Origin of the sequence: Herminiimonas sp. NPDC097707 (genome assembly GCF_044761395.1) — a bacterium.
In the GTDB taxonomy this organism is placed as follows: Bacteria; Pseudomonadota; Gammaproteobacteria; order Burkholderiales; family Burkholderiaceae_D; genus Oxalicibacterium.
The window spans coordinates 173015-229580 of sequence record NZ_JBIWCI010000001.1 but is presented as its reverse complement, the minus strand read 5'-3'; the positions used below and the strand labels follow the sequence as shown (position 1 = coordinate 229580).

Here is a 56566-nt window from a genome sequence, read left to right as displayed (position 1 = left end):
AACCAAACTTGGTCACGGCGCAACAATTTTTGACTAAGTAAAGTCGTGTCGTGGGTTGTGAAAATGAGTTGCGCTTTATTACCCTCATGGTGCAAGCGCTTTACCAAGTGATGCACCAACAAAGGATGCAAGCTGGTATCCAGCTCATCCACAATTAAAACCCGCTCATTTTCGATCACATCCAACCAAGGACCTGCTAGAGCAAAAAGAGCCCGTGTCCCATCAGACTCTTCAGCCTCATTGAACTCCACCGTCTCAGCGGTATTGACATCTTTACGAAGGAAACGTGGCTCTTTTAATTTTTTGCCCGACATATCCTTCAAGATTTCTTCTCGGACTGATGCAGGTACGCTATTAGGAATCATGTCTGGTGAGAAAATGGTTTCCTTTACCTGAATATCTGAGATCGACAAATCTGCTGAGTTCATGAACTCCACGATTCGGGCTCGGTCAGCATCATTTTCACATCTGTGCATGGTGTAACCAGCACTGAATCCATACATCGAATCAAACACCCGCAAGCGTAGCTTGAACCAATCAAAGGCTGGCTTCAATTGCTCATTATTTAGCTGAATCGCTGTGGAAAAAAACAATGCATTCGGACGCGTTTGCGTAGCCCAATTTTGACGTTGCCGTCCACCAAGGAAAGACGTGCTGAACTTGTAGACATCTTTGCCGGCTTCCACATCAAAAACTCGGTGAAACCATTTTTGTGCGCGATTGAGTGGATAAGCAAAAAGCCACTCCTCAGTAAAGCGCTCACGATTGCAACGAAAGCCGTACTCATAGCGAATACCTTGCTCTACAAAAGTGATTTCAAACTCGCTATCGGCCAGCCTAGACTCAGCTGTCAACTTAAAAGGTACCACTTCAATCGCATCCCCAGCTTGGCTTTCCTTTTGCGAATTCAGCACCTGCATTCTCATAAACTGGAGAGCCTCAATCAAGGTGCTCTTACCCGACGCATTAGGTCCATACAGCACTGTGGAACGCAACAAGCGGGGAACACTATCTTGTTCATGAATAAAGGTGTTAAGTGACTCCAACTCTTTAAAATAAGTGGATGCAGCCAAATTGAGCGTCTGGCGCTCCAAGATGGACCGGTAATTTGTGACAGAAAAGTCGATAAGCATGATGAATTTTACCCTGTCATGTCAATTATTTGCAAAATGATTGCAAAAAGTAGCATTAGTTTTAATTTTCATAGACTAATAATGTACAAAATCTGAAAGAAAAATTGCTCTTTAAGCACTTTTTAAACACCTTAGCCAGCACGGCACCACTTATTACGAGCATAGTCTGACAAATCCTATAGATTTCAACGGAATCCATTGAGTAGATAGTCACTAACTGAAGCGTTTCTGGCCGTGAGTTCATGTTCAAAAATTTAACAAAATGACCACTTCAGAAAATCTCACTTTACTTGGCAACACTGTTGATTTGCATCCAAAACCGCCCCCACGTTTAGAACACAATCCTACTTACCAAAGTGAGTGGGAGATTGGAGTGATCGACGTGGCATTACTTGGAATTATTCGACGCTGGCACCTTCGTGACCAGGTCTCATTGAGGGAAATATCCAAACGATTGGATATCTCTCGAAATACCGTCCGGCGCTATCTACGCGCTGAAACTGTTGAGCCAGCCTATGCGGATCGACGTTCCCCGACATCTCTCAACAAATACGCGCTTAAGCTTTCAGCCTGGTTAAAGACCGAGGCGACGAAGTCACGCAAGCAACGACGGACTTTGAAACAGATGCACATCGATCCTATGTGCGTTGGGATTTGAAGGGTCGTACGACCGAGTCGCAGCCTTCGCAAGACAATGAAAGGTGGATCAGTTGGAGAGGGTCAACTCTGCGAGAAAATCAACAGCTTCACGACCTTGTTGTTGATCGTGGTCACAAGGGCGAAGTATTCCAGATCACTAATCTTGGGTACCAAGTCGCCGATATGATCGCGCTATGATTTAAATAAGATTTCATTCAAGCAAGCTGGCTTCTATAACCATTGAGTCTAGGCGTTAGTGCGAATACTCAGTAGCCAACCGACACGCCGTCCTGAGCGTAAAAGCCCACGCCCAATCATCCTAAATCAAAGCCGGGAGTCACTTGGATACCAATATCATTGATAAAATATTCCCATCTGGAAGGCGAACCGACTGAGTTTCGACAGTCACCCGGTAAACGCCTGAGCCGCCAAGCCAATAATTCGCAGGCTCTTTCTTAATTCGCGTCATTCCATTTTTACCTGTGAAAGCCATTGTGAAGGCCTCCGTGTCATGGTGAAGATTCTGATTGACATAAAAGTCATAAGGAAACGACGCGCTGCGTTGATGCCAGGCCATCCCTATTTTGCTATGGCATGCGAGAACGGCTGCTTTATCGGATCGTTTGATTAACTTAATGGCCGCAGCAGTAAGACTAGAGCTAAATTCTTTGGCTAACGCGGAAGCTGTATCTAGGGACACCGCTTTGGTTTTGATCCATGGATCAACCAAGTAAGTTGGCAAGATTAGTTGACTCGCATAGCCGTTCGCTTGCGATTCAGTTGTTTTCGCTCCAGCATTTTGGGGGCCGATATCCTCCTTGGCGCACTGAAAGGACCCGGCGTTCTTGTCACAAATCCAATGAGCTAACTCGTGCGCGAGAGAGAACCGCTGGCGTCCTTCTAAGCTCGACTCACTAACGCTGATCACTGCGCTATCCCCGCATGCGACGAGCCGGGCCTCGCATCCACATAAGGGGCGATAAACCACTGTCGCGTTTCGATCATTTGCAATTCCGATCAAATCTATGTGGCTAGGAGAAGTAACCCCATAGCTCCAAAGCAGTCGCTCGGCCGGTGACATTTCCTCAGGATCAATGCTCATCGTCACTTGGCTTTATCGCCCCCAAGGCAATTAAATCATCATAGAGACTTAGCCAATCAGAATCAGTTTGCTTCTTTCCGTCTCTGAATGCCAATCCGATCCTTGGATCTTGCGCAAAAAGGGATTGGATTGCTGCTTTTATAAACTCAATGTTGATATCTTTTCTAAGGGAGTTCACTGGCTTTGCGGTCGGCAGCGTTCTGACTTTCGCTTGCTGCATTCGTTGACGTAGGGCTCCAGCAGCAGCCTCTCTCATAGCCGCCTTCATTTCATTGGCAAGCTTATCGAGGTCTTCTCCTGCATCCTTTGCCTCTAGGCGCAGTTCCTCATCAGATATAACAAGAAGGTCTTCCAACGCTGCATCTCTAAGAGCTTGTATTTCCTTATTTTTAGCGCTCATGATTTGCTCCTTTCCATGGACAGCTTTTCCAAACCGCGACGGAACCGTCGCTTAGCCGTGTCATATTGCGTATCGGTCATCTCACCCATCTCTTTGATTTCAGAGGAGGAGCATCCGTCTTTGATGCCCATGATGATCCAGGAGATATTTGTATCGTTCACAAAGTAAGCCTCGATAATGTCAGTATCTGCTTTGATGATGGCCTGCCGCTCATTCATCTCGTCAATTTCTAACGCGACGCTTTCTGGCGAGCAATGAAAATGTCCCTCAGCGCCAAGAACATCCTCAGCAGCGATATGTTCGGTAGCCATTTTTTCAATGTAATCGGTTTTGGTCTGAACAAGGGAATCCCGTGAATCACTCGCAAGGCCTCTTATAGTCATCACCATGAAAGCCATGAACGACACATTGCTTTTCCACGCTCTTCCCTTTTCACCGTTTGCCGCATTCATTGTCCGCACCACAGCTTCGTTAATTAACTCTTGCGGATTCTGGTATTCAGTTCCGAATAAAGAATACGTAGCCGCCATCCTCAGCCGATAGCTGTCTTCCTTGGTCATTTGTTCAATCGCACTGCGGATTTGGTCCGGTGTCGCACAGTCACCGGCATTTGGGTCTGCTGTATCCAATGTCTACTCCCTAGCTTCTTTTTATATGTGCGGAGCGAAATCTCAAGTCGGACACGAATTTATGTCCGCAATTGAAAACTACTCCGCATATGTTATTGAGCGGCAATCATGCCGTGACAAGGATTATCCAAATGACTATCAAACGCAACCAACATGTTGTACCTCAAGACGATCAATGGGCCGTCAAAGGGGCGAATTCCCAACGCGCTACCGAACTATTTGATCGTAAATCAGACGCCGTCGAACGCGCTCGTGAGATCGCCCAGAATCAAAAAACGGAGTTGGTAGTGCACGACCAGAAGGGGCGAATCCAATACAAGGATAGTCACGGCAATGATCCATTTCCACCAAAAGGCTGAAATTAGAGGGTCGCCGCGTGCGACCCATTAATTTCAGTTAAGGAGCTAGAGATGATTGACATTCGATTTGAGATTAATGGCCGCAGAGTGGATCCTCGTAATATCGGAGATGCGCTGGAAGGCATGATGTTGAAAGCTGTGGGTGACAGCATCCGGAAGAAACTTGCGAATTGTCGTTGTGCTGAACATGGACAGTTCCCCAAACTGGTCGCTAAAGGTCGGACCATTGAGAAACTCAATTTTGAAATTTTTGCTTGTTGTGAGCCCCTCTTGAATGAGGCAAGCCGTAAGCTTGGATCCTAGCATTCCAGAGAGGTGAAGATGTCTGAATTTAGACTTACTAACGAAATTATCGCGCGATCAAGTTCGTCGAATTGGGCCGCCGCGAAGCTCGAATGGACGTTGCATGAAATTTACGAGGCTGATGAACCCGAAACGTGTCTCTGCGGCCACTTTCCGATCAAAGAGCTGTGCGTACTACGCAATAGAATTAATGATGCCCGGGCGACCGTAGGAAATTGCTGCGTGAAGAAATTTATGGGGCTACCGTCTAATCTTATTTTTCAGGCCGTTAAACGAGTACGTGCTGATTCTTCCAAATCTCTCAATGCGGAATCGCTTTCGCATGCGCTAGAAAAAAATTGGGTCAATCAATGGGAATACGATTTTTACGCCCGCATTATGGCAAAGCGAAACCTTACCCCGAAACAAGTCGAGAAGAAGCAACAGATTAACGAGAAATTCATGCGTAACATACGGCGTCTGAACTCAACATGAAAACGATCGCACAATAGCTGCTGTTCAAAAGAGCTGCGAAAGTAATCAGGTGAATCCCAGATCTCGTTGTAAACGTAAGTCTGCAAAGCTTTTACTCATTACATAGATCAGCACAAATTGCTAACGCTTCATGCTTGGCAATGAAAGTATCAATTGGACGAGTAGTAATTCCGATCTTATTGGGATGCAGAATCCAATCTCGAATGTGTAGCAACGCATGAAGAAGGAAACAATATCATCTTCTATCCAACATCTTAACCACGAATACCATAGACAACATCCAAAATGAGACCTCAAAAAAAACGAGCTTCGGAGACGTTTTTCCAATTTTCGGATTTTTTCTTAAGCACTTCTTCGAGTTCCTGGCAATTTCATTGACATTGATGGGTATTTTTGGCTATGCGGCAGGAAAATCTTTTAATGATGGATGGGCGCGAGCTGCTGGTATACCGACAGCACTTTTCCCTTCCGATACTTATGAACTGGTTTTACAGGGATTAAGCCTTAAAACACCTTGGCTATATGTCGCAGTCGGAATCGTCATGCTCATCGTTATTTTTAGCAGCATTTTTTTCCTCGATACTTTCCAGGAAAGACGAAATAATTTAATTCGACATCGTCGCAAAGCTTATGAAAGTTACTGGTCACGATATAACAGAAATAGTAGAGCCAAGAAAGCTCGCGTCGAATACCCTAAAGGTATCGCTTTCGAAAAATGGAGGGCATTAGGTTCTAGAGGCCACTGGATAAAAGTTAAGAATATGCAGATATTAAGAGCTCAAAGAGTTTTCCCATATACAAAAATTGCAGCTTCTCTCTTTCTACAATTAGCGGCCATAGCGATACTGGTTATATTTTATTTTTTTATTAAAAATATCATTATGAGACCTGCAAGTACGGAAGGCGCCCAAGAATACATTGGCATGTATGCCGCCGTAACTGGCAAGCGACCTTCTCAATTTAGCATCTCAGATATCGAACCATATTTTTTAAAGGAGCTAGCCTGCAAAGGTCGGAACGAGCTTCGGAAATATCGAACGGTAAAAATAGCCACAGAAAAAAACGAGGCATCGTTACCATCATCAGATACAGGAAATTATGTATTAAAAGGGACTGACAAAATTTTTCTCTTACTGAATACTAGTGGCTCAACTGTCCGCTCATTTGGAGGAAATTCTTTTGATCTCAAAGAATCAGACTTGCGACCAATATCGGATATCGTAAAATCTTGCCATTATTCTTGAGAGATGAAGATGTTCAATACTTTAGATGTCCACCTTTCCATTCCTTTGAAAGTAAACACAGCACAGCATCTTGAATTACTGCATTCCAAATTGAAAACTAAATTTGAGATGCAAGAACTTGGCCGCACTGGGGCCAAATTAGTTCGAGTCAAAATCATCAGCTTAGATACAGAGTTTCAAACTATTAACGAGTTGGAAAATTCAATACGTCAACTAGCCGAAGAGGCGGAATTTCCATGGATGCTCTTTGGTGGGATACGTGTTGGCGAGAGTACCACCGTAATCTATTGACTCTTCTGACTTGGTAGAAACGCTTCTTACCGGTCTGACTCATTCTGCTCAGAAACAGCCATTTCAGAAAAATCTCACTTTGTTTGGCGAGACCATAAGAAATCTCATGTTCAGCGTCAAATCGGCTCATCATCTATGTCAATCAGATTTGTAACTATCTGATTTTCTTTTCGAAGAGTCTCAACTTCTCTGTCACTCAACGCTCTCCGTAAAGTGACACGGAAGTTGAGATTCTTGCCGCAGAAGGTGAGATTTTTGCCTCAATAGTTGAGACTCGGCGTACTTAAAGACCGAAATGGCAAGTCACGTTAACTACAATGAGCTTTGAAACAACTCTACTTGGATGCCTTGGATATGAAGAGTTGTATGCCAGATTCAGCCTGCATCCATGTCAAAGCTCGCCACTTAATTCCGACAGCACTGTCAGTTATAAATCGGCAGTGCCAGGAATATTTTGATGACAATCGCATTCGCGATGTCGATAAAAAAAGCGCTGACCATAGGCACCACCAGGAAAGCCACGTGCGATGGTCCGAAGCGCTCTGTCACCGCCTGCATATTGGCAATCGCGGTCGGCGTCGCGCCCAGGCCAAAACCGCAATGCCCGGCCGCCAGCACTGCAGCATCGTAATTTGAGCCCATCACGCGAAATGTCACGAACACCGCATAAGCCGCCATCGCCACTGCCTGTACGATCAGGATCAGCAACACCGGCAAAGCCAGCGATACCACATCCCATAAACGCAAACTCATTAAGGCCATCGCCAGAAACAGGGACAAGCTGACATTACCCAGTACCTGAATGGCACGCTCGAAAATCTTGTATCCGACCAGTAAGGACAGGCCGTTGCTCAGCAAGACACCGACGAATAGTACGCAAACGAAAGTCGGCAGTTCAAAAGCAGTGCCGTTCAATTGATTCGCAATCGTAGTGCCGGCAGAAAGACTCACAGCAATCAGAGCGAGCGCCTCAATGAATGCCTGCGGCGTAATCAGCTGTACCGCTTTCGGTTGTTCAAAGCTCTGCTGCACCTCGTCATCACTCGGCTGCGTGCTTGCAGTGGCTTGCAACTTGAAGCGTTTTACCAGGAACCCCGCCACCGGGCCGCCAACCAACCCTCCCAAGACCAGGCCGAAAGTAGCGCAGGCGATTGCGATTTCAGTCGCTGCGGCCAGGCCATGTCGTTCCGCAAATACCCGGCCCCAAGCCGCCCCGGTGCCATGGCCGCCAGACAGGGAAATCGACGCGCCCAGCAAACCGATCAGCGGATCAAGTCCCATGATTTTCGCCATGCTGATGCCGATGATATTTTGCGCGACTAGCAGCCCGAACACCACTCCGAGAAACAAGAATAAGGTACGACCTCCGGCTTTCAAACTGGCGAGATTGGCATTCAGACCAATGGTGGCAAAGAAAGCCAGCATGAGCGGTCCTTGCAAGCTGCTATCGAACCGTACTTGCGTGTTTGAGAAGCCATGCAGCGCAAACAGAAGCAATGCGACCAGAAGGCCACCGACTACCGGCTCGGGAATACTATAGGTTTTCAGACAGGAGAAAGACGAGACCAGCTTACGTCCCAACAACAACACCAGCGATGCCGCCACCAGTGTTTCCAGAATATCGAAACTAATCATCAATCACCTTTCATTACCTTTTTTCTTCCCTGTATCAGAAAATACCAGACATCAATACCTTGCGGGCAATCAAAATGCGGCGCACTCAAGAGCTGGATCGCCAAACCGTTTAAAGGCAATGCTGTATTGACGACTTGCAAAAAATTGCTGACTTGGTAGCATCCTGCATCAAGAAACTGCAATCAATCTTTCAGCCTGCGTTGACACTAACGATCGCCGCAACGCTTCAGAAAACGATGCCAGCGCCGGCGTCCATGTATTCGTTTCTGCCGCCACAAAATAAGTATCTACCGCACCCAATCTTGCCGGCAATGCCAGGCTGTAAATCGGGAAGCGATGCTGATGCGCATCAAAGACCACTTTCGGTATCAGCGCATAACCCATCCCGGCGCCAACACAGCCAAGAATCGCATCCAGCGAACCAAAGTCAACCATGCGCGACGAGTACACGCCACGATCTGACAACAATACATCCACCCGCTGACGATAACTGCATCCCTGTCCAAAGACGAGGAAGGTTGAGGATGCCAATTCTTCGGCCGAAGGCATGGCAGTCAGCGGCGTTGCCGACACCAGCACCAGTTCTTCTCTGTACGCTTTAAATTGATACAGACGCGGGTTCTCCAGCTTGCCGGCGATGAACACGCAGTCAAAGCGCCCTTCGTTCAAACCCGCAACCAGATCGGCCGTTGGGCCGGTGGTGAGCTTCAGATTGACTTCAGGAAAAGCTGCGTGGAAATGCGTGAGCAGTGGCGGAAGTCTGAGCGCTGTTGTGGTTTCCATCGCACCCACACGCAGACTGCCACTAATATGTCCACCTTTGAACAAGGCTATCGCTTCATCATGCGCCTGAATAATTCGTTCGGCATACGTCATCAGCGTGAAGCCGGCAGAAGTCAGACGCACGCGTCCACCGCGAGCGATCAGTTGCACGCCGACTTCATCTTCCATTTTTTTGATATGCGCAGTCACATTGGACTGAACCGTGTGATGCCGCTCGGCCGCCGCGACAAAACTGCCGGTTTCTGCAACGGCAATGAACAGGCGCAATGACTTCAAATCCATAAGATCACCTTCAGATCGACATCTCTAAATGTGATGCAGCTTATCATTACTAATCGTTTGTAGTGCTGACCATGTATCACTATCATCCTATCGACAGGCAACTGCTGCGCCTGTTCTTTCATCAATGGAACACACATGGTTACACGTACCGATCTTCCCGCTATCGCCGTTGGCATGAGTGCCACTTTGGCTGCTGTTGGTTTGGCGCGGCTCGCGTATACGCCGCTATTGCCAGCCGTCATCCATCACGGCTGGTTCCTGAGTTCACAAGCTGTTTATCTCGGTGCTGCCAATCTGCTTGGCTATCTGCTTGGTTCGCTGATGGCGTATCGACTGTCCGAACGATTTGAAGCACGCGGGCTGCTGGGCATTGCCTTTCTTGGCGTCATGCTGAGTTTTATCCTGTGCTCGCTGCCAGGCGCATTCGTCTGGTTTTTCTTCTGGCGCTTTGTATCCGGCGTTGCCGGCGGCATCTTGATGGTGGTCGGCCCATCTATCGCATTGATGGCCGCTGCCACCGGACGAAAAACGACGGTTGCCTCCCTCGTCTTCACCGGCATAGGCATGGGCGCCATACTATCCGCGACCGTAGTACCACTACTGCTCCGCATCAGCCTGACTGGCGCCTGGTTGGTACTAGGCATGATCACCCTGCTTGCCGGCCTTGCCTGCGATTGGGGCTTGCGTCGCATCCGTATACAACAAGCAGAGATACCGACGCAGCAAACGACAGACTCATCGCCCATTCAGAAAGTCAGCATCGCGGCCTTCATCGTCGTGATCGCTTATGGTTTTGATGCGGCCGGCTTCGTGCCTCACACCGCTTTCTGGGTTGATTTTTTGGAGAGAGAAAAATCGCTGGGAACAAGTGCCGCTTCATTCCAATGGCTGCTGTTTGGGATAGGCGCAATTGTCGGCCCGATGGTTGCCGGTTTTCTTGGCAATCGTTTGGGTTGGCATCGCAGTCTGGCATTGGGATTTTTTATCAAGGCGGCCGCGATTGCGATTCCCTTGCTGTCGATCTCGTTCTTCTGGCGCTCGGCATCTTCGCTGATCGTCGGTGTCATGGTGACCGGCCTGGTAGCCCTGACATCCGGCAGATTGATGGAACTGGTCGGGCCAGCGGCATACAAGCGCGTATGGGGAATGGGCGCAGCATCCTTCTCCAGCGCGCAGGCTTTATCCGGTTACGGTATGTCTGCGCTCTACGGCGTACTCGGCAGCTACATACCGCTCTTCGCCATCGGCAGCATCTTGCTGGCAAGCGGCGGCTTGCTCATTATGCTCACGCCAAAAGCACACACATCAACTGCTGCAGTAGCTACGTTGGTTTTATGCAAAAAAGAGGATTGATATACAGCCTTCTTCAATCGCACTGCACCGTACGCCCGCCTCGCACGTATAGCCGCTCTGAAAAAAACTGGAATAAAATTTGTTATTGCTCTGGAGCGGTCATTAGCACTGATTATTGTTCGCTCCGCGTCTCTGCCAGTGCTATCGTCAAATGCTGCACTTTCTTTTTCAAGTGATCTCGCTCTTCGGTCATTTCAGCCAGCAAACCCTTCAAACGATAAATTTCGATTTGATCTGCCGAGGCGCCGTCCGGTGGCGCTGCCAGTTCGACCTTGGGTTTCTGCGGCAATCTGGATTCACGCACCTGTCTTGCCGCCTGACGCAATTCCTTCTTGCCGCCGGCAACGGCAGCGATCTGCTTTTCGCTCGGCAAGGAAGCAAGCGCCGCTGCGGCATTGATGGAAATGGCACCGGATTTGATCGCGCCTACCAGTTCAGGCGCCGCTGTTTTTTGTATTTTTTCAATTTGCCCCAGTGTTGCACTACTCATGCGTGCGGCACGCGCAACGGCCTCGCGGGTCAATGGCGATTCTTTCTCTGCCTGCACATGCGCATCGCCGCCAGCAGGTGCTTCAGGAGATTGCTGCTGCGCCAAGCGTGCAGCGACGATTTCTTTTTTGCGCAATGCCAGCACGCCGCGCTGAAAATCCGAAACGCTGCGTCGTCCCAGATGATTGTCGATCATCCACAGGTGTACATCATCGATCGACTGGAATGCATGATTCTGCACAGTATTGAAAGGAATCGCGTGTTTCTGGCAGATGCCGTAGCGATTGTGGCCATCGACCAGCAGGTCGCCCCACAATACCAATGCATCGCGACAGCCTTCCGACAGCAGACTGCGTTCCAGTGCAGCGTACTCATCTTCAGTTAATGGATCGATATAGGCGCGCAGGTCTTCGTTGATAGTGATGGTCATGTTCAGGCGATATAAATGAAAGCGCCGGTAGTGTACCGCCGCTCTTGAGCAAGAGGAATTTTTGTTCTCGATCACACGGCGCAATGCATGTGCCCGGGTCGCGATCATATGTCCGCTTTTCTTCAGGCTCAAGCTCTGCAGGCCAGCGCAGCGACATGCGATGAGCGGCGGATGGGCGTGAAGCCTGTGATCAGGCAGATAATTTCGCTATGCGAATCAGCGTTTTCGCTTTATCAGCGATAATACCCGGCATTCCACACACCAACTACCCAACAATGAAGTACCCAGCCGTACTTTCCTTCAGTGAGCTTCGACCGCAACTCGCGCAGTTCGATGCCATCATTGACGTGCGCAGCCCCGCAGAATTTCACGAAGATCATATCCCCGGCGCGATTAATTGCCCTGTTCTCGACAATGAACAGCGTGTACAGGTTGGCACCATGTACAAGACGGTCGGTGCGTTCGAGGCGAAGAAGCTGGGTGCAGTGCTGGTGGCGAAAAATATCGCTCAGCATATCGAAAGCCAATTTCTCGGCCATCCGCAAAACTGGAAACCCCTGATTTATTGCTGGCGTGGCGGCAATCGTAGTGGCGCCATGGCGCATATTTTTGCGCGCATCGGGTGGCCGGTCATGCAACTGAACGGCGGCTACAAAGCCTATCGCAGCCATGTCAATGCCGAACTGGCCGTTTTGCCGCAGGCCTTGAACTTCAACGTGCTATGCGGGCCGACCGGCAGCGGAAAAAGTCGCCTGCTGCGAGTGTTGGCAAGCCAGGGAGCGCAGGTACTGGATCTGGAGAAGCTGGCAGCGCATCGCGGTTCGGTACTGGGCGATTTGCCTGCCGCGCCGCAACCGTCGCAGAAGCGGTTTGAAAGTCTGCTGTGGGAATTGTTAAGCGGCTTCGATCCGGCGCGACCGATTTTCGTCGAGGCGGAAAGCAAGAAAGTGGGAAAGTTGCGGGTGCCGGATCAGTTGATGGATAAAATGCGTGCCTCGCCCTGCACCACAGTGCATCTTTCCACTCCGCATCGCGTTGCCTTGCTGATGGAAGAATATCCTCACTTTATTGCAGATCCGGCGCAACTCAATACGCAACTCGATTTCCTTATCCCATTGCATGGTCGCGAAAAAATCGCACAATGGCATCAACTCGCGCTCTCGAATCAGACACCTGAGCTGGTGGACGAGTTGCTGCGCACGCATTACGATCCGGGCTATCTGCAATCGATCAAGCGCAATTTCATTCAATTGCAACAGGCACAAGCCCTCACTCTGGCGGATATCTCCGAAGCGAGCTTCCAGCAGGCAGCCCGGCAGTTGATTCAGTCCGCAGACAATTTCCCAGCCGCCTAGTCGGCGCGTATTTCAAAGGCAGCTCGCACATGACGACAGAAACACCACCCATCATCAGACTGACCGAGTTCTCGCACGGTGGCGGCTGCGGCTGCAAAATTGCGCCTGGCGTGCTCGCGCAGATACTGAAAGGCACCGGCGGTTTTCCGATGCCCAAGGAACTGCTGGTCGGTATCGAAACCTCCGATGATGCTGCCGTCTACCAGCTCAATGACGAACAGGCGCTGATTGCCACCACGGATTTTTTCATGCCCATCGTCGACGATCCTTACGACTTCGGCCGGATTGCCGCCACCAATGCCATTTCAGACGTGTATGCGATGGGCGGCACCCCGATCATGGCGCTCGCGCTGGTCGGCATGCCGGTCGGAAAATTGCCGCTGGAAACGATAGGGCTGATACTGAAAGGCGGTGAAGCTATCTGTGCAGAGGCAGGGATTCCGATTGCCGGCGGCCACACGATCGATTCCGTCGAACCGATTTACGGACTGGTTGTGATGGGGCTTGTGCACCCCTCGCATATCAAGCGCAATGCCAGTGCGCGCGCCGGCGACCAACTGATTCTGGGCAAACCGATAGGCGTCGGCGTACTGTCAGCGGCATTAAAGAAAAACGTACTGGATGCAGCCGGCTACGCATCCATGATCGCCAATACAACCAAACTCAATACGCCCGGCAAGGCGCTGGCGCAGCTCGCTGGCGTGCATGCGCTGACCGATGTCACCGGTTTTGGCGTACTCGGGCATTTGCTGGAACTGGCGCGCGGCGCCGGGCTTACAGCACAGCTGGACATGTCCCTGATTCCGCTATTGCCGCAAGTGCAGAAGCTGGCCGAACAAGGATGCATCACTGGCGCGTCCGGAAGGAACTGGCAGGGTTACGGCCACGAAGTAGTATTGGCGCCGTCCATCAGTCCGGTACAGCAGGCGCTGCTGACCGATCCACAAACTGCCGGCGGACTGTTGGTGTCATGCGCACCGGACACCGTCGAACAGGTATTGGAATTATTCAAAAAAGACGGCTTTGCCGAGGCCGCCGTGATCGGCGAAATGCGTGCGGGGAAATCCGGCGTTGAGGTGAGATAGCAAAGACTGGGGCGCCACCTGTCCTGCTTCATTTTTATCATTATTCAAGCAGTTTCCCTCATTACAAAAGGTTCATCCATGATTCGCTTCTCCGTTTCGCAATTCCGCGCCTTGATGGCAGCCGCCCTGGCAACACTGGCGATGAGCAGCCCTGTTCATGCGCAGCAAGTATTGCGCGTATCCGCCATTCCCGATGAAGCGCCGACCGAATTGCAGCGCAAGTTCAAACCGCTTGGTAACTATCTTGAGCAAAAGCTCGGCATGAAGGTTGAATTTACGCCAGTGACGGACTATGCCGCTTCAGTCGAAGGCCTGATCAACAACAAGCTCGACATGGTCTGGTTCGGCGGCTTTACTTTTGTGCAGGCAAACGTACGCAGTGGCGGCAAGATCATTCCTTTGGTACAGCGCGAAGAAGATGAAAAATTCAAATCGGTATTTATCACCACCGATAAATCCATCACAAAGCTGGGCGACCTGAAAGGGAAGAATTTCAGCTTCGGTTCGGAATCGTCCACCTCCGGCCACTTGATGCCACGCTCCTATTTGCTGGCTGCAAAAATCAATCCTGATACCGACATGAAGCGCGTTGCGTTCTCTGGCGCACACGATGCAACCGTCGCCGCAGTTTCCGGCGGCAAGGTCGATGCAGGCGTTCTGAATATCTCGGTATGGGAAAAGCTGGTTGCTACCGGCAAGGTCAACCCGCAACAGGTACGCGTGTTCTATACGACGCCAGGTTATTACGATTACAACTGGAGCGTGCGCTCGGACATGAATCCTGTGGTGCGTAAAAAATTGAGCGATGCGTTCCTGGCACTGGATGCCAACAATCCGCAGGACAAGGAAATTTTGGAACTGCAACGTGCCACACGTTTCATTCCGACCAAAGCCGAAAATTACGCTGCCATCGAAACTGCTGCGCGTAACGCCGGTCTGCTGAAATAACAAACTTGATACGCGCCGCCGCAATGAACGTGGCGGCGCTTGCGAGTACTGCCGACTCATCCGGATGACATTTCTTCTCAACTCAATCAGCGCACACTACAGTGGCGCGGCCAAGTCATCCTTTGCCTTGCGCGATCTGACGCTGACGATCGCACAAGGCGAACAAATCGCCTTGATCGGCCCATCGGGAGCGGGTAAAACCAGCCTGCTGCATACGCTCGCCTGTGCGTTGAAACCGGCGCAAGGCGAGATGCAGATGTTCGGCAACAATCCCTGGCAGCTCGACAGTGCAGCACGGCACCGGATGCGCGCGCGCCTGTTCCTCGCACCGCAAACACCGCCGCTGCCGCCACGCCAGCGCGTCGTGAATGCGGTACTGGCCGGTGCGCTGCCGCAATGGAGCGTATGGCAGGCGATACGTTCGCTGATCAAGCCGGTGGAGGTTGACGCTGCCTATCGCGCATTGCTGCCTTTCAATCTGCAGGACAAGCTGTATGCGCGGGTGGATCGCTTGTCCGGTGGCGAGCGCCAGCGCTGCGGTATGGCGCGCGCGCTCATCTCCAGTGCGGAAGCCTTCCTGGTCGATGAACCGCTTTCCGCACTCGACCCGACCCTGGCATTGCAAACCCTGAAAGTCTTGCAGCAGGAAGCGCAACAACGTCATGCGACACTGGTATGCAGCCTGCATCAGGTGGAACTGGCACGCGCGAATTTCCCGCGCATTATCGGCTTGCGTGACGGCCGTATCGTGTTCGATGCGTCAAGCGCCGATATAAGCGACGCCATGATCGCCGCGCTGTATCAGAACACCAATGACGATAGTGCCGCGGGCATCGCAGCGGAGCACGCTGCCATCGATCCCATGTCACGTTGCTGATGCGGCATTTCACTTCATGTTTTTAGTCTAGACGCCATGTCGACCACCACACTCGCCAGCAAAGCCGGGCGCGATCCTGCATGGCGTGGTCGCGTCCTGGGATGCGCAGTACTCATCCTGATTCTATGGCCTATGCTGGTACAGGCCGAGTTCAAACCCTGGATCCTGTTCGACGCACAAAGCCTGCAGGCCACATGGAATTTCGTGTCCGGTTTTTTCCCGCCTGCGCATTCGGCGGAATTCCTGCAAATGGTTCTGCGCGCAAGCTGGGAAACCGTGGCAATGGCGACTGCCGGCATGACGCTGGCGCTGCTCGGCGCGATTCCGATGACGCTGCTGGCGACCGACCGTTTATCGATCTCGCGTCTGGGCAGCGGGCGCGTCTCGCTGCTCGCATCAGCATTGCGCAATGCCATACGCTGGCTGTTGATTCTGTTGCGCAGCGTGCCGGAGCTGGTCTGGGCATTACTGCTGGTGCGTATTGTCGGTCTTGGCCCGACAGCCGGCGTAGTCGCCATTGCGCTGACTTACTGCGGCATGCTGGGAAAAGTATATGCCGACATTCTTGAGTCATCCGATGCCAGCGCATGCAATACGCTGTTGCAAAATGGCAGCGGCCGTCTCGGCGCCTTTTTATACGGCGCATTGCCGGAGTCTGCTTCGGAACTGGTGTCCTATACGGTCTACCGCTGGGAATGTGCAATACGCGGCTCGGTGGTAATGGGTTTTGTCGGTGCAGGCGGACTCGGCCAGCGCATGGATGAATCCATCAAGATGATGGCGGGCGACGAACTGGCAACCATGCTGATCGTATTCATTCTGCTGGTGGCGGCAGCGGACGGCGTATCGGCCATGCTGCGCAGGAGGCTCGCATGAAGTCGGCACAGCAAGCGATGCGGCCGAACTTGCCGCAACGCCCTTCCATGCACTGGTCGACCATGACACTGCTGGCCGGCATTGTGCTGCTGGTGTTTGCCAGCTTTGCTTCGCTGCCATTGAAGCTGCATGAATTTTTCGGCGCCGACGCTGTGCGCACCAGTATTGAATTCCTGCGCGGCTTTGCACCGCCTGAACTGGCACCCGCTTTTCTGCAAAAAATCGCCAGCGCAACGTTCGAGACGCTGACGATGTCTGCAATCGGCACGCTTATCGCCGCATGCTTCGGCATCCTGCTTGGCTTGCCGGCCAGCGGACGTTTCGGCGTTGCCGCACGACTGCTTACGCGATCCATATTGAACGTGCTGCGTTCCATTCCCGAACTGGTCTGGGCTTCCGTTTTACTGATTGCTGCCGGACTAGGTCCTTTTGCAGGAACACTGGCCTTGACCCTGCATACCATCGGTGTGCTGGGACGCCTGTTTGCCGAAGCCTTTGAAAACTGCCCGTCCCTGTCTGAAGAAACCTTGTGCACGAATGGCGTCCATCCGGTGGCAGCATTTCTCTATTCAACGCTGCCGCAATGCAGTCCGCAAATGATGTCTTACACGCTGTATCGCTGGGAAAACAATATCCGCGCAGCAGCAATTCTTGGCGTGGTTGGTGCAGGCGGTCTTGGTCAGATGCTGAAATACCATCTGTCGCTATTCCAGATGCAGCAAGCTGCCAGCGTCATCGTCGCCATGCTGCTGATGGTAGGCGTAGTCGACGCCCTCAGCTATATGCTAAGACGGATGATGACCCGGTAAGCGGGAAGTTCTCTGCCGTTGGGCAAAGAACGTTTTACACAGACAGGAAATGAAGAAGAAACTATTACTGGCGCTCGCATTGAGTTGCGCTGCATACCAGGCTCATGCGGCAGGCGACGTGATCGCAGGCAAGACGGCCTTCGCAAAATGCGCAAGTTGCCATCAGGTCGGACGATCTGCACGCGGCGTCTTTGGCCCGCAATTGAATGGCATCGTCGGCAGACCTGCCGGCGCCACCAAAGATTTCAAATATTCAGCAGCAATGATGAATTCGCGCATCGTCTGGTCGGAAGCATCATTACGTGCGTTTCTCAAGTCGCCGAACGATGTGGTGCCGGGAAATAAAATGCGCTTTTTTGGCATCGGGAATGACAGGCAGATTGATGATCTGCTTGCTTACTTGAGCCAGTACAAATAAGCAATTGAGGCATTCGTCTCAACGCAGAGCATTTACGTTCACCGGCTTTTAAAACGTCAAGCCAGGCATCCGGTATCCGGACAATTATTTCTTGCCCGGTTGATAGATTTTGTCGAATACACCGCCGTCAGAGAAATGCTCTTTCTGCGCCTTGGCCCAGCCACCCACATCGGCAATCGTGTACAGCTTCAATTTCGGAAATTGTCCGGCGTATTTTTTCGCCACTTTTTCATCGATAGGACGATAGTAATTTTGCGCTGCAATTTCCTGGCCTTCGGTCGAGTACAGATATTGCAGATAGGCTTCTGCCACTTTACGCGTGCCGCGACGATCGACAACCTTGTCCACTACAGCCACTGGCGGCTCAGCCAGGATGCTGACGGAAGGCGCGACAATTTCAACCTTGTCCGGACCGAGTTCCTTGATCGCCAGGATGGCTTCGTTTTCCCATGCCAGCAAAACGTCGCCGATACCGCGCTCAACAAAAGTGGTGGTGGATCCACGTGCGCCGGAATCCAGTACCGGGACGTTCTTGTACAGTTTGCTGACGAACTCGGTTGCCGTGACTTCGCTGCCACCCGGTTGCTTCAGCGCATACAGCCAGGCCGCCAGATGGTTCCAGCGCGCACCGCCAGATGTTTTCGGATTCGGTGTGATGACGGCTACGCCCGGCTTGACCAGATCGTTCCAATCCTTGATGCCTTTCGGATTTCCCTTGCGTACCAGGAACACGATGGTCGAGGTGTAAGGCGAGCTGTTATGCGGCAGACGTTTTTGCCAATCCTTGTTGAGCAATCCACGTTCTGCAATGGCGTCGATGTCATACGCCAATGCCAGCGTCACCACGTCTGCTTCCAGGCCGTCGATGACTGCACGCCCCTGTTTGCCCGAACCGCCATGCGATACTTTCGCCTTGACGTCGTCGCCGGTTTTTGTTTTCCATTCCTTGGCGAAGGCCTTGTTGAAATCCTGATACAGCTCGCGCGTTGGATCGTAAGAGACATTCAACAACGAGACTTCTGCTGCATGTACTGCCGGTGCAATCAGTGCAATGGTGAAGGCGGTGGCTATCAATTTTTTGAGCAACATTTTCTTTCCCCTTGGGCATTTCGTTTCTGAGGATTGAAGATTAAATTGCTGCAAAAAAAAACGACACGAATTGTTTCATCCTTCCTTATGCGTTTTACGCATAAAGATTTTTTATGACTCTTCGAGAAATATGGTTCTGCATGCCAAAGCCGTTCGAGGCATGCCTCTGCATAAGCGCATGCGCAGAGTGGTGAGCGACCCATCATGCATGCACCACGCTGGATGAAATTCATGCCATCGAACACTGAAATAAAAAGGCTGCCATAAGCAAAGATGCTTGTGGCAGCCTGTATAAACATTTGTTATTAGCTTATTCCATCATCCATGAACGAGCCTCTTCGTTCACATCAGAGATATTCATTTTCCTGCGAACAAGGGCCATAAAATAACCAGCCAGGTTGCTGCCGCGAGCGTCAGTGTCAACAACACCGCAGCACTGCCGAAGTCCTTGGCATTCTTCGACAGCGGATTGCGTTCCAGCGAAACGCGATCCACTACCGCTTCTATCGCCGAGTTGATCAGTTCCACAATCAGCACCAGCACAAACACGCCTATCAGCACCAACTTCTCCCATGCTGCGACAGGCAACAGCAAGGCCGCAATGGTCGCAATCACGACAACAAATAATTCCTGACGAAAAGCATGTTCGCTGCGCCATGCAGATTTGAAACCTGCCATGGAATAACCGAAGGCAGAAAAAATACGCTTCAGGCCGCTCTTGCTTTTGAATTCGCTCACTGCTTGTTCTGGATCGATCATGCGATTTGATATTAGTGAATGGATGTGGCGCGATTATCGGTGCAACAGTGCATAGGCACAAGTGTATGAGCACAATGCCATTCACTTCGTGAATATCACGTTAAACAGCATGTTGAAAAATGCAAAAATTGCACGGATAAAGCGCTGCAAACTTTTTTCATCTTTCACAATGTGATATAAAGACTGGACTGCATCGCATAAGTCAAACATGAAAACACATCATTCTGCAGAGACGGACAAAACCTCGATACAAGTCATAGAGCGCATGGTGTCGCTACTGGATGCGCTCGCAACCTACCCCGATCCGGTCAGCCTGAAAGAGCTTTCCCGCGTCACTGGTCTGCATCCATCCACTGCGCATCGCATCCTGAACGATCTCGTCCTCAAGCGTTTTGTCGACAGGTCGGAGCCCGGCGCGTACCGGCTCGGCATGCGCTTGCTGGAACTGGGCAATATCGTCAAAAGCCGCTTGAGCGTACGTGAAGCAGCACTGGATCTGATGCGTCATCTGCATCGAAAAACCAATCAGACTGTCAATTTATCGGTGCGGCAAAACGATGAAATCATCTACATCGATCGCGCCTTTTCCGAGCGTTCCGGCATGCAGGTCGTGCGCGCCATCGGCGGTCGTGCACCGCTGCACCTGACCTCGACCGGCAAACTGTTTCTGTCGATAGACGAACCGAAAATGGTGCAGGCTTACGCCATCCGCACACATCTGGTCGGTCACAACAAGAATTCGATTACGGATTTGAACAGGCTGGAAAACGAATTAAGCCTGGTGCGTACGCATGGCTATGCGCGCGACAATGAAGAACTGGAACTGGGAGTGCGCTGCATGGCAGCCGGCATTCATGACGATACCGGCAAGCTGATTGCCGGCCTGTCGATTTCCGCGCCTGCCGACCGCCTGCAGGAAGAATGGCTGGAAGATTTGATGCGCACTGCGCGTGAGATATCGGTGGCGCTCGGCTATATCGGGAATGAAACGACGCCAGCTAATTAATCTTGCGTACTTGCGTAATAAAAAAAGCGAACCTCGGTTCGCTTTTTTTATGATCGATATGATCTCAACCCTCTATCCTGCGCTGCGTGCGTGCAACATTTTGCGGCTCCATCGTTTCCAGCCATTTGCGTATCCGCGTCGCATCACCCAGACGCGAAAACTTTCCTTTGGAGTCGAGGAAGATCATGACGATAGGCCGTTCATTAATATTCGTCTGCATCACCAGGCAACGGCCTGCCTCGGAAATATAACCGGTTTTCTGCAGCCCGATTTCCCAATCAGGGCTGCTGACCAAACGATTCGAGTTTGCATACTGCAGCGCGCGTCCGCCCGGTTCCACCACATATTTTGAGTCAGTTGAGTACTGGCGAAGAATCGGATGGTTGTATGCCTCTACGACCAACTTCGCAAGATCGCGCGCGCTCGCTACATTGTTGCTCGACAAGCCGGTTGAATCCACATAGTGCGTACCTCTCATGCCCAGCGATTTTGCCTTGGCATTCATCGTGGCGACAAAGGCACGCAGGCCACCCGGATAGTGACGGCCCAGCGCTGAGGCAGCGCGGTTTTCCGAACTCATCAAGGCAATGTGCAGCATGTTTGCACGCGACAACTGCGAGCCCACACGCAAGCGGGATGAACTGTTTTTCTCGCGATCGATGTCTTCAGTGGTCACTTCCAGAATTTCATTCATGTCCTGCTGCGCTTCCACTACTACCAGACCGGTCATCAGCTTGGTAATCGAAGCGATCGGCAACGTGACATTTGCATTTTTCTCGAACAGAACTTCGGAAGTGGATTGATCTATTACCAGCGCCACACTGGATGCCAGCGCCAATGCATCACGCGTCATGCTTAAACCGGCTATATCACCGGCAGTCATGACAGGCGGCACCGTTGGAATCACCGGCTGCGCGATGCGTTGATAGATAACCCGCTTCTTGCCATTGACCGTCACCACTTTTTTGACGAGCTTCTCATCGGAATTCAGTGAGGCGCTGCGCGAACGAGATGCTTTGCCGGGTGCAGCTTTTACATTGCTGCGTTTAGCCGACTTGGAAGATGTGTGCTTGGATGACTTGCCGGTGGCTTTGTTCGCGGCAGTATTTTTCGATGCTGTTTTACGCTTTGCCGCTGGCGCAGCTTTTGCTGCAGTGGTTTTTTTCGCCGAACTGGTAGCGAGCTCTTTAGCCTGCGCAACGGGGGCGTGAGCGATCACTAATAAAGAAAAAAATACCCCTAACGCGGACTTAAGCATCTGCGAGTCTCCAATTGGTACAGAAATGATGAATTGCAGTGTAGCAAATATCGTGAAATGTGCAAGAGAATTAGATAGTTAGCAGCATTCATTAATCTACTTTCTAACTGAAGATGTTTTTTTACTCACAAAATTGGCGCAATTTATTGCCAGCCAACGCATTCAGATATGCGCATTTCGCCTATTTTTTGACAACGAATACAACGCCTATCACGGCAAGCAACATGCCGGCTACCCCGATCAGGCTGAAAACCTCACCGAACGCCGCCCACGCCATCAAGGCCGTTGTCGGCGGCGTCAGATAGAGCAGGCTCGTGACTTGCGTGGCAGCGCTCTTGCGTATCAATGTGAAGAGCAGAAAGATCGAACCTATCGACAAGGCCAGGATTGCCCACAGCATGGCGCCAATGAAATTGGGCGTCCATTGCACTGTCTGCAATGCAGGCGAAAAATCCTCCAGCCAGATTGCCAGCGGCAGCACAACAACGCTGGATGCAGCAAACTGGACGATGGTGCCGGTACGCAAATCAAAATGCGGGCAATAGCTTTTTTGATACATCGTGCCTATCGTAATCGACAGCAAGGCCATCACGCACAAGGCTATGCTTTGCCAGCTCAAGCCGGTCAATGTGATTTTGTTGGCAACCACCAGCGCCACGCCGCATAGACCAAACACCAGGCCTATCCATTGCCGTCCGCGCACTTTTTCACCAATCAGAGGAGCGGCAAATGCCGTCAGCACCGGCTGCATGCCGACGATCAGGGCCGACAAACCGGCCGGCATTCCCAATTTGATGGCACACCACACACCCGCCAGATAACCGGCCTGCACCAATATTCCCGCCACCGCGATATGACGCATGCTGCCCAAGGGCCACGGTGCGCGCAGCAGCAAGACCAGCGGCAACAGAATAATCAGCACACCGAGGAAGCGCAATGACAGGAACGTCAATGGTGGCGCATACGGCAAACCGAATTTTGCGACGATAAAACCTGTGCTCCAGATCAGCACGAAGAAAAAAGGCACCAAAGGCATGGCGGCCAGCCAGGAAGCGGCGGTGTTTTTGAAAGAACTCATGGAATTATTATTAATTGTTGGCATGGCGCTGCGAAAAGATGCCGCTAGTGTGCGGCGCAAACCATCAGCGCGTGTTGAATTTTTTGCGGCGCGCACCCATGGTTTATGCAAGATCGCTGCATTATCCGGTCACAAAAACAGGCTGCGCCAGGAACGCTGGCCCGGGAATGGATGTTGCTATTTCCGCCACAAATATTTCCATTGTGCATCGCAACAAATTTATCTTGACATGCGGCGTAAGGAGCATAAAATCCTAAATGCTGCATCGCATCAATTACGGCTTTGCCCTGTATTATCATGCATCATCCGACTAGGAGAAAACCCATGTTTGCCATTCCAGAACAATTTTCAACTGCCACCAAAAATCAGTTTGAAGCGCAACTCGCCATCCTGAATTCCTTCGCCAGCACCGCGTTTGAAAGCGTGCAAAAAATCGTCGACCTGAATTTGAATGTCGTCAAATCGTCGCTACAGGAATCGAGCGCCACTGCACAGCAACTGATCAGCGCAAAAGATCCGCAGGAATTCTTTTCCTTGAGCGCTGCGCAAGCACAGCCAACTGCAGAAAAAGCCCTGGCCTACAGCCGTCATCTGGTCGGTATCACCACCAGCACGCAGGCAGAATTTGCCAAGGCGGCGGAAACGCAAATCGCCGAAACCAATCGCAAGGTGCTGTCACTGGTCGAAGAGTTGAGCAAGAACGCACCGGCCGGTTCGGAAAATGCCATTGCGCTCATCAAATCCGCCATCGGCAATGCCAATGCAGGTTACGAACAACTGTCCAAAACCACCAAGCATGCCGTGGAAACGCTGGAAGGCAATTTGAACGCTGCCGCCAGCCAGTTTGTCAGTGCCACAGAAAAAACTACCGCGCGCGCGCGCAAATCTGCTTAAACAAAGACGATCTTTCCATCGTTTGAAAAAATGATGGAAGACAAAAAATACCCCGCACTATGCGGGGTATTTTTTTAACTGTAGCTTCTCTTCAGGGTCTGGTCCTGGCGATCGCACGCGCCAGAATAACTACCGGCACAATGGCGATCAGCACGATCGTCAATGCCGGCAATGCCGCTTCGCCGAGTCGTTCGTCGGACGCCAGTTGATGTGTAATCACCGCCAGCGTATCGAAATTGAACGGACGTATTGTCAAGGTTGCCGGCAATTCCTTGACCACATCGACAAACACCAGCAGGCCGGCCGTCAGCACGCTGCGCCATAACAACGGCACATGGATATGCATCAGCATCGAGCCGATGCCATGTCCCAGACTGCGCGCACTAGCATCCATCGCCGGCGTGATCTTGGTCAAACCGGCTTGCACGCTCTGGAATGACACGGCAAGAAAACGCACCAGATAAGCATAAACCAGCGCAATCACGCTACCGCTCAATATCAGCGTTATCCCGTGTTCGCTATTCCACGCATCGATATATGACAGCGGTATCAGGATGCCGACCGCAATCACCGCGCCCGGAATCGCGTATCCCATACTGACGATGCGATTGCAGATGGCCTGCGCCCTGCTCTTCGTTACGCGCGCCGCGTACGCCATCAATACGCAAATCACGACCGCGATCAGTGCCGTGATGCCGCCGAGCACAATCGTGTTTTCCAGCCAGCCTATATAACGTGTGCCAAACGAGAGCGCATCTTCATTCAGCAGCAGACGCAGCAAGATAATCAGCGGTACAAAGAATCCTAACAAGACCGGCAATGCGCAGAACAGGCTTGCGCCCCAGGCGTGTCGTCCTGTGAGTACGGTTGCCGCTTGCGCAGTGCTGCGTCCGCCCACTGCGTAATAACGTGCACGGCCCCGGCTCTTCTGCTCCAGCAGCATCAATCCCATGACAACCATCAACAGCACTGCAGCAATTTGTGCAGCCGCCGTGCGGTCGGAAAAGATATACCAGGATTTATAAATACCGGTCGTCAATGTCGGCACGCCGAAGTAAGCCACCGCACCGTAATCGGCCAGCGTTTCCATCAGGGCCAGCGCCATACCGGCAGCAGCAGCCGGACGCGCCAGCGGCAAACTCACTTGCAGGAAGGCCTGCCACGGGCCGGCGCCCAGAGTGCGCGCCGCATCCCACATGCGCGGACTGCGTTCGATAAACGCATTGCGCACCAGCAGATACACATACGGATACAACACCAGGGCAAACAGCAAACCGGCACCGCCCACCGAACGAATCTGCGGGAACCAGTATGCCCCTCCCTGCCAGCCGAACAGCGTCCGCAAGCCGGTTTGCAGCGGGCCGGTGAACTGCAGAAAGTCGGTATAGGCGTAAGCCACCACATAGGCCGGCATCGCCAGCGGCAGGATCAGTGCCCACTCAAAAAATTTCTTGCCGGGGAAATCGAAGACCGCCACCAGCCATGCGCAACCGATGCCTATCGTCGCCGTCAGTACGGCAACGATGATCGCGATGATCGCGCTGTTGACGATGTATTCGGGCAGTACCGTTGCCCACAAATGCGAAAAGGTGCTGGCGCTGGCATTCAATTCGGCATGCGAAAACAGATTCGACAGCACACCGACAATCGGAACGCCCACCAGCAAAGCGATGACGAGCGAGGCAAGCAACAACGGATGCAGGCCGCCGCCTTGATACCGTGCGTCAGGCGCGGAGAGCATTCTGGACATGAAAAAACATGAATTCATTCTTGATTGAGTGGATGAGAATTATAATCAATCCCTCATTTCATCTCTGCATTTACTTTTGAAACAGGAAATCATGTCAGCAATACACGCTTTGCCGTCACATCTGGCACCGCATCTGTCACTGGAGTCGATCCGGGTCGGTTACCGGCTTGGTCAGCAGATGCATGAGATTGTGCACAGCCTGTCATTTGCATTGCAGCGCGGACAGATCGGCTGCCTGCTGGGGCAATCCGGTTGCGGCAAAACCACCGTGTTGCGCGCCATTGCCGGTTTTGAACCACTGACAGAAGGCAGCATTACCTTGGGCGGCAAGGAGCTCAGCAATGCGCACTTCACCGCGACACCGGAAACCCGTCAGGTCGGCGTCGTTTTCCAGGATTACGCGCTGTTTCCACATTTGTCGGTCGCAGACAATGTCGGTTTCGGGCTGCGCAAACTGGCGGCCCCGGAGCGGCAAGCGCGCATCGCCGTATTGCTGACGCTGGTCGGGCTGGCATCGCAAGGGAAAAAATTTCCGCATGAATTATCCGGCGGACAGCAGCAGCGCGTCGCCCTCGCACGTGCGCTGGCGCCACAACCGGATCTGCTGTTGCTGGATGAACCGTTTTCCAACCTCGATGTGGATTTGCGCGAAAGGCTTGCCAGCGAAGTGCGCGACATCCTGAAAGAAGTCGGCACCACTGCGGTGCTGGTCACGCACGATCAACATGAAGCATTTGCGATTGCAGACCAGATCGGCGTGATGCAGGACGGCGTCATCGTCCAATGGGACAATGCCTACAATCTGTATCACCGCCCGGCCAATCGTTTTGTCGCCGACTTTATCGGCCTCGGCGTGTTCACCCCCGGCATCATCGATCAGAAGACACAGAACGTGAACATCGAGCTGGGTTCGCTACCGCTGTGTCACGGTCTGGAAACATGCGATCCGAACGCACCGGACGGGCAGCAGGTTGATGTCTTGCTGCGCGCCGATGACGTCGTGCATGACGACGCCAGTCCGCTGCAGGCGGAAGTCGTGCGCAAGGCCTTTCGTGGCGCAGATTTTCTGTACACGCTGAAGCTGCCTAGCGGCCAGCTGCTGCTGGCGCTGGTGCCCTCGCATCACGATCATGCGCTGGGCGAGCGCATAGGCATACGGCTGGAAGCCGACCATGTGGTGACATTTACCAAGGAAAATGAAGCGCCTGGCATGTCCGGCTAGATGTGCTGCACTTCCACCTGCAACAAATCCAATCCAGCGATCAATCTGGCGAATGCCACGGCAGCCTGCTCCGGTTCACCCTTGACGCCAAGTTCGATATGACGCCGCGTTTCTGCATCGCCCACGCTAGGCAGGCTGAATACTTTCACCTGCGGATATTCATCCTCGATGGATTCCATCAAAGGAGTCAGCGCCGATTCCATGGACTGGAAAACCAGCACTGATTTTTCAAATTTCGCTTGCTGGTGAAACAGATGCGCATAATGCGTATCCAGTATCCATTCCATCATCGGCCACGCCATCACCGGAAAACCCGGCATGAAATAATGCGCGCCGCCATGTCCGTGGCGAATCGCAAAACCGGGAATCTTGTTGTACGGATTGGGCACGATCTCTGCACCCTGCGGAAATTCACCCATCTTCAGGCGATGCAGATTTTCCGGCCGGTTCAAGTCGAAGGGCACGTTCGCTTCACGCGCCATGTCCAGCATGCGCTCCTGGATTTTTTGTTTCGCTTCCGGATGCAGAACGACAGGCACATCGAGTGCCGCTGCCGCACATTGCCGCGTATGGTCGTCCGGCGTGGCGCCTATGCCGCCGCAGCTGAACACGATGTCGTCACTGGCGAAGGTGCGCTTGAGCGTCGCAGTAATCCGCGCGCGATCGTCGCCCAGGATTTCCACCCACTCCAGCGATAATCCGCGCGCACCGAACAATTCCAGAACCTTGGGGAAATGCTTGTCCTCGCGTTTGCCGGACAGGATTTCATCGCCGATGATGATGAGTCCGAATGCCATGTTTTTCTTTCTTGCAGTAGTGTAAGAAGCGCCTGAAAAGGAGCGCGTCGATTTATTTTGCGTCTTCGATCAGCGGCGGTTCGACAGCAGGTGGCGATACACCGGCAGCGCGATGGCGTTTCAAGGCGTCCATACAGTAATGCTGGAACCACAAGCCGCTGAAGATGAATACCAATATATACAACCAGATTGCGCCGGCTGCCAGTACCGGAAAAAATATCACCGAGAAGGCGCCGCCCAGCCATAACAGAGTAGGTGCAGCACCCATTGCGCCGGTAATCGCACCGATGGCCAGCAACTGCCAGCGATGCATGCGCAAGATAAGCTTGCGTTCCTCGGGGTCGGCATGATCGGCCAGCGCATCGTAAGCCATCACACGATACGTCAGCCAGCCCCACAGCAGAGGCTGGATCACGAAAGTAAGAGGTGGAATCAGCGAGAGCGGCAAAGTCACCAGCCACAACACCAGAAAAATCGTGAACGATGAAGTCGACATCCACAAACTGCCAAAGAAGGTGCCGCCTTTGCGCGTTTCCAGTTCCTGGTATTGCCGGCTGCCGACGTGCTTCGCAATCACCGGCATTGCCATCATGCCGACGAAAATCAATGCCGTCAGTATCATCAGCGGCAACAGTATCCACATCGCAATCAAGGGCACCACGACTGTTTTCAGTGCTCCCATGCCCAGCCACAGCAGCACCTCGTTGGTCACGCGAAAGCCATCGTTTTCAACAAAATAATTTTGCAGCGTATCAATCATGCTTTGCAGATACAGCCACAAAACGACGCCCCAGACTGCAATCGACAGCGCGAACGGCAGCACGCTCAACAACAGCATCCTGATGTGCAACTGGGATAACAGGGCTCGTCCGAATGCATTCAATACCGGGCGCATGATGGAAATATCCTTAGAGAAATCAGATTCGCAGCCAGGGAATCTGGCTATGCATGCCAGTCTGCGCGAAGAGTGCCCATTTTACCGCGCCGGATTCTTCCACGTCGGCCAGCCATGTGCAGACGGATAAAAGCGTCTTCACCTGCTACAATCTGTCCACTTTCTGATCATATTTTCAAAGGAATAAACATGGCAACGACCTCGACCTCATCCGGTTTGCAATACGAAGACAAAGTTGTCGGCGACGGCACAGAAGCAGCCGCAGGCAACCATGTCACCGTGCATTACACCGGCTGGCTGCAAAACCCGGACGGCAGCGCTGGCGCAAAATTCGATTCCAGCAAGGATCGCAACGATCCATTCCAGTTCCCGCTAGGCGCAGGCCATGTCATCAAGGGTTGGGATGAAGGCGTGCAAGGCATGAAAATCGGCGGCACCCGTACACTGATCATTCCGGCCTCGCTGGGTTACGGTGCACGCGGCGCAGGCGGTGTCATTCCACCGAACGCAACCCTGATTTTTGAAGTGGAATTGCTGGGCGTATAAATCCGGATTGCACTGCGATCAGGCATCTTCCGATCGTTCTCAACCACTTTTTACTGGGAGCAGCTATGAGCCTGCAGGAACAATTTGATCAAGCGCTGACAGATTCCAAGAATTTGCCTGAACGTCCTGATAATCTGACCTTGCTGAAAATCTACGGCTTGTTCAAACAGGCTGGTGGTGATGCCACGGGTGAACAACCGGCGATGACCGACTTTGTTGCACGCGCCAAATGGGATGCGTGGAATAATCTCAAAGGACTTTCCAGGGACGAGGCGATGCAGCAGTATGTCGACCTGGTGAATGATCTGAAAGGCTGAACTTCTGCTTGCACAGCCGGAAAATGAAAAAGCCCCGTCATAAAATACGGGGCTTTTTTACGACCAGACTACAGACTTAGGCTGCTTCGGCAAAATACTTTTTCATATTCCGCGCCACTTTTTCTTCCAGCGTGCCAGCAAAAGCCTTGAACAGAAAATCCAGTGTGATATCGATCTGCGCTTCTGTTTCCCTCAATGCAAGCGTACCGGCGACACCGCTGCGCTTGAACGACAAGACATCGCCCTCCCACTGCGTCGCCATGTTGAATTCCGTGGCCATTCTGTCTGCCACTTGTTGTGCAGCTTCCTTTGCCTTGGACAAAGGAAGCTGATGCTCCTGCTTGATACTGATATCGGCCATCTTCTATTTCTTTGCTTGAACTTCAGGGTTGAGTAAATTTGGCGGGCGCTGACCGTTCAATGCAGCGACCATATTGAGCGAGGCGCAATCCGACATCGCGCGCCGGGTTTTTTCCGATGCGCTGCCGATGTGCGGTGTCAGCACGACATTGGACAGGGTCAGAAAATCCGGATGCAAGGCTGGTTCGTTTTCATACACATCGAGTCCGGCCGAGGCAAGCCGGTGTTCGCGTAGAGCCGCGATCAAGGCGACGTCATCGACGATACCGCCGCGCGCGATATTCACCAGCGTCGCGGTCGGTTTCATCAGCGCCAGTTCGGCCGCACCGATGATGTGATGCGTTTGCTCCGAATACGGCAACACCAGTATCAAATGATCGGCCGTACGCAGCAATTCTTCCTTGCTGACGTAACGTGCATTGTTTGCGTGCGCTTCCTGTTCCGGCGTGAGGCGGCTGCGATTGTGATAAATCACCTGCATGTCGAAACCCATGGAACGGCGTGCGATTGCCTGCCCGATACGACCCATGCCGAGAATACCGAGGGTCGCGCCGTGAATATCGGCGCCGAGGAATTGATCGAAACGCCAGTTCTTCCATTTGCCGGCACGCAGATAGTGTTCAGATTCTGAAGTCCGCCGTGCATTCGCCATCAGCAGCGTCCACGCATAATCCGCCGTCGTCTCGTTCAGCACATCCGGTGTATTGGTTACCATGATGCCGGCCTTGGTTGCCGCTGCCACATCGATATTGTTATAGCCGACTGCCACATTGCAGATCGCCTTCAGTTGCGGATTGGCAGTAATCACTTCGCCCGACAGTTTTTCGCTGCTGGTGATGATCACTCCCTCTTTTCCCTGCATCTTTTCATGCAGCTCGGCGGGTGAAAAAATCCTGTCTTCCTGATTCGATTCGACTTCGAACTGCTGCTGCAAACGCTCGATTACATCAGGAAAAGTTGCACGCGCTACGAGTATTTTCTGCTTCATATGCATTTCCTTAAACGAAAAAGATAAAGGTCATCAAGACAAACAAGGGTATCAGGATCGCGCACGACCAGGCCATGTAAGCGAAAAACGAAGGCATACGGATGCCGCGCTCTTCTGCGATCGCTTTCACCATCATGTTCGGTGCATTGCCGATATAACTGTTGGCGCCCATGAATACCGCGCCGCAGGATATCGCCGCCAGTGTCGACGCCATTGTAGTCATCAGCGTGCTTGCGTCGCCGCCTGCCGTATTGAAGAAAACCAGATACGTAGGCGCATTGTCGAGGAAGGATGAAAGTATTCCCGTCGCCCAGAAATACATGCCATTGATCGGTGCGCCGTTGCCATCCGTCACGGCACGTACGATGCTTGAAAATGCGCCGGACTCGCCAGCGCGCAGCATGGCGATCACGGGAATGATGGTGATGAAAATACCGGCAAATAATTTACCTACTTCCTGGATCGGGCCCCAGGAAAAATCATTACCGCGACGTGCGCCTTCCGGCGTCAGCCACAGGGACAGGAAAATCACGACAATCAGCAAGCCGTCACGCAGCAGATTTTGCAACTCCACCGTATTGCCGAAGAAGGAGTAAGCAATGCCGGGTTTCCAGAAGCCGCTGATCAATACCAGCGCAACCACTGCGCCGAGCAAGGCAAAATTGACCTTGCCTTCAAAACGGAGCGCCGAATCCGGCGTCGGGTCCTGCGCCGGCGGCTTTATCTCTTCGCGCTTGTGATAGTAGTGACTATCGAGCAGATAAAAAATAATCAACAGCACGCTGCACAGGAACAGCGTCGGTGCAAACAAATGACGCACCGTCCAGAAAAAATCCACGCCCTTCAGGAAGCCGAGAAAGAGCGGCGGATCACCGAGCGGCGTCAAGGCACCGCCGGCATTTGCCACCAGAAAGATGAAAAACACGACGATATGCGCTGCATGCTTGCGATTATCGTTCGCGCGTATCAGCGGGCGTATCAACAGCATGGCTGCACCGGTGGTGCCCATGAAACTCGCCAGCACCGTACCGATTGCCAGCAAACCGGTATTGAGCGCCGGTGTGCCGTGCAGATTGCCGCGCACGCAAATGCCGCCGGCCACGACAAACAATGAGGTAATCAACATCAGAAAGGGGAAAAACTCGGCAACAAATGCATGCACCGCACCATGCACGGCCGTCGTGGTACCGAAGTAGAAGGCGCACGGCAACAGAAATGCCAGCGACCATGCCACCGTCAATTTTCCGAAGTGGTGATGCCAGAAACCGGGCATCAACAAAGGGCACAAGGCAATGGACAACAACAAACCGGTAAACGGAATGCCCCACAGGATGGATAAACCACCGCCGTTCAATTCTGCCGCACCACACAGTGCAGGGGTCAGGGCAAGCATGCCGACGAAGATATTTGCACGCATGCGTGACTCCGAGATGAGGAAGCGCCATTTTATCCCAGAAAAATTATGTCTTGTCAGCAATGCCTGCGATGCATTTATGCGCAGTCCCTAAGACTGAATGCGCGGCTGCCTCAGACACTGAATGCATTTACTTATTCAGAATCGGTATAAGCTTGGTTTGTGGGAAAGAGCGATATGCCTTAAAATACACTGCTTTGCGGCTGCTATCGGGTATATGAAGTTGCATACCCTCGTCATAGCCTAGCCGGCTTCATTTCAAATATTTCAGTTAGGACTGGTATGACCCACGTAGTGACCGATTCCTGCGTACTTTGCCGTTACACAGACTGTGTCGATGTATGCCCGGTGGATTGCTTTCGCGAAGGCCCGAATTTCCTGTCGATTGATCCCGATGAATGCATCGATTGCGCAGTATGCGTAGCCGAGTGCCCGGTAAATGCAATTTATGCAGAGGAAGATGTGCCGGCCGATCAGCAACATTACATCAAGCTGAACGTTGAGCTTGCGCGCAACTGGCCATCCATCACCAAAACCAAGGCGCCCTTGCCGGAAGCCGAGGAATGGAAAGACAAGACAGATAAACTGCAGTTCTTGAAACGCTGAAAAAGCTCACTGCCTGAAAACGCCCCCTGGTTCGCCACGGGGCGTTTTTTATTTGCGACCATGTTCGCGACATGACGGCAAATAATCAGTCAATTTATTGTATTTCATACAATAAATGTGCACCCAGACCCGTATCTTCCAATTAGTTGGTAATGGTGCATTGCAATATAAGTGTTTTGTAGCGACAATCATTTTCAATGATCGCCATCGAAAGAGGCCGCTATGCTTTACCAATTGCATGAATTCAATCGCAGCCTGCTCAATCCTTTGACGGATTGGGCCGAGGCCTCGTCCAGACTATTTACCGATCCGGTGTCGCCGCTGGCTTATACGCCGTATGCGCAACGCATTGCCGCCGGTTACGAACTCCTATACCGCCTCGGTAAACAATACGAAAAACCGAATTTCGATATCAAGTCTGTATTGGTGAAAGGCAAAACTGTCGCCATCGTTGAAGAAGAGACAGAGAAAAAATCCTTCTGCACCCTGATTCATTTCAAGAAGAAATTGTCGGCGAAGGAATTCGCCGCCTTGAAACAGCCTGTCGTCCTGCTGGTAGCGCCCCTGTCCGGTCATCACTCAACCTTGCTGCGCGACACCGTGCGCAGTCTGCTGCAGGATCACGATGTCTATATTACCGACTGGACAGATGCGCGCATGGTGCCGCTGACGGAAGGTTCCTTCCATCTGCATGATTACGTGTATTACATCCAGGATTTCATCCGCAAGCTGGGACCGGATCTGCATGTGATTTCAGTATGCCAGCCTACCGTGCCGGTGCTGGCCGCGATTTCACTGATGGCCAGCGAGCACGATCCCAAGCTGCCTAAAACGATGACGATGATGGGCGGCCCTATCGATGCGCGCAAATCGCCGACACAGGTCAATGATCTGGCCGTTGAAAAACCGCATGCATGGTTTGAAAATCAGGTGATTTACAGCGTGCCGACCAGTTATCCCGGTTTCGGGCGCAAGGTCTATCCGGGCTTCCTGCAGCACGCCGGTTTCATCGCCATGAATCCCGGTCGTCATGCGCAAAGCCACTGGGATTTTTACATGCACCTGCGCGAAGGCGACAACGAATCGGCAGAAGAGCATCGCAAGTTCTACGATGAATACAATGCCGTACTGGATATGCCGGCCGAATATTATCTGGAAACGATCAAAACAGTTTTTCAGGAACATCGCCTGCCGCTGGGCACCTGGGAAGTCGAAGGCAAGCTGGTGCGGCCGCAGGATATCAAATCGGTCGCCTTGTTTACCATCGAAGGCGAGAAGGATGATATTTCCGGTGCCGGACAAACCCATGCCGCACAGGATTTGTGTTCCTCGATTCCCAAATCGGACAAACAGCAATTCACCGCACCGCAATGCGGACATTACGGCATCTTCTCGGGCCGCAAATGGCGCGAGATCATTGCGCCGAAAATCGGCGAGTTTATTGCCAAACACTCCTGATACAGTGCGCCAAATACACGGAGGAAATCCGTCCAACGCAATCTCCGCGTTTTTCTATTTGGCGCATCGTCCCGTATAAGACGATAATCGTGTTTTATCCTTTTATTTTCCGCTGTGTCATCACCCACTGAAAAATCGCTCGCCGATCAGCTTGAAGACCTGCTGCCGCAAACGCAATGCACGAAATGCGGCTACCCCGCATGCCGTCCTTATGCAGAAGCGATGGCCGACGGTCGCGCCAGTTATAACCAGTGTCCGCCAGGCGGCATCGAAGGCGTGGCACGACTGGCACAGGTATTGGGCAAGAAGGTCATCCCCATCAATCCGGTCAATGGCGTGGAACGGCCACGTCCGGTTGCATTCATCGATGAAAGTTTGTGCATAGGATGCACCTTGTGCATACAGGCTTGTCCGGTCGATGCGATCGTCGGTGCCGCCAAGCAGATGCATACGATCGTCACCGACCTGTGCACCGGCTGCGATCTGTGCGTGGCGCCCTGCCCGGTCGATTGCATTGCAATGGTCGAGTACACGCCGGGTAAAACCGGCTGGGATGCGTGGTCGCAGGCAGAAGCCGATGCGGCACGCGCAAGACATGATTTCCGCACGCTGCGTTTGCAACGCGAAAAAGAAGAAAACGAGGCGCGGCTGGCAGCCAAGGCTGCCGCCAAACTGCAGGCCTTGCAATCCGAAACGCCGCTCTCGGAAGCGGAACAAACCGAACAGGCACGCAAGAAAGCCATTATTCAAGCCGCCATCGAACGTGCGCGCCTGAAAAAAGAACAGGCAGAAAAGGATGATCAATGAACGCGGAAAAACGCCGTGAAATTTTCAACCGACTGCGCGCTGCCAATCCGCATCCCACTACCGAACTTGAATACCAGACGCCATTCCAGTTACTGATCGCGGTCTTGCTGTCGGCGCAGGCAACCGACGTTTCCGTCAACAAGGCCACGCGCAAACTGTATCCGCACGCCGGTACGCCGAGGAAAATTTATGCGCTGGGTGTGGAAGGCTTGATGCCCTACATCCAGACCATAGGCTTGTATCGCACCAAGGCAAAAAACGTCATTGAAACTTGTAGGATACTGATCGCCGAACATGGCGGCGAAGTGCCGCGTACGCGCGCAGAGTTGGAAGCCTTGCCCGGCGTCGGCCGAAAAACCGCCAATGTGGTGATGAATACAGCCTTCGGCGAGCCGACCATCGCCGTCGATACGCATATCTTTCGCGTCTCGAATCGCACCGGCATTGCCCCGGGCAAGAACGTCGATATCGTCGAGCAAAAACTGATGAAATTTGTCGCGCCGGAATTCCGGCAGGATGCCCATCACTGGCTGATCCTGCACGGCCGCTATACCTGCATCGCACGCACGCCCAAATGCTGGAATTGCATCATTGCCGATTTATGCGAATACAAGCAGAAGACGCCCTTGCCCGCCAAAGGCGTCTAGGGCCGGCAGACACAGGACGTCTCTTCAGTATGGTTACAAGACGATGGCGCACGCAGCTTCGAACGTCAGACGCGGCAAACGCGGCTTGATTTTTTCATGATCGCCATAGCCTATGCTGCAGAGGAAATTCGCCTGCACATGGGTACCGACAAAGAAGGCTTCATTCACTTTCGCCGCATCGAAGCCTGACATGGGGCCGCAATCCAGGCCGATCGCGCGTGCCGCCATAATGAAGTAAGCGCCTTGCAGCGAAGAGTTGCGGAAAGCCGTTTCTTCGGTCAGTTTTTCGTTGCCGGCAAACAGTGCCTGCGCATCCATGTGCGGAAACAACTGCGGCATCTTGCGCGGGAACGCCATGTCCATACCGATGATGGCGGTAATAGGCGCGGTTTTGACTTTCTGTACATTACCGGCGGAGACACATGCTGCCAGCTTTTCTTTCGCTTCCGGCGACTTCACGAAGGCGATGCGTACCGGCTGGCAGTTCATCGAGGTCGGCGCCCATTTCATCAATTCATAAATCTCGCGCAACTGGCCATTGGTGACCGGCTTGTCTTGCCAGACGGTATTGGTATGGGCATGGGTAAAAAGAGTTTCAAGCGCTTGCTGATTCAACATGAGGACTTTCTTATTCAGATTTTCAAAAAACATGCCGCAAGGCGGCAATCGCGGCAAAAAATACAATAGACCTATATGTTAACCGAAACCCGCCCGGCAGTTCGGCAGCAAGCCACGTACAATGGCAGCCTGCGTTCAATGAACTATCTCTTTCACTATCTTCATGTTCACACCATCACAACACGATGTACGTCGCTTTTTCTGCGAAACATTTCGCAAGCAGCGCGCCAATGAAATCCTCACTCCACTGGAAGCAATCGCGCGCGACTGGATCATCCAGCACCCGGAATACGCAGATGCGTTGACGGATGTGGAAGCCGCGCTGGCACAGGATTATTCGGTGGAGTCAGGCCAGGCCAATCCCTTCCTGCATCTGTCCATGCACCTGTCGATTGCCGAACAGATTTCCATCGACCAGCCGCCCGGAATTCGCGCCGCCTATACCGGCCTGGCGCATAGACTGGGCTCCGAGCATGAGGCGCATCATCACATCATGGAATGCCTGGGCGAGATGATCTGGACTTCGCAGCGCAACGGCCTGCCGCCGGATGGCGCGGCCTACATCGAATGCATCAGGCGACGCTGAAGCAAAACGCGAGACAGACGTAAAAAAGCCACGGCGAACCGTGGCTTTTTTATTTGGCGAAACATCGGCCAATAATTATTTGCGCAGAACCAGTGTGGTTGGCAGGCTGTGCAGGTAGGTAGCGATGTTTTCGATATCCTGACCCGACAATTGCTTGGACAGTGGCCCCATGATGGCATTGCTGCGACCATTGGAAACCTGATTGCCGCGCTTGTAGGCAACCATGGCGTGCTTCAGATAATCCTTGTGCTGACCGGCCAGCTTTGGATAACCAGGATCGATAGGCGTTTGGAAATCGGCACCGTGGCAGGATGCGCAATTGTATTTGGCAACTGCTGCCTTGCCGGCGTCAATCTTGCTTTCAGCTGCAGCGTTGAATGAGACGACTGCCGACAGCGATACGACAGCCAATGCGAGAATTTTTTTCATATGGCTCCCTTATTTCTGTTGCGAGTAATAAGCGGCAACGTCGGCAATATCCTGATCCGACATGCTGGCAGCAATACCGTGCATGGACGGGTGATTACGCTCGCCCTTCTTGTAGGCATGCAGCGCGCTGATAATGTATTTTTCCGACTGCCCACCTATCATGGGGACTTGATAAACTTCCGGAAAGGTCGCTTTGTAGCCCGGGATGGCGTGGCATCCGATACACATCGAAACCTTGTTGGCAGCAGCCTTGGCATCGCCAACAACTTCCGCTGCAACAGCGATGTTGGCCACACCCGCGAACGCGAGAAGTGCAAATAGTTTTTTCATGATAGCTGTGTGGATAGTGTGAATACGAAACCCGCTGCTGCAGCGCCGCAAAACCACATACTCGCGTGGGAAAATTGCCTGGCTACACCAAAACCGCTCGATTTTACCTGAAGACCGCAAGACAGTCCATGTTCAAATCACCACAGCGAATTACCGCAGCGAATACGGCAGCCGACAGCCTTGTCGCAAGCCGCTGTTCGGTCATCCTATCTCCCACTGCGCGCAACTTATTTTGTGCCCGTTTTTTTCTGCAACTCTGCCGACGCAGCTTCCAGCAATACTTCACCTTCTTCCACCGCAGACGCAGCGGCGGTATTTTCCGCCTGTACAGGCCAAAAGAATACATAAGGTGTCAGCGTAAAGCGTCGCAATACGGCACGGAAGACCAGTCGGCGCACCCGTCCTGGCACATCGCGTGCACGCAGGGCCAGCGCCAGCGCGCAGGAAAATGCCACGCCTACATTCAGCACGCCTATCGCCACGATACCGGCGCAGGCCAGCCAGAACTGCGGCAGCGCGAATACTTCCCACCCCAGGGTGCTCACTGCCGCCGTCAGTGTCGCCGTCGACAAGGTCACATGGCGCACATCCAGCGGCAGGCCAAAGAACTGTGCGATCACCGGCATCATGCCGAGCAGCACTGCCAGCGTCACATTGCCGACGATGCTGGACACATTGTGCTCCAGCCAGCCGGCCCAGCGTTCGGCACGATGTGCGCCCAGTGCGTGCACCAGCCGCCTATGGTGTGCGAGCGATTCCTTCACGCGACGCAAGGCAAACCAGTTATCGGCAAAACCCGCCATCAGGCTGGCCAGCCACAGCAGCAAGCCGGTAAAGGCCGCATACAGTGGCGTCACCCCGACCAGCGACAGGGAAGCGATGGTGGCGTGCGCTTTATCCGCACTCATGATCGGTTTGTCGAACATCAGCACGGCAGCGAATGACAGCGCCACCACCACTGGCGCCACAGCCAGCAGATTGCCGAACACTGCCGCCGCTTGCGAACGCAGCAAGGCGGCGATACGCGTCAGCAGTTCACGCAAACCTTCGACTGTATCCAGGCCGCCCATCTGCGCCGCCAGCGCCGGTGCGGTAACCGCCGGTTGCTTGGTCGCCAGCACACCGCCGATTGCGGTAATCAGGAGAAAGCTCAAGGCAAAGTTAATCGACAGGAAGGCGCCCTCGAAAAAATGCGCCAGGCCGAGGCCGGTAATGCCTAGCTTGATCAAGGCCGTGAAAGCGGTAATGACACCGCCCCACATGGCCGCCTTGAACATGGCCCGGTATTCGCTGCGATCACGCGCAATGTAATGCTCGCCATGGTTGGCATTGCGCTCTACCATCTTGCGCGCCAGCAGAGAAAAACTGCGATTGACCAGTTCGCGCACCGACGAGCGGCGATGATGGGCGATGATCAGATCGACCAGCACTGCCTGCACCTGACTCGCGCCGCCCTCTACATGCGGCGCGGAACGCAAATCCAGCAGACGCGAAATCCGGATCAGGTGCGCACGCATGCGTTCGACGTGATAAACCAGTCCGACCGATACACCGTATTCATCCAGATGCGCATAGATCTTGTCGGTTTGCGCCTGGCACACGGCAATCAGCATGCGCACGCTGCGCAAGCCTGCGTCGTCCCTGACGCTGTGCATCAAATAATTTTCCAGCTCGCGGCGCAGCGACATGAATGGTGTCGCCAGCAAGGGCATGCGCGGCTCCAGCCGTTGACGAAACGCCGGGCTGATGCCGACCGAAATAACCATCGTGACCAGATACAGCATGGCTTCATCAATTTGCTGCCGGTAACCGTGCGCAATGCCATCGTCCCCCGCCAGCTTCCACAGCCGCGACAGGGTTTTGGGATCGAGTTCCAGCAGCCATTCGGCGTCCGACTCATCCGGAAACATGGCAGTAAACAAGGTCGATAAATCCTGCTGCCCGACCGGGCGCGGCAAGATTAGTTTGACCATGCGTTCCGACAACTCGGAAAAGAACGCCGATTCGCGCGGCAGGCCGGTGGCTGAAAAAAGCTCGGGGCCGGTCGCTTCGCGCAGTGTCTTGCGCAAACTTGCCTGCACGACTTGTTTCACGTCGCGATTGCCATCCAGCCAATCGAGCATGAAACGGATACGTTGATGCTTGACGCGCCGCCATGCGCCTTCGCCCAGCAGCGACACCTTGGGCTCGCGACGCACCCAGTCGGCCAGATCGATCATCCAGTTGGCGCGCGCATGCCAGGATGCGTGAGGATCGGCGCGACGCATCAGCGATTCAATTTGCGGCAGGTAAGACGCGTGATCCGTGTGATGCCGTAATGCACCACGATGGAATCTGCGCCACACGGCACAGATTCTGAGAAAAGAGATTTTCATTGATAGCTTGAAATGGAGGAAAATTTCCAGGAACGACTAACGGGCGATGCACTACATGTGCAGGCAAACCCGTCTTGTTATACGGCATCTACTGTTGCCGTACCGACAGCGCTGCCTGCCTTGTTCTCGCTTATACTCCGATTTCTTTTCACCTTAATGACACGTCATGCGACAAGACACACACTTTGAAGGTTCCCGCACTTACGTCACTACCGGCGATTTGAAGCTCGCCGTCAACGCGGCCCTGACTTTGCAACGCCCGCTATTGATCAAGGGGGAACCGGGCACCGGCAAAACCATGCTGGCGGAAGAAGTCGCCGCCGCACTCGGCATGCCCTTGCTGCAATGGCATATCAAATCGACCACCAAGGCGCAGCAGGGTTTGTATGAATACGACGCCGTATCGCGCCTGCGCGATTCGCAACTCGGCGACGAACGCGTCAAAGTCATCGATAACTACATACTCAAGGGCGTATTGTGGCAGGCATTCGCCGCTGATGAACAAGTGGTTTTGCTGATCGATGAAATCGACAAGGCCGATATCGAATTTCCGAACGACTTGCTGCGCGAACTCGACCGCATGGAATTCTATGTGTACGAAACGCGTGAAATGGTGAAAGCCATACACCGGCCGCTCGTTATCATCACTTCGAATAATGAAAAGGAATTGCCGGATGCCTTCCTGCGCCGCTGCTTCTTCCATTACATCAAGTTTCCCGACCGCGATACGATGGAACAAATCGTCGCCGTGCACTTCCCCGATCTGAAAAAGGAATTGCTGGCAAAGGCGCTCGAAGTGTTTTACCAGGTGCGCGAAATCAATGGTCTGAAGAAAAAGCCGTCCACTTCCGAATTGCTGGATTGGCTGAAACTTCTGCTCGCGGAAGATATTCCTGCGGAAGCACTACGCAGCCAGGATGACAAAATCGTGATCCCGCCGCTGCATGGCGCCTTGCTGAAAAACGAGCAGGACATTCACCTGTTCGAGCGACTGGTGTTCATGTCGCGCACCAATCGCTAAAGCGCGTCGACAGGAATTGCCGTGTTAATCGATTTTTTCTTCATGCTGAAAGAGGCAAAAATTCCGGTCTCGATCAAGGAATTTTTGCTGCTGCTGGAAGCACTGGAAAAAGAAGTCATTGGTCCCTCGCTGGATGATTTCTACTATCTGGCGCGCCTGACACTGGTCAAGGATGAGGCGCACTTCGACAAATTCGATCGTGCCTTCGGCATGTACTTCAAAGGCATTGCTGCCGTTTTCGATGACAAGGCAGCGATACCGCTCGACTGGCTGCTGAAACGTGCAGCGAAAGATTTGAGCGCCGCAGAACGTGCGCTGATCGAAAAATTCGGTTACGACAAACTCGCCGAACGCCTGCAGCAATTATTGAAGGAGCAGAAGGAACGTCACGAAGGCGGCAGCAAATGGATAGGCACCGGCGGCACCTCGCCCTTCGGCAATAGCGGTGTCAATCCGGAAGGCATACGCATAGGCGGCGAAGGCGGCAATCGTTCCGCCGTCAAGATATGGGAAACACGCACCTACCGCGATTACGATACGGCGCGTGAAATCGGCACCCGCAATATCAAGGTCGCGCTGCGCCGGCTGCGCAAGTTTGCCCGTCAGGGAGCGCACGATGAACTGGCGCTCGATGCCACCATACGCGCTACCGCGAACAATGCGGGCTATCTCGATATCAAGATGCAGCCGGAGCGCCGCAACAACATCAAGATCCTGATGCTGCTGGATGTAGGCGGCACGATGGATGAACATATCCAGCGCATTGAAGAATTGTTTTCTGCGGCGAAAAGCGAATTCAAGAATATGGAATTTTATTATTTCCATAATTGCGTCTACGACTACCTGTGGCGCAACAATCAGCGCAAGCACGCCGAACGCTTTGCCACCTGGGATGTCTTGCGCAAGTATTCGCCCGACACCAAACTCATTTTCGTCGGCGATGCCACGATGAGTCCGTATGAAATCCTGCAGGCAGGCGCGGCGATCGATTATCACAACAAGGAAGCGGGCGCCGAATGGCTGCAGCGTTTTACCAGAATGTTCCCCAGCTATATCTGGCTCAATCCGGAACCGGAAAATATCTGGGAATACCGGCAGTCGATCGCGATCATCCGGCAGCAGATGGACAATCGCATGTATCCGTTGACGCTGGAAGGTCTGGAGCGCGGCATGCGCACGCTGAGCAAATAGCTACGGCAGAAGAAAGGCCGCGCGCAAGAGAGTCACTGCGTCCGGCATGGTGCCGGAGTTAGCGCGGCAGATGCATGAATTTTTTCAGCGCGCTAATCAAATGATGGCTGGCAACCGGCTTGGTCAGAAAACCGTCCACCCCCGCCTTGCGCCCCATCTCGACATCGTAATCAGCAGATTTGCTGACCAGAAAAATGACGGAAGTCTTGTCGTGCGGGCGTGCCGTTTTGACCGTCTGGCATAAACGAAACGGATCGATATCCGACACCGAAGTATTAATCAACACCACCGATACGCGTTGACGCACGCAGGCGCCCTCCGCTTCCGATTCGCCCTTGGCCCACAAAACCTCAACCTGATAACGCGCCATAAATTCGGCGACGAAATCGCGAAAGGCCGGTGTCTTGTCGATCAACAGCACGGCTCCGCCATGCGGCAACTCGGTACGCAAACCTTCGTAGGCAACCGGATCGGTCAAATCGATATCGACCCGATTACGCCGTCTGCGCTCCGGCACCAGGATGACATCGGACGCCTCCAGCCGCGCCAGCGTATCGGCGCGTTTTTCGATCAATGCATCCAGTGCCTCAAACAGTCGCTGCCAGCGTATGGGACGCTCCACCCGCGCATACGGCAACGCAATAACGGGCGTACCGACCAGCAGCACCGGCCGCACATCGCTGGGGCGCAAATCGGATACGGCTACCAATGCACGCAGGTCTTCCCCGTTGGCGATATATAAATCAGGATCCTGCAAATTATCTTCGGCCAAACGAAAATAGCCATAGCCCTTGCCTTGGTCCAAGGCAAAAGTGGCATCGAAGATATCGGTCTCCTGTTGATTGAAACCAATCAGGCGTACCGCAAAGGGGAAACTGTTAACGGGCATCGGTCAGGAAGGAAAACGCAATCGCTGTTCTATATACAAACATCTTTATACCAATATTTGAGGCAGATATATGTTGCATATTTAACATTCATCTCACAAAAAATTGCTGTTGCCATGAAGAAATCAGGAAAGCAGCAGAGAGAAATGTATAAAATTATGTCAACTATTTATCAAATTCCTCACATTTGAACGTTTTTATTCAGAAAGTACTAGTGGCGCATCACCGATCTAACCTTATTTAACAATTCCCTCTCTTTTCCTCCTCCGGGATCCACACGTTAAATGATGCACTTCGGTTTTTTTCATTAGAATGCAGACACTCCATGCTGTGCCGTGTTGCATAAGCGACATGCAATTATTTTTCCGCTCCTTACTCGTATCAGATTGAATGGCCACTAAAAAATCCTCTGCAGACTATAGCGAATCCTCCATCCGTGTATTGAAAGGTTTGGAGCCGGTCAAGCAACGTCCCGGCATGTACACCCGTACCGAGAACCCGCTGCACATCATTCAGGAAGTCATCGACAATGCCTCCGATGAAGCGCTGGGCGGCTATTGCAAGAACATCGTCGTCACCCTGAATACGGACGGCAGCGTCAGCGTCGAAGACGACGGTCGCGGCATTCCAGTCGGCCTGCATCCGGAAGAAAAAATCCCGACAGTGGAAATCGTCTTTACGCGTTTGCATGCGGGCGGCAAATTCGACAAGGGCTCTGGCGGCGCATACGCATTCTCCGGCGGCTTGCACGGCGTTGGCGTTTCGGTCACGAACGCACTTTCCACCCGGCTGGAAATTACCGTGTGGCGCGAAAGTGGCGTGCACACGCTGACTTTTTCCGGCGGCGATGTCATCGAGCCCCTGAAGTCGCGTGCCATTACCCGCGATGAAAAGCGCAGCGGTACACGTGTCACGGCCTGGCCCGATCCAAAATATTTCGACTCCTCTGTCATTCCGCAAGCAGAACTGCAACGCCTGCTGCGCTCCAAGGCGGTGCTGCTGCCGGGCGTCAAAGTCACACTGGTGCATGCCAAAAGTGGTGAAACGCAAACCTGGCAATACGATCAGGGCTTGCGCGGTTACCTGACCGAATCGCTGGCGCAGGCATCGAATGCAGAAACGGTTATTCCTCTATTTGAAGGCGAGCAATACGCCAATGCCGATACCGAAGGTTTTGCCGAAGGCGAAGGCGCAGCATGGGTCGTCGCATGGACTGAAGACGGCGCCGTAGTGCGCGAATCCTATGTCAACCTGATTCCGACTTCCAACGGCGGCACACATGAATCCGGCTTGCGCGAAGGCTTGTTCGGCGCGGTAAAAAGTTTCGTCGAAATGCATTCGCTGTTGCCGAAAGGCGTGAAGCTGTTGCCGGAAGACGTGTTCGCACGCGTGTCGTTCGTGCTGTCGGCCAAAGTGCTCGATCCGCAATTCCAGGGCCAGATCAAGGAGCGCCTGAATTCACGCGATGCAGTGCGTCTGGTGGCTACCTATACGCGCCCGGCGCTTGAACTGTGGTTGAACCAGCACGTCGATTACGGCAAGAAACTGGCAGAACTCGTCATCAAGCAGGCGCAATCGCGTCTGCGTTCGGCACAAAAAGTAGAAAAGAAAAAATCATCAGGCGTTGCCGTCTTGCCGGGCAAGCTGACCGATTGCGAGTCCAGCGATACCTCGCGCAATGAAATCTTCCTGGTCGAAGGCGACTCCGCCGGCGGCTCAGCCAAGATGGGGCGCGACAAGGAATTCCAGGCCATCTTGCCACTGCGCGGCAAGGTACTCAATTCGTGGGAAACCGAGCGCGACCGCCTGTTCGCCAACAATGAGATTCACGACATCGCCGTCGCGATCGGCATCGACCCTCATGGTAAAAACGATACTGTCGATTTCAGCAGCCTGCGTTACGGCCGCATCTGCATCCTGTCCGATGCGGACGTCGACGGTTCGCACATTCAGGTGCTGTTGTTGACGCTGTTCTTCAAACACTTCCCGCAACTGATAGATCGCGGTCACATCTGCATCGCGCGACCACCGCTGTATCGTGTCGATGCACCTGCGCGCGGCAAGAAGCCGATTCAAAAAATCTATGCACTCGATGATGGCGAGCTGGCGGCAATCGAAGACAAATTGCGCAAGGATGGCGTCAAGGAATCGGCGTGGGCCATCTCGCGTTTCAAGGGTCTTGGTGAAATGAATGCGGAACAATTGTGGGAAACCACGATGAATCCGGATACCCGCCGCCTGTTGCCAGTCTCGCTCGGCGAATTCGATCTGGACTTCTCTGAAGCGCGCTTCAACATGCTGATGGGCAAAGGCGAAGCCGCTGCACGCCGCACATGGATAGAAGAGCACGGCAACGAAGCAGAGGCCGATATCTGATCATGAACATCGTGCGCACTTCCCTGCTGGCCTTATCCTTATCGCTGTTATGCATTGCTGCGCATGCAGACGTGTACGGCTATATCGATGCCAACGGCGATGCGCATTTTGCGACGGAAAAACTCGACCAGCGTTACCAGTTATTTGCACGCGGCGATCAGGTTTTGAATGCGGCCAGACTCGTTCCACTAAGTAACGGCCAAGATCCTGCAGAAAAAGAAACGCCGCTATTCCGCTATCTGTCGCAACACCCGAATCTGAAAAAGTACGAAAAGCTGTTGAACGATGCAGCCAATGAATTCAATCTCGATCCGGCCTTGCTCAAGGCAGTGATGGCGGCAGAATCGGGTTTCAATCCGAATGCCGTTTCGCCCAAAGGCGCAGTCGGATTGATGCAGTTGATGCCGGCAACCGCCGAGCGTTTCGGCCTGCAAGCCGATCGTAAAAAAAGCGTTGCACAAAAACTGACCGATCCGAAAACCAATATCCGCCTGGGCGCACGTTACCTCCGCGTGCTGCGCGACATGTATCCGAATCAGCAGCATCTGGTGTTGGCCTCGTATAACGCCGGCGAAGGTGCGATTCAGAAATACAACAATACGATTCCGCCGTTTCCGGAAACCCGCAATTACGTCAAGCTGGTCACGCAGTTTTACAAGCTGTATCAGCCGACCTCGCACTTTGCGGACAATGCTGTTTTCTCGAGTCGGCGTTCGGATTCCAAACGCATACACATGATCATCCCGGGACGACGCGACACCAGCTCTCCTGTGGACACATCGTCTACTTACCCAATTACGTCCATCGAATAATCTCTGTAAAAACCAAACAATAATGACCGATCAAGCTAATCTTTTTGACACTGCAGTACCAGCCGATGACGGCGAATCACTGACACTGGCAACTTTTGCCGAACGCGCATATCTGGATTACGCAATTTCCGTGGTCAAGGGCCGTGCCCTGCCGGATGTCTGCGATGGCCAGAAACCGGTACAACGCCGCATCCTGTTTGCGATGAATGAACTGGGTTTGAACTCTGCCGCCAAACCGCGCAAATCAGCAGCCGTAGTCGGTGACGTACTCGGCAAACTGCATCCGCACGGCGATCAATCCGTCTATGACGCACTGGTGCGCATGGCGCAGGATTTTTCCTTGCGTTATCCATTGATCGATGGCCAGGGCAACTTCGGTTCGCGCGATGGCGACGGTGCCGCGGCAATGCGATACACCGAAGCACGCCTGACGCCTATCGCAAAATTGCTGATGGAAGAAATCGATATGGGCACCGTCGATTTCCAGCCCAACTACGACGGTTCGACCGAAGAACCGAAACTGCTGCCCAGCCGATTGCCTTTCGTATTATTGAATGGCGCATCCGGCATTGCCGTCGGCATGGCAACCGAAATTCCTTCGCATAATCTGCGTGAAGTCGCGCAAGCGGCGGTTGCCCTGATACGCAATCCTAAATTGACGCACGAAGAATTGGTGGCGATAGTGCCGGGCCCGGATTTCCCCGGCGGCGGACAGATCATCACTTCACCGACTGCCATCAGCGATATTTATCGCAGCGGCCGCGGCAGCGTCAAGGTGCGCGCAACGTGGAAGATAGAAGACATGGCGCGCGGCCAGTGGCAGGCAGTCGTGACCGAACTGCCGCACGGCACCTCATCGCAACGCGTGCTGGAAGAAATCGAGGAACTGACGAATCCGAAAATAAGACTCGGCAAGAAATCGCTGTCGCCGGAACAGTTGGCCTTGAAACAAACCGTGCTGGCGATGCTCGATACGGTGCGTGACGAATCCGGCCGCGATGCGCCTGTGCGTCTGGTGTTCGAACCAAAATCGAAAAATCAGGACCAGACCGAATTCACCAATATGCTGCTGGCGCATACCTCGCTGGAAACCAGCGTTTCCATCAATCTGGTCATGATAGGCGGCGACGGCAAGCCACGGCAAAAGGCGCTGGGCGACATCCTGCGTGAATGGGTGGATTTCCGCTTCACGACGATCACGCGTCGCTCCCAATTCAAACTGCAAAAAGTTAACGACCGTATCCATATCCTCGAAGGTCGCGAAGCAATCCTGCTCAACATCGACAAGGTGATCAAAATCATCCGTGAATCGGATGAACCCAAGCCTGCCCTGATGGATGCGTTCCGCTTGTCTGAGCGTCAAGCAGACGACATTCTTGAAATTCGCCTGCGTCAACTGGCGCGTCTGGAAACCATCAAGATCCAGCAGGAACTGGCAGAACTGCGCAGCGAAAAATCGACTCTGCAGGATCTGCTCGACAATCCATCGTCGATGAGGCGCCTGGTCATCAAGGAAATCGAAGCGGATGAGAAACAGTTCGGCGACAAACGCCGCACGCTGATCGAAGTCGCAGAAAAAGCCGTGGTCGAAACCAAGGTGATCGATGAACCGGTGACGGTCGTCATTTCGCAAAAAGGCTGGGTGCGCGCACGCACCGGCCACGGTCACGACGCCGCGCAATTTACTTTCAAGGCCAGCGATGCGCTGTACGACACGTTCGAGTGCCGCACTGTCGATACGCTATTGGTCTTCGGCTCGAATGGCCGTATCTACTCGGTTGCCGTCGCTGCCCTGCCCGGTGCACGCGGCGATGGCGTACCTATCACGACCCTGGTTGAACTGGCGAGCGGCACGCGCGTGCTGCATTACTTCGCCGGCCCGGCCGACGTCACCTTGCTGCTGGCCTCAACCGCCGGTTACGGCTTCACCGCCAAGTCCGGCGATATGGTCAGCCGCACACGCGGCGGCAAAGCCTTCATCACACTGGATGACGGCGATGAACCGCTGGCACCGCGTCCGCTGATCGCTGGCGCCAGTGCAATTGCCTGCCTGTCGGAAAAAGGGCGCGTACTGGTATTCGGCATAGATGAAATCAAATCGCTGACTGCCGGCGGTCGTGGTGTGATTCTGATGGAACTGGAAAAGAACGAGAAGCTGCTGGCAGCGCAGCCTATCAGCCAACGCGGCGTAGTCGTGTCCGGCATCGGACGCGGTGCCAAAGCGCAGGAAATATTGCTGTCGGCATCGGGGCTCGCTGTGCATATCGGCAAGCGTGCACGCAAGGGCAAAGGTTTGGAATCGAAGATCAAGGCGACTACCTTGACGGCGGTAACCAAAGCCAGCGCGGAATAATCTGATCATCTGTACTGTGCCTGTCATTCCCGTATAAAAGCGCCTCACTGTTATCTGCTGGGGATAGCCTATGCTGTTTTTCTTCGAAGAGAGTCAGTTGCCGGGGGTAGCCCGGCAGCTACTCACTTTTCTTGCTTCGCCAAGAAAAGTAAGCAAAAGAAGGCGACCGCACAGCCACTGCCCTTCGGGTTCCCGTCTGTGCCGCGCAAAAAATGGGAAACGGGCGAAACTCGCTACGCTCAGACAACGCCCATTTCTCTTTCCATTTTCTGCACGTCACAAACGGCAGCGTCACAGCGGAAGCTGCAGGTCCGGCTCGCCTTCGGCATTGCCGAACCAAAAGCTACGATGGTGATGAATTGCGACAAGCCCGATGTATTTGGCAATATCCAAAAACACTGACTAACAATTTAGCACCCGTGCATCAAGCCCCCGATGCCGAAGGCGAGGAAGCGTGTCGTCCCGCTGTGACGCTGCCAGTGATGCGATGCCGAAAATGGATCAAGAAGTGAACGTTGTCTGAGCGCAGCGAGTTTCGTTCACTTCCCATTTTTGGCGGCGCAGCACTGGGAAGCCCGCAGGGCCAGCGGCTTCGCGGTCGCCTTCTTTTGCTTACTTTTCTTGGCGAAACAAGAAAAGTGAGTAGCCGCCGGGCTACCCCCCGGCAACTGACTCTCATCGAAGAAAAAACAGCATTAACTATCAATAAACTCTAACAAAACAGCCTGAATGCATAACCTGCGCAAAAATAGCTATCCAATTAAATCCACAAAATAAAACTGGCCGCTCCTTTCGGCAGCGGCCAGTTTTATTTTTGCATGCGATCAATCAAATTTTCGCTGCAATCAATTTCGCCAACTTGGCCACGCCTTCACGGATTTTCTCCGGCGGCACCGTGACAAAACTCAACCGCAGCGTATTCTTCTCTGGCTCGTTCGCATAGAAAGGCGCACCCGGTACGAATGCAACATGCTGCGCAATCGCTTCTTCCAGCAAAGCCATGCCATCAATATGTGCAGGCAGCGTCACCCAGATGAACATGCCGCCTTCCGGCTTGTTCCATTTCACTCCTGCCGGGAAGAACTCGGCCAAAGCATCCAGCATCACCTGACACTGGTTCGCGTACAGCGTGCGTATCGATGGAATGTGTTTCTGCAGGAAACCATCCTTGATCGCTTCGTACACCACCATCTGCGTCAATTGCGAAGTATGCAGATCAGCAGCCTGCTTGGCCTGTTCCAGCTTGCGCACCAGCGGTACCGGCGCCACCACGTAGCCGAGACGTATGCCCGGCGTCAGCACCTTGGAAAACGATCCCAGATAAATCACGCCGTTCGGATTCATCGTCAGCATTTTCGGCAGCGGTTCGCCGCGATAGCTGAGCGCGCCGTAAGGATCGTCTTCGATCAATGGCAAGCCGAGACGTGCACAGGTTTCCACCAGCGCAAAACGACGCTCGACCGACATCGTGCGGCCGGTAGGATTCTGGAAATTCGGCAACGCATACAAGAGACGCGCGCCGTCTGCGATTTTTTCAACTTCTTCCGGCAACAAACCAAAATCGTCGGTCGGAATCGAAACGAATTCAGGTTGATAAACCGAGAAAGCCTGCAAGGCACCGAGGTAGCTTGGCGTTTCAACCAGTACCTTGCTGTGCTCTTCGATCAATACCTTGCCGAGCAAATCCAGTGCCTGTTGCGAGCCGGACACCATCAGCACCTGATCCGGCGCAATCGTCACACCGGGTATCGACAATGAATCGGCTATCCATTCGCGCAGGGGCGCGTAACCATCGCTGGGGCCATACTGCAACGCGATCTTGCCCTGCTGCGACAACACGGTATCAAACGCCGTCTTCATGTGCTCGACCGGGAAAGTTTCCGGCGACGGCAAACCGCCGGCGAAGGAAATGATGTCCGGACGCATCGTGATTTTCAGGATCTCGCGGATGACCGAGCTTTGCAGTTGTTCTGCACGCTGAGCGAATTGCCATTTGATAGGCGTTGGATTTTCGATTTTCATTATTGCGATGTTTTATGACTGCGATGTGATGACAGGCAGGCCCGGATTAACCGGTTCATGCATTTTTACTATTAGCGTTACGGATTATTTGATTTCCGCGATCAATTCGATTTCCACGCAGGCACCTAATGGAATTTGCGCCACGCCGAATGCGGAACGAGCATGCACGCCTTGTGCGCCGAATATTTCACCGAACAATTCCGATGCGCCATTCGTGACCAGATGCTGCTCGGTATAGTCGCCAGTCGAATTGACCAGGCTCATGACCTTGACGATGCGCTGGACGCGATTCAGATCGCCGCCGCATGCTGCCTGCAAGGTGGCGATCAAATCGATGGCGACGCCGCGTGCTGCCAGTTTGGCTTCGTCGGTCGTGATATTCTTGCCCAACTGTCCAACCCACGGCTTGCCGTCTTTTTTGGCGATATGGCCTGAAAGGAAAACCGTGTTGCCGCTTTGTACGTACATGACGTAAGCCGCAGCAGGCGTCGCGACGGCAGGCAATTCGATATTCAATGCTTTCAGTTTGTCGTAAAAAGACATAAGTGCTCCAAAAATTGATGCCATTCCATGCAATGCAGGAATGGCCATTAACAGATGTCCGTGAACCCGATGTTGGCTACATGCCATCAGATTTCCGACGCTCACGGAAAGAATACTCGGGATTATCTCAAATCCTCGGCTTTCCTTCCCAACTATCGACGCTGCACAGCGTACAAGAGGATATCTATATTCAATTTTGGCGCTTGATCGGCATTTTCCTTCCTATTGCCACGACGGCAATAATGGCAAGTGCAAACAGAAAAGTGCGCCACTCCAGCAGCTCTCCCAGAATCACCGCCGCACCGAGCAGTGTAAGAAACGGTTGTATCAATTGCACCTGTCCGACACGTGCAATTCCACCCAAAGCCAAACCCTTGTACCAAAAGAAGAAGCCGATAAACATCGAGAACAATGAAACGTAGGCAAATCCGACCCATGCACTGGCCGATGCCTGAACGCCGTAATGCAAGGCGAGCCAGATCGTCACCGGCAACACTATCGGCATGGACAATACCAGCGCCCATGAAATCACTTGCTGGCCGCCCATCGTTTCTGACAGGCGACCGCCTTCCGCGTATCCCATCGCCGCAGCAATCACCGCAATCAGCATCGCCAGATCGCCCCATTGAAAGGAACCGCCGCCCTCGTCCAATGCAAACGCGGCAACCAGCGCGCTACCGATCAATGCAGTAATCCAGAATCCGATTGATGGCCGCTCGCCAAAACGCAAGGCGCCAAACAAGGCCGTTGCCAGCGGCAAAATACCCAGAATGATCGCGCCATGTGAAGCGGAAATCTGGCTCATCGCAATCGACGAGAACACCGGGAAGCCAACCACGACACCCGAGGCAATGATGAACAGCGATTTCACTTGCGAGCGCGTTGGACGTGGTGCGTTGGTCCACCACAGCAAGAGCACGGAGCAACAGGCAGCGACAACCGCACGACCGAGCGCCATCAATACCGGATTTAATTCTGCAACTGCCATGCGCGTGAATGGCAAAGTCAGGCTAAAAATGGCAATGCCTATAGCGCCCAGCCACATTCCTTTGGTTTCAGATGTCATCATCGTCGGCACTTTAGCATTGCTGACTGTGCTGGCGAGTGCGCTCTGGCTGTCATGCGCACTCATGACCAGATCGCCAGGGCTGAATACAAGGTCAAGGCAATCATGACTGCACAAAACAATCGCTGCCATTTGGCCTGCGTCAGATAACGTCGCAGCATGGCGCCGGTGCCTGCCCATATGCCTATACACGGCAAATTGATCACGCTGAATACCAGGCAAAACACGGCAATCGCAAACCATGCCGGCTGCATGGGCGGCAGGAAGGCGGAAGCGCCGGTCACCGCCATCACCCATGCCTTGGGATTGGCGAACTGAAAAAGTGTGGCTCCGATAAAGGACATCGGACGCCCGCTATCGTCCTCGCTTTGACTGAATGCCATGCTGCGCAACTGCCACGCCAGATAAATCAGATAAGTGGAGCCGATTGTTTTCAACACGATATGCAATGCAGGCATCGCCACAATCAAACTGCCGATACCAAGCGCACAGAGTGCCAGCATCACACCAAAACCGCAGACAACGCCCAGCATGTGCGGAATGCAACGCACAAAACCGAAACGAATACCGGATGAAGTCAGCATGATGTTGTTCGGCCCCGGCGTGATCGAGGAGACGAAGGCGAAGAGGCAAAGCGGCAGCAAAGATTCCATATTGTTCCAAGAGGATGCAAAGCCCTGGGCCTTGCTGTTTTTATCGTCAAAACATCGTAATCGACAAAACCAATACAGTACCAGTACACTTAAGGAATTAATCTCCTAACTGTCATGGCAAAATGACCAATACAGCTAAACCAAATAACGCCGCCTCTGCGCCCAATACCGAGCCGCCTCGCCCACTGTTATCGCGCGAAACCGGCGGTTCGCTGATCGCGCAAATCGTGCAACTGGTCACTGCGCGCATCGACGATAAATTGTTGCGCACCGGCGCACGCATGCCTTCGATCCGCCAATTTTCCGATCAGCACAAGGTATCGCGCTTCACCGTGGTGGAAGCCTATGATCGTCTGGTCGCCGGTGGTTTGCTGGAGTCGCGCCGCGGCTCCGGTTTCTATGTGCGCGACCGCACGCCCATGCTGTCGCCACGCGCGCAACGTACCAACACCGCACGACAGCCAGTCGATGTGGTCTGGCTGGTGCGCAATATGTTCCGTCAATTGCCACCGCAACAAATGCCGGGCGTCGGCCTCTTGCCCAACGAATGGCTGGATGCCGATCTGGTCGCCAATGCCTTGCGCGCCGTCAGCCGGCAGAAGCTGCCGCTGCAATACGGCAATCCGCAAGGATTTTTGCCGCTGCGCCAGCAACTACAATTGAAACTCGCCGAACTGGAAATTTCCGCAACGCCCGATCAGTTCGTCACCACCTTGGGCGTGACGCAAGCACTGGATCTGGTCGCGCGTCATTACATACAGCCGGGCGATACCATCTTTGTCGATGACCCTGCCTGGTTTTTGATGTTCGGTTCATTTGCAATGCTGGGTGCAAAAGTAGTCGGCATCCCGCGTCTGCCCGACGGCCCGGATATCGCGCAACTGGCAGAACTGGCTGCGCTGCACCGTCCCAAACTGTTCGTGATCAATTCCGTCCTGCACAATCCGACCTCGACCTCACTCTCCGCCGCCAAGGCGTTTCAGGTGCTGAAAATCGCCGAGCAATACGATTTCATGATCGTCGAGGACGATATCTATTGCGATATGCATCCCGGTACCACCGTACAGCCGGCCACGCGCATAGCCGCACTCGATCAGTTGAATCGCGTGATTTACCTCGGCGGTTTTTCCAAAACACTGGCCGCCAATTTGCGTGTCGGCTTCATCGCCACCTCGCCGGAAATCGCCAAGCATCTGTGCGATCGCAAGATGCTGACCACACTGACCACGACCGAAATTACCGAGCGCGTGGTGTATCGCATCCTGTCTGAAGGACACTATCGCAAACACGTCGACCGCCTGCGCAACAAGCTGGATGCGGTGCGCGACAAGACGGTGCGGCAAATGGAACGCATAGGCATCAAGATCAATATCAGCACACCGGCCGGCATGTTCGTCTGGACCGATGTCGGCTGCGATAGCAATGCGCTGACCGAGAGAGCGATGGAACAAGGTTATCTGCTGGCGCCCGGCAGCCTGTTTTCGCCGAATCAACTACCGTCGACCAATATGCGCTTCAACGTCGCTGCGATGGCCGACCCCGGCATCCTGCCCTTCCTGGAGCGCGAGATAGGTCAATCTTGAAATTGGCGATTACGCCCCAATTTCCAAGCAAACGTTTTGGAAGTCTGGATTGACCTGCGCCTCGCGAAGCAACATCATTGCGGGTTGCGAATAAGCACAGCAGCTCTCGCTGTCAGACTTTCAACAGTATTTCCCTTTATTTTTTGATTCTTGAGGACAAAATGGCCGTTTCCGAACAAAAAAATCCAGAAAAACAAACCCTGGGCTTTCAAGCTGAAGTAAAGCAACTGCTGCAACTGATGATTCACTCCTTGTATTCGAACAAGGAAATTTTCCTGCGCGAACTGATCTCCAACGCATCCGATGCCGCAGACAAGTTGCGCTTCGAAGCAATCGACAATAGCGCGCTGTTTGAAAATGATGCCGAACTGAAAATCAAAGTCAGCTTCGACAAGGAAAAACGCACGATCACGATTTCCGATAACGGTATCGGCATGACGCGCGACGACGCCATCGAACATCTGGGCACCATCGCCAAATCCGGCACCAAGGAATTTTTCTCGCGACTCTCCGGCGACCAGCAAAAGGATGCAGCGCTGATCGGCCAGTTCGGCGTCGGCTTCTACTCCGGCTTCATTATCGCGGACCGCATCACGGTGGAAACCCGTCGCGCCGGCGCAGCAGCCAATGAAGGCGTGCGCTGGGAATCCGAAGGCGCAGGCGACTTCACCGTCGAAGCAATCGACAAACCAACGCGCGGTACCGACATCATCCTGCATCTGCGCGAAGGCGAGGACGAGTTCCTGTCGTCATGGAAACTGAAATCCATCATCCGCAAATATTCCGACCACATCTCACTGCCTATCGTGATGCAGAAGGAAGAATGGAACGAAGAGAAAAAGGAAACCGTCGTTACCGAGGAACTGGAAACGGTCAATCAGGCCAGCGCATTGTGGGCGCGCAACAGGAACGACATCACACCTGAGCAGTACACCGAATTCTACAAACACGTGTCGCATGACTTCGGCGAACCGCTGACCTACACGCATAACCGCGTCGAAGGCCGCAGCGAGTACACACAATTGCTGTACATCCCGTCGCAGGCACCGTTCGACCTGTGGGATCGCAACAAGCGTGGCGGCATCAAGCTGTACGTCAAGCGCGTCTTCATCATGGACGACGCCGAACAACTGATGCCGGTCTATCTGCGCTTCGTCAAGGGCGTGATCGATTCTGCCGATCTGCCGCTGAACGTGTCGCGTGAAATTCTGCAAGAGTCGCGCGACGTCAAAGTCATCCGCGAAGGCTCGACCAAGCGCGTGCTGGGTATGCTGGAAGAACTGGCAAACGCCGACGAGCAAGAAAAGAAAGACAAGTACACCACCTTCTGGAACGCGTTTGGTCAAGTGCTGAAAGAAGGCATGGGCGAAGACGCGACCAACAAGGAGCGTATCGCCAAGCTGCTGCGCTTTGCCTCGACCCACAATGACAACGATGCGCAAACCGTCTCGTTCGCCGATTACGTCTCGCGCATGAAGGAAGGCCAGACCAAAATCTTCTACGCAACCGGCGAGTCGTACAACGCCGCGAAGAATAGCCCGCACCTGGAAATCTTCCGCAAGAAAGGCATCGAAGTGCTGTTGCTGACCGATCGCGTCGATGAATGGATGTTGTCTTACCTCGAAGAGTTTGAAGGCAAGGAACTCGCATCGGTAGCCAAAGGCGATCTCGATCTGGGCCAGCTGGAAGACGAAGCCGAAAAGAAGCAGCATCAGGAAACCGAAGACCAGTACAAAGAACTGGTCAGCAAGATGCAGACCGCATTGGCCGACAAAGCCAAGGAAGTACGTGTCACCTTCCGCCTGACCGATTCACCGGCTTGTCTGGTAGCGGATGAAAACGAACTGTCCGGCAACCTGCTGCGCATGCTGAAAGCGGCCGGTCAAAATGCGCCGGATGCCAAGCCGATTCTGGAA

General features: G+C 53.3%; 58 protein-coding genes and 1 pseudogene (2 of these 59 cut by a window edge). 33 read left to right on the top strand and 26 right to left on the bottom strand.

The window, feature by feature from the left end; translation table 11 throughout:
* A protein-coding gene (locus ACIQW9_RS01125) for an ATP/GTP-binding protein (protein WP_402331865.1) crosses the window boundary here: on the bottom strand, positions 1 to 1133 show its 5' portion. The gene continues 148 nt to the left of window position 1, outside the view; the window shows 1133 of its 1281 coding nt (coding positions 1-1133); its start codon is at positions 1131 to 1133; its stop codon lies off the left edge, out of view.
* A gap of 373 nt (positions 1134 to 1506) precedes the next feature.
* Here ACIQW9_RS01125 and ACIQW9_RS01120 point away from each other — a divergent pair.
* Positions 1507 to 1825: pseudogene (locus ACIQW9_RS01120) on the top strand (IS21 family transposase); the annotation flags it as partial.
* A gap of 284 nt (positions 1826 to 2109) precedes the next feature.
* Here the strand turns inward: ACIQW9_RS01120 and ACIQW9_RS01115 are convergent.
* From ACIQW9_RS01115 to ACIQW9_RS01105, 3 genes are read right to left on the bottom strand one after another with little or no spacing between them, the layout of a single operon-like run.
* Positions 2110 to 2874: an ImmA/IrrE family metallo-endopeptidase gene (locus ACIQW9_RS01115; RefSeq protein WP_402331862.1), complete on the bottom strand. Its 765-nt coding sequence runs from the start codon at positions 2872 to 2874 to the stop codon at positions 2110 to 2112.
* Positions 2864 to 3274: a hypothetical protein gene (locus ACIQW9_RS01110; protein ID WP_402331859.1), complete on the bottom strand. Its 411-nt coding sequence runs from the start codon at positions 3272 to 3274 to the stop codon at positions 2864 to 2866. Before ACIQW9_RS01110 ends, ACIQW9_RS01115 begins: the two co-directional genes overlap by 11 nt.
* Entirely contained in the window at positions 3271 to 3903 is a 633-nt protein-coding gene (locus ACIQW9_RS01105; RefSeq protein ID WP_402331856.1) for a hypothetical protein, read from the bottom strand. Before ACIQW9_RS01105 ends, ACIQW9_RS01110 begins: the two co-directional genes overlap by 4 nt.
* A gap of 131 nt (positions 3904 to 4034) precedes the next feature.
* Here ACIQW9_RS01105 and ACIQW9_RS01100 point away from each other — a divergent pair, with 131 nt between their 5' ends.
* From ACIQW9_RS01100 to ACIQW9_RS01080, 5 genes are all read left to right on the top strand, one after another.
* Positions 4035 to 4262: a DUF2188 domain-containing protein gene (locus tag ACIQW9_RS01100; RefSeq protein ID WP_402331853.1), complete on the top strand. Its 228-nt coding sequence runs from the start codon at positions 4035 to 4037 to the stop codon at positions 4260 to 4262.
* Between the two features lie 51 nt (positions 4263 to 4313).
* Positions 4314 to 4565 (top strand): hypothetical protein, encoded by a 252-nt coding sequence (locus tag ACIQW9_RS01095; protein WP_402331850.1) that lies wholly within the window; start codon positions 4314 to 4316, stop codon positions 4563 to 4565.
* A gap of 18 nt (positions 4566 to 4583) precedes the next feature.
* The gene (locus ACIQW9_RS01090) at positions 4584 to 5039 is read left to right on the top strand and encodes a hypothetical protein (protein ID WP_402331847.1); all 456 of its coding nucleotides are present in this window, start codon (positions 4584 to 4586) and stop codon (positions 5037 to 5039) included.
* A gap of 383 nt (positions 5040 to 5422) precedes the next feature.
* On the top strand, positions 5423 to 6283 hold the full coding sequence (locus ACIQW9_RS01085) for a hypothetical protein (RefSeq protein WP_402331845.1): 861 nt from the start codon (positions 5423 to 5425) through the stop codon (positions 6281 to 6283).
* 9 nt (positions 6284 to 6292) lie between these two features.
* Positions 6293 to 6574 carry a hypothetical protein gene (locus ACIQW9_RS01080; protein WP_402331842.1) on the top strand — a complete coding sequence of 94 codons (282 nt, stop codon included), beginning with the start codon at positions 6293 to 6295 and terminating at the stop codon, positions 6572 to 6574.
* 423 nt (positions 6575 to 6997) lie between these two features.
* Here ACIQW9_RS01080 and gltS read toward each other — a convergent pair whose 3' ends face one another.
* Both gltS and ACIQW9_RS01070 read right to left on the bottom strand, forming a co-directional pair.
* Positions 6998 to 8209, bottom strand: coding sequence for a sodium/glutamate symporter (gene gltS, locus ACIQW9_RS01075; protein ID WP_402331839.1), 1212 nt, complete (start codon positions 8207 to 8209; stop codon positions 6998 to 7000).
* A gap of 168 nt (positions 8210 to 8377) precedes the next feature.
* Positions 8378 to 9274, bottom strand: coding sequence for a LysR substrate-binding domain-containing protein (locus ACIQW9_RS01070; RefSeq protein WP_402331836.1), 897 nt, complete (start codon positions 9272 to 9274; stop codon positions 8378 to 8380).
* A gap of 135 nt (positions 9275 to 9409) precedes the next feature.
* Here ACIQW9_RS01070 and ACIQW9_RS01065 point away from each other — a divergent pair, with 135 nt between their 5' ends.
* Complete coding sequence (locus ACIQW9_RS01065; protein WP_402331834.1) at positions 9410 to 10627, top strand: YbfB/YjiJ family MFS transporter; 1218 nt, start codon at positions 9410 to 9412, stop codon at positions 10625 to 10627.
* Between the two features lie 112 nt (positions 10628 to 10739).
* Here ACIQW9_RS01065 and ACIQW9_RS01060 read toward each other — a convergent pair whose 3' ends face one another.
* Entirely contained in the window at positions 10740 to 11546 is an 807-nt protein-coding gene (locus ACIQW9_RS01060; RefSeq protein WP_402331832.1) for a hypothetical protein, read from the bottom strand.
* 275 nt (positions 11547 to 11821) lie between these two features.
* On the opposite strand from ACIQW9_RS01060, the gene mnmH reads away from it, so the two are divergent.
* The 7 genes from mnmH (at position 11822) to ACIQW9_RS01025 (ending at position 17914) form a co-directional block, all read left to right on the top strand.
* A complete protein-coding gene (mnmH, locus tag ACIQW9_RS01055) occupies positions 11822 to 12901 on the top strand; it encodes a tRNA 2-selenouridine(34) synthase MnmH (protein ID WP_402331829.1) in 1080 nt (359 codons plus the stop codon).
* A gap of 29 nt (positions 12902 to 12930) precedes the next feature.
* Positions 12931 to 13986: a selenide, water dikinase SelD gene (selD, locus tag ACIQW9_RS01050; RefSeq protein ID WP_402331826.1), complete on the top strand. Its 1056-nt coding sequence runs from the start codon at positions 12931 to 12933 to the stop codon at positions 13984 to 13986.
* A gap of 78 nt (positions 13987 to 14064) precedes the next feature.
* Entirely contained in the window at positions 14065 to 14934 is an 870-nt protein-coding gene (locus ACIQW9_RS01045) for a putative selenate ABC transporter substrate-binding protein (protein WP_402331823.1), read from the top strand.
* 64 nt (positions 14935 to 14998) lie between these two features.
* Positions 14999 to 15811, top strand: a complete 813-nt coding sequence (locus ACIQW9_RS01040; RefSeq protein WP_402331820.1) for a phosphonate ABC transporter ATP-binding protein — start codon at positions 14999 to 15001, stop codon at positions 15809 to 15811.
* A 36-nt stretch (positions 15812 to 15847) separates the two neighbouring features.
* A complete protein-coding gene (locus ACIQW9_RS01035) occupies positions 15848 to 16687 on the top strand; it encodes a PhnE/PtxC family ABC transporter permease (RefSeq protein ID WP_402331818.1) in 840 nt (279 codons plus the stop codon).
* Entirely contained in the window at positions 16684 to 17496 is an 813-nt protein-coding gene (gene phnE / locus ACIQW9_RS01030; RefSeq protein ID WP_402331815.1) for a phosphonate ABC transporter, permease protein PhnE, read from the top strand. The genes ACIQW9_RS01035 and phnE overlap by 4 nt, the downstream gene beginning before the upstream one ends.
* A 49-nt stretch (positions 17497 to 17545) precedes the next feature.
* Positions 17546 to 17914 carry a c-type cytochrome gene (locus ACIQW9_RS01025; RefSeq protein WP_402331812.1) on the top strand — a complete coding sequence of 123 codons (369 nt, stop codon included), beginning with the start codon at positions 17546 to 17548 and terminating at the stop codon, positions 17912 to 17914.
* Positions 17915 to 17998: 84 nt separating this feature from the next.
* On the opposite strand, the gene ACIQW9_RS01020 is transcribed toward ACIQW9_RS01025, so the two are convergent.
* Complete coding sequence (locus ACIQW9_RS01020; protein WP_402331809.1) at positions 17999 to 19003, bottom strand: sulfate ABC transporter substrate-binding protein; 1005 nt, start codon at positions 19001 to 19003, stop codon at positions 17999 to 18001.
* A gap of 357 nt (positions 19004 to 19360) precedes the next feature.
* Positions 19361 to 19762, bottom strand: coding sequence for a diacylglycerol kinase (locus tag ACIQW9_RS01015; protein WP_402331806.1), 402 nt, complete (start codon positions 19760 to 19762; stop codon positions 19361 to 19363).
* Between the two features lie 208 nt (positions 19763 to 19970).
* Between ACIQW9_RS01015 and ACIQW9_RS01010 the strand changes: the two genes are divergently transcribed.
* On the top strand, positions 19971 to 20768 hold the full coding sequence (locus tag ACIQW9_RS01010) for an IclR family transcriptional regulator (RefSeq protein ID WP_402331803.1): 798 nt from the start codon (positions 19971 to 19973) through the stop codon (positions 20766 to 20768).
* A 64-nt stretch (positions 20769 to 20832) separates the two neighbouring features.
* Here ACIQW9_RS01010 and pbpG read toward each other — a convergent pair whose 3' ends face one another.
* Positions 20833 to 22026: a D-alanyl-D-alanine endopeptidase gene (gene pbpG / locus ACIQW9_RS01005; RefSeq protein WP_402331800.1), complete on the bottom strand. Its 1194-nt coding sequence runs from the start codon at positions 22024 to 22026 to the stop codon at positions 20833 to 20835.
* A gap of 181 nt (positions 22027 to 22207) precedes the next feature.
* The gene (locus tag ACIQW9_RS01000; protein ID WP_402331797.1) at positions 22208 to 23104 is read right to left on the bottom strand and encodes a DMT family transporter; all 897 of its coding nucleotides are present in this window, start codon (positions 23102 to 23104) and stop codon (positions 22208 to 22210) included.
* Between ACIQW9_RS01000 and ACIQW9_RS00995 the strand changes: the two genes are divergently transcribed.
* A complete protein-coding gene (locus tag ACIQW9_RS00995; RefSeq protein WP_402331794.1) occupies positions 23103 to 23498 on the top strand; it encodes a hypothetical protein in 396 nt (131 codons plus the stop codon). The genes ACIQW9_RS01000 and ACIQW9_RS00995 overlap by 2 nt on opposite strands.
* Positions 23429 to 23998, top strand: a complete 570-nt coding sequence (locus ACIQW9_RS00990) for a phasin family protein (protein WP_402331791.1) — start codon at positions 23429 to 23431, stop codon at positions 23996 to 23998. Before ACIQW9_RS00995 ends, ACIQW9_RS00990 begins: the two co-directional genes overlap by 70 nt.
* A gap of 91 nt (positions 23999 to 24089) precedes the next feature.
* Here ACIQW9_RS00990 and ACIQW9_RS00985 read toward each other — a convergent pair whose 3' ends face one another.
* The gene (locus ACIQW9_RS00985; RefSeq protein WP_402331788.1) at positions 24090 to 25748 is read right to left on the bottom strand and encodes an ABC transporter permease; all 1659 of its coding nucleotides are present in this window, start codon (positions 25746 to 25748) and stop codon (positions 24090 to 24092) included.
* Positions 25749 to 25839: 91 nt separating this feature from the next.
* Here ACIQW9_RS00985 and ACIQW9_RS00980 point away from each other — a divergent pair, with 91 nt between their 5' ends.
* Positions 25840 to 26970: an ABC transporter ATP-binding protein gene (locus ACIQW9_RS00980; RefSeq protein ID WP_402331785.1), complete on the top strand. Its 1131-nt coding sequence runs from the start codon at positions 25840 to 25842 to the stop codon at positions 26968 to 26970.
* On the opposite strand, the gene ACIQW9_RS00975 is transcribed toward ACIQW9_RS00980, so the two are convergent.
* Together ACIQW9_RS00975 and ACIQW9_RS00970 are read right to left on the bottom strand one after the other, a co-directional pair.
* Positions 26967 to 27767, bottom strand: coding sequence for a competence/damage-inducible protein A (locus ACIQW9_RS00975; protein WP_402331782.1), 801 nt, complete (start codon positions 27765 to 27767; stop codon positions 26967 to 26969). The two genes, ACIQW9_RS00980 and ACIQW9_RS00975, sit on opposite strands and share 4 nt — an antisense overlap.
* A 52-nt stretch (positions 27768 to 27819) precedes the next feature.
* A complete protein-coding gene (locus ACIQW9_RS00970; protein WP_402331780.1) occupies positions 27820 to 28662 on the bottom strand; it encodes an EI24 domain-containing protein in 843 nt (280 codons plus the stop codon).
* A gap of 189 nt (positions 28663 to 28851) precedes the next feature.
* Here ACIQW9_RS00970 and ACIQW9_RS00965 point away from each other — a divergent pair, with 189 nt between their 5' ends.
* Together ACIQW9_RS00965 and ACIQW9_RS00960 are read left to right on the top strand one after the other, a co-directional pair.
* Positions 28852 to 29208: an FKBP-type peptidyl-prolyl cis-trans isomerase gene (locus tag ACIQW9_RS00965; protein ID WP_402331777.1), complete on the top strand. Its 357-nt coding sequence runs from the start codon at positions 28852 to 28854 to the stop codon at positions 29206 to 29208.
* A 65-nt stretch (positions 29209 to 29273) separates the two neighbouring features.
* On the top strand, positions 29274 to 29525 hold the full coding sequence (locus ACIQW9_RS00960; protein WP_402331775.1) for an acyl-CoA-binding protein: 252 nt from the start codon (positions 29274 to 29276) through the stop codon (positions 29523 to 29525).
* A 76-nt stretch (positions 29526 to 29601) separates the two neighbouring features.
* Here the strand turns inward: ACIQW9_RS00960 and ACIQW9_RS00955 are convergent, their stop codons facing one another.
* From ACIQW9_RS00955 to ACIQW9_RS00945, 3 genes are read right to left on the bottom strand one after another with little or no spacing between them, the layout of a single operon-like run.
* On the bottom strand, positions 29602 to 29886 hold the full coding sequence (locus ACIQW9_RS00955; protein WP_402331772.1) for a polyhydroxyalkanoic acid system family protein: 285 nt from the start codon (positions 29884 to 29886) through the stop codon (positions 29602 to 29604).
* Positions 29887 to 29889: 3 nt separating this feature from the next.
* Positions 29890 to 30873, bottom strand: a complete 984-nt coding sequence (locus tag ACIQW9_RS00950) for a 2-hydroxyacid dehydrogenase (RefSeq protein ID WP_402331769.1) — start codon at positions 30871 to 30873, stop codon at positions 29890 to 29892.
* A 10-nt stretch (positions 30874 to 30883) separates the two neighbouring features.
* Entirely contained in the window at positions 30884 to 32290 is a 1407-nt protein-coding gene (locus ACIQW9_RS00945) for a sodium:proton antiporter (protein WP_402331767.1), read from the bottom strand.
* A 279-nt stretch (positions 32291 to 32569) separates the two neighbouring features.
* On the opposite strand from ACIQW9_RS00945, the gene fdxA reads away from it, so the two are divergent.
* The 4 genes from fdxA (at position 32570) to nth (ending at position 35805) form a co-directional block, all read left to right on the top strand.
* Positions 32570 to 32893 (top strand): ferredoxin FdxA, encoded by a 324-nt coding sequence (gene fdxA / locus ACIQW9_RS00940; protein WP_402331764.1) that lies wholly within the window; start codon positions 32570 to 32572, stop codon positions 32891 to 32893.
* A 222-nt stretch (positions 32894 to 33115) separates the two neighbouring features.
* Positions 33116 to 34351 (top strand): polyhydroxyalkanoate depolymerase, encoded by a 1236-nt coding sequence (locus ACIQW9_RS00935; protein ID WP_402331761.1) that lies wholly within the window; start codon positions 33116 to 33118, stop codon positions 34349 to 34351.
* A 114-nt stretch (positions 34352 to 34465) separates the two neighbouring features.
* Entirely contained in the window at positions 34466 to 35158 is a 693-nt protein-coding gene (rsxB, locus tag ACIQW9_RS00930) for an electron transport complex subunit RsxB (protein WP_402331758.1), read from the top strand.
* Positions 35155 to 35805 (top strand): endonuclease III, encoded by a 651-nt coding sequence (gene nth, locus ACIQW9_RS00925; protein ID WP_402331755.1) that lies wholly within the window; start codon positions 35155 to 35157, stop codon positions 35803 to 35805. Before rsxB ends, nth begins: the two co-directional genes overlap by 4 nt.
* 33 nt (positions 35806 to 35838) lie before the next feature.
* On the opposite strand, the gene ACIQW9_RS00920 is transcribed toward nth, so the two are convergent.
* Positions 35839 to 36423 carry a malonic semialdehyde reductase gene (locus ACIQW9_RS00920; protein ID WP_402331752.1) on the bottom strand — a complete coding sequence of 195 codons (585 nt, stop codon included), beginning with the start codon at positions 36421 to 36423 and terminating at the stop codon, positions 35839 to 35841.
* A 163-nt stretch (positions 36424 to 36586) separates the two neighbouring features.
* Between ACIQW9_RS00920 and ACIQW9_RS00915 the strand changes: the two genes are divergently transcribed.
* The gene (locus ACIQW9_RS00915; RefSeq protein ID WP_011870330.1) at positions 36587 to 37009 is read left to right on the top strand and encodes a DUF1841 family protein; all 423 of its coding nucleotides are present in this window, start codon (positions 36587 to 36589) and stop codon (positions 37007 to 37009) included.
* A 75-nt stretch (positions 37010 to 37084) separates the two neighbouring features.
* On the opposite strand, the gene ACIQW9_RS00910 is transcribed toward ACIQW9_RS00915, so the two are convergent.
* From ACIQW9_RS00910 to ACIQW9_RS00900, 3 genes are all read right to left on the bottom strand, one after another.
* Complete coding sequence (locus tag ACIQW9_RS00910; RefSeq protein ID WP_402331749.1) at positions 37085 to 37438, bottom strand: c-type cytochrome; 354 nt, start codon at positions 37436 to 37438, stop codon at positions 37085 to 37087.
* Positions 37439 to 37447: 9 nt separating this feature from the next.
* On the bottom strand, positions 37448 to 37768 hold the full coding sequence (locus ACIQW9_RS00905; RefSeq protein WP_041322174.1) for a cytochrome c: 321 nt from the start codon (positions 37766 to 37768) through the stop codon (positions 37448 to 37450).
* 227 nt (positions 37769 to 37995) lie between these two features.
* Entirely contained in the window at positions 37996 to 40113 is a 2118-nt protein-coding gene (locus tag ACIQW9_RS00900) for a site-specific recombinase (protein ID WP_402331746.1), read from the bottom strand.
* A gap of 196 nt (positions 40114 to 40309) precedes the next feature.
* Between ACIQW9_RS00900 and ACIQW9_RS00895 the strand changes: the two genes are divergently transcribed.
* Both ACIQW9_RS00895 and ACIQW9_RS00890 read left to right on the top strand, forming a co-directional pair.
* Entirely contained in the window at positions 40310 to 41164 is an 855-nt protein-coding gene (locus ACIQW9_RS00895) for an AAA family ATPase (protein ID WP_402331743.1), read from the top strand.
* 21 nt (positions 41165 to 41185) lie between these two features.
* A complete protein-coding gene (locus ACIQW9_RS00890) occupies positions 41186 to 42355 on the top strand; it encodes a VWA domain-containing protein (protein ID WP_402331740.1) in 1170 nt (389 codons plus the stop codon).
* A 58-nt stretch (positions 42356 to 42413) separates the two neighbouring features.
* On the opposite strand, the gene ACIQW9_RS00885 is transcribed toward ACIQW9_RS00890, so the two are convergent.
* Positions 42414 to 43244, bottom strand: a complete 831-nt coding sequence (locus tag ACIQW9_RS00885) for a PleD family two-component system response regulator (protein ID WP_402331737.1) — start codon at positions 43242 to 43244, stop codon at positions 42414 to 42416.
* A 388-nt stretch (positions 43245 to 43632) separates the two neighbouring features.
* Here ACIQW9_RS00885 and ACIQW9_RS00880 point away from each other — a divergent pair, with 388 nt between their 5' ends.
* The 4 genes from ACIQW9_RS00880 (at position 43633) to ACIQW9_RS00865 (ending at position 49499) form a co-directional block, all read left to right on the top strand.
* Positions 43633 to 45618 carry a DNA topoisomerase IV subunit B gene (locus tag ACIQW9_RS00880; protein WP_402331734.1) on the top strand — a complete coding sequence of 662 codons (1986 nt, stop codon included), beginning with the start codon at positions 43633 to 43635 and terminating at the stop codon, positions 45616 to 45618.
* 2 nt (positions 45619 to 45620) lie between these two features.
* Positions 45621 to 46430, top strand: a complete 810-nt coding sequence (locus tag ACIQW9_RS00875; protein WP_402331731.1) for a lytic transglycosylase domain-containing protein — start codon at positions 45621 to 45623, stop codon at positions 46428 to 46430.
* A 22-nt stretch (positions 46431 to 46452) separates the two neighbouring features.
* A complete protein-coding gene (gene parC / locus ACIQW9_RS00870) occupies positions 46453 to 48783 on the top strand; it encodes a DNA topoisomerase IV subunit A (protein WP_402331728.1) in 2331 nt (776 codons plus the stop codon).
* Between the two features lie 515 nt (positions 48784 to 49298).
* The gene (locus ACIQW9_RS00865) at positions 49299 to 49499 is read left to right on the top strand and encodes a hypothetical protein (RefSeq protein WP_402331726.1); all 201 of its coding nucleotides are present in this window, start codon (positions 49299 to 49301) and stop codon (positions 49497 to 49499) included.
* 112 nt (positions 49500 to 49611) lie between these two features.
* Here the strand turns inward: ACIQW9_RS00865 and ACIQW9_RS00860 are convergent, their stop codons facing one another.
* The 4 genes from ACIQW9_RS00860 to ACIQW9_RS00845 form a co-directional block, all read right to left on the bottom strand.
* A complete protein-coding gene (locus ACIQW9_RS00860; RefSeq protein WP_402331723.1) occupies positions 49612 to 50805 on the bottom strand; it encodes a PLP-dependent aminotransferase family protein in 1194 nt (397 codons plus the stop codon).
* Between the two features lie 84 nt (positions 50806 to 50889).
* Positions 50890 to 51348, bottom strand: a complete 459-nt coding sequence (locus ACIQW9_RS00855; RefSeq protein WP_402331720.1) for a RidA family protein — start codon at positions 51346 to 51348, stop codon at positions 50890 to 50892.
* A 190-nt stretch (positions 51349 to 51538) separates the two neighbouring features.
* A complete protein-coding gene (locus tag ACIQW9_RS00850; RefSeq protein WP_402337804.1) occupies positions 51539 to 52414 on the bottom strand; it encodes a DMT family transporter in 876 nt (291 codons plus the stop codon).
* A gap of 62 nt (positions 52415 to 52476) precedes the next feature.
* Positions 52477 to 53067 carry a LysE family translocator gene (locus ACIQW9_RS00845; RefSeq protein ID WP_402331717.1) on the bottom strand — a complete coding sequence of 197 codons (591 nt, stop codon included), beginning with the start codon at positions 53065 to 53067 and terminating at the stop codon, positions 52477 to 52479.
* Between the two features lie 122 nt (positions 53068 to 53189).
* On the opposite strand from ACIQW9_RS00845, the gene ACIQW9_RS00840 reads away from it, so the two are divergent.
* Together ACIQW9_RS00840 and htpG are read left to right on the top strand one after the other, a co-directional pair.
* The gene (locus ACIQW9_RS00840; RefSeq protein WP_402331715.1) at positions 53190 to 54650 is read left to right on the top strand and encodes a PLP-dependent aminotransferase family protein; all 1461 of its coding nucleotides are present in this window, start codon (positions 53190 to 53192) and stop codon (positions 54648 to 54650) included.
* 161 nt (positions 54651 to 54811) lie between these two features.
* A protein-coding gene (gene htpG / locus ACIQW9_RS00835; RefSeq protein WP_402331712.1) for a molecular chaperone HtpG crosses the window boundary here: on the top strand, positions 54812 to 56566 show its 5' portion. Its footprint extends 174 nt past the window's final position; 1755 of the gene's 1929 nt are visible here — the first part of the coding sequence; its start codon is at positions 54812 to 54814; its stop codon lies off the right edge, out of view.

Bases quoted from the DNA above. Each gene is read 5' to 3' on its own strand.
- ACIQW9_RS01115 (WP_402331862.1), bottom strand. From the start codon at position 2,874: ATGAGCATTGATCCTGAGGAAATGTCACCGGCCGAGCGACTGCTTTGG.
- ACIQW9_RS01110 (WP_402331859.1), bottom strand. From the start codon at position 3,274: ATGAGCGCTAAAAATAAGGAAATACAAGCTCTTAGAGATGCAGCGTTG.
- ACIQW9_RS01100 (WP_402331853.1), top strand. From the start codon at position 4,035: ATGACTATCAAACGCAACCAACATGTTGTACCTCAAGACGATCAATGG.
- ACIQW9_RS01095 (WP_402331850.1), top strand. From the start codon at position 4,314: ATGATTGACATTCGATTTGAGATTAATGGCCGCAGAGTGGATCCTCGT.
- ACIQW9_RS01090 (WP_402331847.1), top strand. From the start codon at position 4,584: ATGTCTGAATTTAGACTTACTAACGAAATTATCGCGCGATCAAGTTCG.
- ACIQW9_RS01085 (WP_402331845.1), top strand. From the start codon at position 5,423: ATGGGTATTTTTGGCTATGCGGCAGGAAAATCTTTTAATGATGGATGG.
- ACIQW9_RS01080 (WP_402331842.1), top strand. From the start codon at position 6,293: ATGTTCAATACTTTAGATGTCCACCTTTCCATTCCTTTGAAAGTAAAC.
- gltS (WP_402331839.1), bottom strand. From the start codon at position 8,209: ATGATTAGTTTCGATATTCTGGAAACACTGGTGGCGGCATCGCTGGTG.
- ACIQW9_RS01070 (WP_402331836.1), bottom strand. From the start codon at position 9,274: ATGGATTTGAAGTCATTGCGCCTGTTCATTGCCGTTGCAGAAACCGGC.
- ACIQW9_RS01065 (WP_402331834.1), top strand. From the start codon at position 9,410: ATGGTTACACGTACCGATCTTCCCGCTATCGCCGTTGGCATGAGTGCC.
- ACIQW9_RS01060 (WP_402331832.1), bottom strand. From the start codon at position 11,546: ATGACCATCACTATCAACGAAGACCTGCGCGCCTATATCGATCCATTA.
- mnmH (WP_402331829.1), top strand. From the start codon at position 11,822: ATGAAGTACCCAGCCGTACTTTCCTTCAGTGAGCTTCGACCGCAACTC.
- selD (WP_402331826.1), top strand. From the start codon at position 12,931: ATGACGACAGAAACACCACCCATCATCAGACTGACCGAGTTCTCGCAC.
- ACIQW9_RS01045 (WP_402331823.1), top strand. From the start codon at position 14,065: ATGATTCGCTTCTCCGTTTCGCAATTCCGCGCCTTGATGGCAGCCGCC.
- ACIQW9_RS01040 (WP_402331820.1), top strand. From the start codon at position 14,999: ATGACATTTCTTCTCAACTCAATCAGCGCACACTACAGTGGCGCGGCC.
- ACIQW9_RS01035 (WP_402331818.1), top strand. From the start codon at position 15,848: ATGTCGACCACCACACTCGCCAGCAAAGCCGGGCGCGATCCTGCATGG.
- phnE (WP_402331815.1), top strand. From the start codon at position 16,684: ATGAAGTCGGCACAGCAAGCGATGCGGCCGAACTTGCCGCAACGCCCT.
- ACIQW9_RS01025 (WP_402331812.1), top strand. From the start codon at position 17,546: ATGAAGAAGAAACTATTACTGGCGCTCGCATTGAGTTGCGCTGCATAC.
- ACIQW9_RS01020 (WP_402331809.1), bottom strand. From the start codon at position 19,003: ATGTTGCTCAAAAAATTGATAGCCACCGCCTTCACCATTGCACTGATT.
- ACIQW9_RS01015 (WP_402331806.1), bottom strand. From the start codon at position 19,762: ATGATCGATCCAGAACAAGCAGTGAGCGAATTCAAAAGCAAGAGCGGC.
- ACIQW9_RS01010 (WP_402331803.1), top strand. From the start codon at position 19,971: ATGAAAACACATCATTCTGCAGAGACGGACAAAACCTCGATACAAGTC.
- pbpG (WP_402331800.1), bottom strand. From the start codon at position 22,026: ATGCTTAAGTCCGCGTTAGGGGTATTTTTTTCTTTATTAGTGATCGCT.
- ACIQW9_RS00995 (WP_402331794.1), top strand. From the start codon at position 23,103: ATGGAATTATTATTAATTGTTGGCATGGCGCTGCGAAAAGATGCCGCT.
- ACIQW9_RS01000 (WP_402331797.1), bottom strand. From the start codon at position 23,104: ATGAGTTCTTTCAAAAACACCGCCGCTTCCTGGCTGGCCGCCATGCCT.
- ACIQW9_RS00990 (WP_402331791.1), top strand. From the start codon at position 23,429: ATGTTTGCCATTCCAGAACAATTTTCAACTGCCACCAAAAATCAGTTT.
- ACIQW9_RS00985 (WP_402331788.1), bottom strand. From the start codon at position 25,748: ATGTCCAGAATGCTCTCCGCGCCTGACGCACGGTATCAAGGCGGCGGC.
- ACIQW9_RS00980 (WP_402331785.1), top strand. From the start codon at position 25,840: ATGTCAGCAATACACGCTTTGCCGTCACATCTGGCACCGCATCTGTCA.
- ACIQW9_RS00975 (WP_402331782.1), bottom strand. From the start codon at position 27,767: ATGGCATTCGGACTCATCATCATCGGCGATGAAATCCTGTCCGGCAAA.
- ACIQW9_RS00970 (WP_402331780.1), bottom strand. From the start codon at position 28,662: ATGCGCCCGGTATTGAATGCATTCGGACGAGCCCTGTTATCCCAGTTG.
- ACIQW9_RS00965 (WP_402331777.1), top strand. From the start codon at position 28,852: ATGGCAACGACCTCGACCTCATCCGGTTTGCAATACGAAGACAAAGTT.
- ACIQW9_RS00960 (WP_402331775.1), top strand. From the start codon at position 29,274: ATGAGCCTGCAGGAACAATTTGATCAAGCGCTGACAGATTCCAAGAAT.
- ACIQW9_RS00955 (WP_402331772.1), bottom strand. From the start codon at position 29,886: ATGGCCGATATCAGTATCAAGCAGGAGCATCAGCTTCCTTTGTCCAAG.
- ACIQW9_RS00950 (WP_402331769.1), bottom strand. From the start codon at position 30,873: ATGAAGCAGAAAATACTCGTAGCGCGTGCAACTTTTCCTGATGTAATC.
- ACIQW9_RS00945 (WP_402331767.1), bottom strand. From the start codon at position 32,290: ATGCGTGCAAATATCTTCGTCGGCATGCTTGCCCTGACCCCTGCACTG.
- fdxA (WP_402331764.1), top strand. From the start codon at position 32,570: ATGACCCACGTAGTGACCGATTCCTGCGTACTTTGCCGTTACACAGAC.
- ACIQW9_RS00935 (WP_402331761.1), top strand. From the start codon at position 33,116: ATGCTTTACCAATTGCATGAATTCAATCGCAGCCTGCTCAATCCTTTG.
- nth (WP_402331755.1), top strand. From the start codon at position 35,155: ATGAACGCGGAAAAACGCCGTGAAATTTTCAACCGACTGCGCGCTGCC.
- ACIQW9_RS00920 (WP_402331752.1), bottom strand. From the start codon at position 36,423: ATGTTGAATCAGCAAGCGCTTGAAACTCTTTTTACCCATGCCCATACC.
- ACIQW9_RS00915 (WP_011870330.1), top strand. From the start codon at position 36,587: ATGTTCACACCATCACAACACGATGTACGTCGCTTTTTCTGCGAAACA.
- ACIQW9_RS00910 (WP_402331749.1), bottom strand. From the start codon at position 37,438: ATGAAAAAAATTCTCGCATTGGCTGTCGTATCGCTGTCGGCAGTCGTC.
- ACIQW9_RS00905 (WP_041322174.1), bottom strand. From the start codon at position 37,768: ATGAAAAAACTATTTGCACTTCTCGCGTTCGCGGGTGTGGCCAACATC.
- ACIQW9_RS00895 (WP_402331743.1), top strand. From the start codon at position 40,310: ATGCGACAAGACACACACTTTGAAGGTTCCCGCACTTACGTCACTACC.
- ACIQW9_RS00885 (WP_402331737.1), bottom strand. From the start codon at position 43,244: ATGCCCGTTAACAGTTTCCCCTTTGCGGTACGCCTGATTGGTTTCAAT.
- ACIQW9_RS00880 (WP_402331734.1), top strand. From the start codon at position 43,633: ATGGCCACTAAAAAATCCTCTGCAGACTATAGCGAATCCTCCATCCGT.
- ACIQW9_RS00875 (WP_402331731.1), top strand. From the start codon at position 45,621: ATGAACATCGTGCGCACTTCCCTGCTGGCCTTATCCTTATCGCTGTTA.
- parC (WP_402331728.1), top strand. From the start codon at position 46,453: ATGACCGATCAAGCTAATCTTTTTGACACTGCAGTACCAGCCGATGAC.
- ACIQW9_RS00860 (WP_402331723.1), bottom strand. From the start codon at position 50,805: ATGAAAATCGAAAATCCAACGCCTATCAAATGGCAATTCGCTCAGCGT.
- ACIQW9_RS00855 (WP_402331720.1), bottom strand. From the start codon at position 51,348: ATGTCTTTTTACGACAAACTGAAAGCATTGAATATCGAATTGCCTGCC.
- ACIQW9_RS00850 (WP_402337804.1), bottom strand. From the start codon at position 52,414: ATGACATCTGAAACCAAAGGAATGTGGCTGGGCGCTATAGGCATTGCC.
- ACIQW9_RS00845 (WP_402331717.1), bottom strand. From the start codon at position 53,067: ATGGAATCTTTGCTGCCGCTTTGCCTCTTCGCCTTCGTCTCCTCGATC.
- ACIQW9_RS00840 (WP_402331715.1), top strand. From the start codon at position 53,190: ATGACCAATACAGCTAAACCAAATAACGCCGCCTCTGCGCCCAATACC.